Annotated in this window: 45 protein-coding genes (1 of these 45 cut by a window edge); 23 read left to right on the forward strand and 22 right to left on the reverse strand. The window is 48.6% G+C overall.

All coding sequences use genetic code 11. The features are described from left to right. From wecC to nagB, 11 genes are all read right to left on the reverse strand, one after another. Positions 1-660, reverse strand: partial view of a UDP-N-acetyl-D-mannosamine dehydrogenase gene (gene wecC, locus KU854_RS17210; protein WP_218359655.1) — the 5' portion only. Its footprint begins 579 nt before the window's first position; 660 of the gene's 1,239 nt are visible here — the first part of the coding sequence; the start codon lies at positions 658-660; its stop codon lies off the left edge, out of view. 130 nt (positions 661-790) lie between these two features. Continuing rightward, on the reverse strand, positions 791-1,927 hold the full coding sequence (gene wecB / locus KU854_RS17215; RefSeq protein WP_218359656.1) for a non-hydrolyzing UDP-N-acetylglucosamine 2-epimerase: 1,137 nt from the start codon (positions 1,925-1,927) through the stop codon (positions 791-793). 9 nt (positions 1,928-1,936) lie between these two features. Beyond that, positions 1,937-4,165 (reverse strand): GumC family protein, encoded by a 2,229-nt coding sequence (locus KU854_RS17220; protein ID WP_218359657.1) that lies wholly within the window; start codon positions 4,163-4,165, stop codon positions 1,937-1,939. A gap of 163 nt (positions 4,166-4,328) precedes the next feature. Continuing rightward, the gene (locus KU854_RS17225; RefSeq protein ID WP_218359658.1) at positions 4,329-4,862 is read right to left on the reverse strand and encodes a polysaccharide biosynthesis/export family protein; all 534 of its coding nucleotides are present in this window, start codon (positions 4,860-4,862) and stop codon (positions 4,329-4,331) included. A gap of 22 nt (positions 4,863-4,884) precedes the next feature. Then, positions 4,885-6,117, reverse strand: a complete 1,233-nt coding sequence (locus KU854_RS17230; protein WP_218359659.1) for an outer membrane beta-barrel protein — start codon at positions 6,115-6,117, stop codon at positions 4,885-4,887. 10 nt (positions 6,118-6,127) lie between these two features. Beyond that, entirely contained in the window at positions 6,128-7,531 is a 1,404-nt protein-coding gene (locus tag KU854_RS17235; protein WP_218359660.1) for an undecaprenyl-phosphate glucose phosphotransferase, read from the reverse strand. Positions 7,532-8,388: 857 nt separating this feature from the next. Beyond that, complete coding sequence (asnB, locus tag KU854_RS17240) at positions 8,389-10,062, reverse strand: asparagine synthase B (RefSeq protein ID WP_218359661.1); 1,674 nt, start codon at positions 10,060-10,062, stop codon at positions 8,389-8,391. Between the two features lie 239 nt (positions 10,063-10,301). Beyond that, positions 10,302-11,870 carry a cation:proton antiporter family protein gene (locus KU854_RS17245; RefSeq protein WP_218359662.1) on the reverse strand — a complete coding sequence of 523 codons (1,569 nt, stop codon included), beginning with the start codon at positions 11,868-11,870 and terminating at the stop codon, positions 10,302-10,304. A 167-nt stretch (positions 11,871-12,037) separates the two neighbouring features. Beyond that, a complete protein-coding gene (nagC, locus tag KU854_RS17250; protein WP_218359663.1) occupies positions 12,038-13,252 on the reverse strand; it encodes a DNA-binding transcriptional regulator NagC in 1,215 nt (404 codons plus the stop codon). A gap of 7 nt (positions 13,253-13,259) precedes the next feature. Continuing rightward, a complete protein-coding gene (gene nagA / locus KU854_RS17255) occupies positions 13,260-14,396 on the reverse strand; it encodes an N-acetylglucosamine-6-phosphate deacetylase (protein WP_218359664.1) in 1,137 nt (378 codons plus the stop codon). Between the two features lie 15 nt (positions 14,397-14,411). Then, the gene (nagB, locus tag KU854_RS17260; protein WP_054778759.1) at positions 14,412-15,212 is read right to left on the reverse strand and encodes a glucosamine-6-phosphate deaminase; all 801 of its coding nucleotides are present in this window, start codon (positions 15,210-15,212) and stop codon (positions 14,412-14,414) included. A gap of 265 nt (positions 15,213-15,477) precedes the next feature. Here nagB and nagE point away from each other — a divergent pair, with 265 nt between their 5' ends. The 4 genes from nagE to KU854_RS17280 all read left to right on the forward strand — a co-directional run bounded on the left by nagE (position 15,478) and on the right by KU854_RS17280 (position 23,215). Then, the gene (nagE, locus tag KU854_RS17265; protein WP_218359665.1) at positions 15,478-16,971 is read left to right on the forward strand and encodes an N-acetylglucosamine-specific PTS transporter subunit IIBC; all 1,494 of its coding nucleotides are present in this window, start codon (positions 15,478-15,480) and stop codon (positions 16,969-16,971) included. Between the two features lie 94 nt (positions 16,972-17,065). Then, on the forward strand, positions 17,066-19,744 hold the full coding sequence (locus KU854_RS17270) for a beta-N-acetylhexosaminidase (RefSeq protein ID WP_218359666.1): 2,679 nt from the start codon (positions 17,066-17,068) through the stop codon (positions 19,742-19,744). A 204-nt stretch (positions 19,745-19,948) separates the two neighbouring features. After that, positions 19,949-21,616 (forward strand): glutamine--tRNA ligase, encoded by a 1,668-nt coding sequence (gene glnS / locus KU854_RS17275; protein WP_218359667.1) that lies wholly within the window; start codon positions 19,949-19,951, stop codon positions 21,614-21,616. 570 nt (positions 21,617-22,186) lie between these two features. After that, entirely contained in the window at positions 22,187-23,215 is a 1,029-nt protein-coding gene (locus tag KU854_RS17280) for a FomA family porin-like outer membrane protein (RefSeq protein ID WP_218359668.1), read from the forward strand. A gap of 109 nt (positions 23,216-23,324) precedes the next feature. Here the strand turns inward: KU854_RS17280 and fur are convergent, their stop codons facing one another. Further along, the gene (gene fur / locus KU854_RS17285) at positions 23,325-23,768 is read right to left on the reverse strand and encodes a ferric iron uptake transcriptional regulator (RefSeq protein ID WP_218359669.1); all 444 of its coding nucleotides are present in this window, start codon (positions 23,766-23,768) and stop codon (positions 23,325-23,327) included. 192 nt (positions 23,769-23,960) lie between these two features. On the opposite strand from fur, the gene KU854_RS17290 reads away from it, so the two are divergent. After that, a complete protein-coding gene (locus tag KU854_RS17290; RefSeq protein ID WP_418885865.1) occupies positions 23,961-24,440 on the forward strand; it encodes a DUF4442 domain-containing protein in 480 nt (159 codons plus the stop codon). A gap of 38 nt (positions 24,441-24,478) precedes the next feature. On the opposite strand, the gene fldA is transcribed toward KU854_RS17290, so the two are convergent. The 3 genes from fldA to KU854_RS17305 form a co-directional block, all read right to left on the reverse strand. Continuing rightward, positions 24,479-25,006, reverse strand: coding sequence for a flavodoxin FldA (fldA, locus tag KU854_RS17295; protein WP_218359671.1), 528 nt, complete (start codon positions 25,004-25,006; stop codon positions 24,479-24,481). Between the two features lie 115 nt (positions 25,007-25,121). Next, positions 25,122-25,343 (reverse strand): DUF2788 domain-containing protein, encoded by a 222-nt coding sequence (locus KU854_RS17300; RefSeq protein WP_054778763.1) that lies wholly within the window; start codon positions 25,341-25,343, stop codon positions 25,122-25,124. A gap of 59 nt (positions 25,344-25,402) precedes the next feature. Continuing rightward, a complete protein-coding gene (locus tag KU854_RS17305) occupies positions 25,403-26,176 on the reverse strand; it encodes an alpha/beta fold hydrolase (RefSeq protein WP_218359693.1) in 774 nt (257 codons plus the stop codon). A gap of 182 nt (positions 26,177-26,358) precedes the next feature. Here KU854_RS17305 and seqA point away from each other — a divergent pair, with 182 nt between their 5' ends. Further along, positions 26,359-26,904 (forward strand): replication initiation negative regulator SeqA, encoded by a 546-nt coding sequence (seqA, locus tag KU854_RS17310; protein WP_218359672.1) that lies wholly within the window; start codon positions 26,359-26,361, stop codon positions 26,902-26,904. 118 nt (positions 26,905-27,022) lie between these two features. Continuing rightward, positions 27,023-28,669 carry a phosphoglucomutase (alpha-D-glucose-1,6-bisphosphate-dependent) gene (pgm, locus tag KU854_RS17315; protein ID WP_218359673.1) on the forward strand — a complete coding sequence of 549 codons (1,647 nt, stop codon included), beginning with the start codon at positions 27,023-27,025 and terminating at the stop codon, positions 28,667-28,669. A gap of 40 nt (positions 28,670-28,709) precedes the next feature. Here pgm and KU854_RS17320 read toward each other — a convergent pair whose 3' ends face one another. Continuing rightward, on the reverse strand, positions 28,710-29,474 hold the full coding sequence (locus KU854_RS17320; protein ID WP_218359674.1) for a DUF1853 family protein: 765 nt from the start codon (positions 29,472-29,474) through the stop codon (positions 28,710-28,712). 110 nt (positions 29,475-29,584) lie between these two features. Here KU854_RS17320 and KU854_RS17325 point away from each other — a divergent pair, with 110 nt between their 5' ends. Beyond that, positions 29,585-30,343: a Nif3-like dinuclear metal center hexameric protein gene (locus KU854_RS17325; RefSeq protein ID WP_218359675.1), complete on the forward strand. Its 759-nt coding sequence runs from the start codon at positions 29,585-29,587 to the stop codon at positions 30,341-30,343. A gap of 66 nt (positions 30,344-30,409) precedes the next feature. Here the strand turns inward: KU854_RS17325 and KU854_RS17330 are convergent, their stop codons facing one another. Beyond that, positions 30,410-31,699, reverse strand: coding sequence for a citrate synthase (locus tag KU854_RS17330; RefSeq protein ID WP_054778767.1), 1,290 nt, complete (start codon positions 31,697-31,699; stop codon positions 30,410-30,412). A gap of 405 nt (positions 31,700-32,104) precedes the next feature. Here KU854_RS17330 and sdhC point away from each other — a divergent pair, with 405 nt between their 5' ends. The 8 genes from sdhC (at position 32,105) to sucD (ending at position 41,642) form a co-directional block, all read left to right on the forward strand. Next, positions 32,105-32,497 carry a succinate dehydrogenase cytochrome b556 subunit gene (gene sdhC / locus KU854_RS17335; RefSeq protein WP_054778768.1) on the forward strand — a complete coding sequence of 131 codons (393 nt, stop codon included), beginning with the start codon at positions 32,105-32,107 and terminating at the stop codon, positions 32,495-32,497. Next, the gene (sdhD, locus tag KU854_RS17340) at positions 32,491-32,838 is read left to right on the forward strand and encodes a succinate dehydrogenase, hydrophobic membrane anchor protein (protein WP_218359676.1); all 348 of its coding nucleotides are present in this window, start codon (positions 32,491-32,493) and stop codon (positions 32,836-32,838) included. Before sdhC ends, sdhD begins: the two co-directional genes overlap by 7 nt. After that, positions 32,839-34,605, forward strand: coding sequence for a succinate dehydrogenase flavoprotein subunit (sdhA, locus tag KU854_RS17345; RefSeq protein WP_218359677.1), 1,767 nt, complete (start codon positions 32,839-32,841; stop codon positions 34,603-34,605). A gap of 15 nt (positions 34,606-34,620) precedes the next feature. Continuing rightward, positions 34,621-35,331: a succinate dehydrogenase iron-sulfur subunit gene (locus KU854_RS17350; protein ID WP_218359678.1), complete on the forward strand. Its 711-nt coding sequence runs from the start codon at positions 34,621-34,623 to the stop codon at positions 35,329-35,331. A gap of 119 nt (positions 35,332-35,450) precedes the next feature. Beyond that, on the forward strand, positions 35,451-38,261 hold the full coding sequence (gene sucA, locus KU854_RS17355) for a 2-oxoglutarate dehydrogenase E1 component (RefSeq protein ID WP_218359679.1): 2,811 nt from the start codon (positions 35,451-35,453) through the stop codon (positions 38,259-38,261). 28 nt (positions 38,262-38,289) lie between these two features. Beyond that, on the forward strand, positions 38,290-39,501 hold the full coding sequence (gene odhB / locus KU854_RS17360; RefSeq protein ID WP_218359680.1) for a 2-oxoglutarate dehydrogenase complex dihydrolipoyllysine-residue succinyltransferase: 1,212 nt from the start codon (positions 38,290-38,292) through the stop codon (positions 39,499-39,501). Between the two features lie 102 nt (positions 39,502-39,603). Then, the gene (sucC, locus tag KU854_RS17365; protein ID WP_218359681.1) at positions 39,604-40,770 is read left to right on the forward strand and encodes an ADP-forming succinate--CoA ligase subunit beta; all 1,167 of its coding nucleotides are present in this window, start codon (positions 39,604-39,606) and stop codon (positions 40,768-40,770) included. Continuing rightward, positions 40,770-41,642, forward strand: a complete 873-nt coding sequence (gene sucD, locus KU854_RS17370) for a succinate--CoA ligase subunit alpha (protein ID WP_054778771.1) — start codon at positions 40,770-40,772, stop codon at positions 41,640-41,642. The genes sucC and sucD overlap by 1 nt, the downstream gene beginning before the upstream one ends. Before the next feature lie 67 nt (positions 41,643-41,709). Here sucD and znuB read toward each other — a convergent pair whose 3' ends face one another. Next, the gene (znuB, locus tag KU854_RS17375; protein ID WP_218359682.1) at positions 41,710-42,495 is read right to left on the reverse strand and encodes a zinc ABC transporter permease subunit ZnuB; all 786 of its coding nucleotides are present in this window, start codon (positions 42,493-42,495) and stop codon (positions 41,710-41,712) included. After that, complete coding sequence (gene znuC / locus KU854_RS17380; protein ID WP_218359683.1) at positions 42,488-43,255, reverse strand: zinc ABC transporter ATP-binding protein ZnuC; 768 nt, start codon at positions 43,253-43,255, stop codon at positions 42,488-42,490. Before znuC ends, znuB begins: the two co-directional genes overlap by 8 nt. Positions 43,256-43,337: 82 nt before the next feature. On the opposite strand from znuC, the gene znuA reads away from it, so the two are divergent. The 5 genes from znuA to KU854_RS17405 all read left to right on the forward strand — a co-directional run bounded on the left by znuA (position 43,338) and on the right by KU854_RS17405 (position 50,390). Continuing rightward, positions 43,338-44,237 carry a zinc ABC transporter substrate-binding protein ZnuA gene (znuA, locus tag KU854_RS17385; protein WP_255555624.1) on the forward strand — a complete coding sequence of 300 codons (900 nt, stop codon included), beginning with the start codon at positions 43,338-43,340 and terminating at the stop codon, positions 44,235-44,237. Positions 44,238-44,587: 350 nt separating this feature from the next. Continuing rightward, positions 44,588-47,182: an AraC family transcriptional regulator gene (locus tag KU854_RS17390; RefSeq protein WP_218359685.1), complete on the forward strand. Its 2,595-nt coding sequence runs from the start codon at positions 44,588-44,590 to the stop codon at positions 47,180-47,182. Between the two features lie 487 nt (positions 47,183-47,669). Further along, positions 47,670-47,903 carry a FeoA family protein gene (locus KU854_RS17395; protein WP_054778904.1) on the forward strand — a complete coding sequence of 78 codons (234 nt, stop codon included), beginning with the start codon at positions 47,670-47,672 and terminating at the stop codon, positions 47,901-47,903. Further along, complete coding sequence (gene feoB, locus KU854_RS17400) at positions 47,893-50,172, forward strand: Fe(2+) transporter permease subunit FeoB (protein WP_218359686.1); 2,280 nt, start codon at positions 47,893-47,895, stop codon at positions 50,170-50,172. Before KU854_RS17395 ends, feoB begins: the two co-directional genes overlap by 11 nt. After that, complete coding sequence (locus KU854_RS17405) at positions 50,169-50,390, forward strand: FeoC-like transcriptional regulator (RefSeq protein ID WP_218359687.1); 222 nt, start codon at positions 50,169-50,171, stop codon at positions 50,388-50,390. The genes feoB and KU854_RS17405 overlap by 4 nt, the downstream gene beginning before the upstream one ends. A gap of 30 nt (positions 50,391-50,420) precedes the next feature. Here the strand turns inward: KU854_RS17405 and KU854_RS17410 are convergent, their stop codons facing one another. Further along, positions 50,421-50,852 carry an HIT domain-containing protein gene (locus KU854_RS17410; RefSeq protein WP_218359688.1) on the reverse strand — a complete coding sequence of 144 codons (432 nt, stop codon included), beginning with the start codon at positions 50,850-50,852 and terminating at the stop codon, positions 50,421-50,423. Between the two features lie 223 nt (positions 50,853-51,075). Between KU854_RS17410 and KU854_RS17415 the strand changes: the two genes are divergently transcribed. Further along, on the forward strand, positions 51,076-51,675 hold the full coding sequence (locus tag KU854_RS17415; protein WP_054778779.1) for a DUF924 family protein: 600 nt from the start codon (positions 51,076-51,078) through the stop codon (positions 51,673-51,675). A gap of 8 nt (positions 51,676-51,683) precedes the next feature. Here KU854_RS17415 and KU854_RS17420 read toward each other — a convergent pair whose 3' ends face one another. Both KU854_RS17420 and argS read right to left on the reverse strand, forming a co-directional pair. Further along, positions 51,684-52,706, reverse strand: coding sequence for a diguanylate cyclase (locus KU854_RS17420; RefSeq protein WP_218359689.1), 1,023 nt, complete (start codon positions 52,704-52,706; stop codon positions 51,684-51,686). 129 nt (positions 52,707-52,835) lie between these two features. Next, positions 52,836-54,566 carry an arginine--tRNA ligase gene (argS, locus tag KU854_RS17425; protein WP_218359690.1) on the reverse strand — a complete coding sequence of 577 codons (1,731 nt, stop codon included), beginning with the start codon at positions 54,564-54,566 and terminating at the stop codon, positions 52,836-52,838. Positions 54,567-54,885: 319 nt separating this feature from the next. Between argS and KU854_RS17430 the strand changes: the two genes are divergently transcribed. Then, positions 54,886-55,464, forward strand: a complete 579-nt coding sequence (locus tag KU854_RS17430) for a VOC family protein (RefSeq protein WP_218359691.1) — start codon at positions 54,886-54,888, stop codon at positions 55,462-55,464. Positions 55,465-55,590 lie beyond the last annotated feature (126 nt).

Genomic DNA, 55,590 nt, shown 5'->3' on the forward strand with positions numbered 1-55,590 from the left:
ATCTCGGAAAGAGTTCTCAGTCAGCTTTGCCATTTCTGCTGTTCGTGCGTTGGTGATAATGCATTCTCCACGCACAAACGTTTTGTATAGTTCTACGGCTTTTTCGCTACACGCTTTTGATAAGCCACCGATGACTCTGTCGTTCGCAACTAGTTCCTGAAGTACGTAACCTGGTAATACGCGCTCCGGGCAGTGCGCAACCTTGATGTCTGCTGCATCACCTGAGTCTTGAGGGAAGGTTAGATCAGGTCTTGCAGCTTTTAGCCATGCTGCTAATTTTTCTGTCGCGCCAACTGGTGACGTTGATTCGAGGATCACCAGATTTCCCTTCTCTAAAACAGGCGCAATGGCGTTAGCGGCCGCTTCAATATAAGAAAGGTCGGGCGAGTGACCCTCTTTGAAGGGGGTAGGGACAGCAATCATAAAAGCTTCAGCTGGTTCAGGCTGCGTGGTTGCGCGAAGGTTTCCTGTGCTGACTACACCGCGGACAACAATATCCAAGTCTGGCTCTACAATATGAATATTACCTTGATTGATGGTATCAACGGCCTTTGGATTCACATCGACACCTACTACCTCGATGCCGCGGGATGCTACTACCGCGGCAGTCGGTAAACCAATGTAGCCCAAGCCAATGACGGAAACCTTTTTAAAGGACATAACAGCTCCTCAAGGCATACCTTTGATGAGTATGCGCTTTGAAATTTAATAATAAATAAAAAATGAATTAGATTTAGTTTTCGTGGATAACGACGAAAAATCGTTTAGAGGAAAATTAAAATTGACGACTTCAAGAGAATGTTTTCATTATTTTCTCGATAATTCTCTGACAAGACTTACCGTCTCCATACGGGTTATGTGCTCGGCTCATTCTTTTGTAGGCGGTTTCGTTGTTAAGCAAGTTTTCTATCGCTTCTATAATTCTGTTCTTATCTGTTCCTACGAGCTCGACCGTGCGAGCTTCTACCGCCTCGGGGCGTTCTGTGGTATCTCTCATGACCAATACCGGTTTGCCTAACGAAGGCGCTTCCTCTTGGATACCACCGGAATCGGTAAGAATGATGTGGGCTTTGTTCATCAGATACACAAAAGGCAGGTATTCTTGAGGTTCAATCAGGTGAATGTTGCTCACACCTTTTAGTATTCGGTTGACTGGCTCTCTCACATTAGGGTTCAGGTGAACAGGATAAATAATTTGGCTATCTGGGTGGCGAATCGCAATCTCTACGAGCGCTTCACAAATTCGTTCAAATCCCCCGCCAAAACTTTCCCTGCGATGCCCAGTCACAAGAATAAGCTTTTTGTTGTCGTCTATTTGTGGAAAGACAGCCTTTAAGGTGTCATTGAGGTCTTGGTCATTCTCTAGCTTTTCTTTAACAAGAAACAGCGCATCAATAACGGTATTTCCTGTGACGGAGATACTCTTTGCGTCGACACCTTCGGCGAGTAAGTTATTTTCTGACGTTTTCGTCGGTGCGAAGTGAAGCGTTGATATTGCCCCGGTCAGTTTACGGTTCCCTTCCTCTGGCCAAGGTGAGTAAATGTTACCTGTACGAAGTCCCGCTTCGACATGTCCCACGGCAATTTGTTGGAAATAGGCAGCCAGGCTGGCAGAAAGTGTTGTCGCTGTGTCTCCATGAACAAGAACTATATCGGGTCTGAAATCCTCAAGTACGGGTTTTAGGCCGGAAAGAATATTGCTTGTCACCTCATAAAGCGATTGTCCTGGTTTCATCACATTCAAGTCAAAATCCGGCTCAATATCAAATAAATCTAGAACCTGATCAAGCATTTCGCGATGTTGCGCGGTGACACATACCTTAGCCTCAATGCCCTCAGCGTGACTTAACTTGTGAACCAAAGGCGCCATTTTGATTGCCTCTGGGCGGGTGCCGAAGACAGTAAGAACTTTAATTGCGGTTGTCATATGCTTTCCTTAGCTTTCCATGTTTCCGTAGGCATAGCGAGAATACTCAGAGTAGGTATGTGTGCCTTTCTTTGGCTGAGGAACCTGATTTATCACTACGCCATCAATAGATATTTGATGTTTCGTAAATAAGGACATGGTGTGCTTATACACAGACTTGCTTGTGCTATTGGCTTTCAGAATGAGCACAATACCCTTGGTAAACTTTCCGACGATAAATGCATCTTTCACTGGCAAAATAGGTGGCGTGTCAAAGATGATGCGATCGTACTTTTTGGCCAGCTCTTCAATGAGCTTATAGAAAGAGCTGCTGCTCAGAAGTTCTTGCGGATTGGAAACAATTAACCCAGCTGACAGAACGTCCAGATTGGTTCCCTCAACGGTCGTAATGCAATCATTGGGTGATGCATTCATCACTAAAATGTTGGTCAGTCCCGGGTGGCTATTCGGGAGTCCAAAACGCATCCCCACTGAAGGTTTTCGCAAATCACAATCAATCAGCAGAACCTTTTCGATACTTGCAAAAGACTGGGCGAGATTTACTGCTGTTGTCGTTTTACCTTCACCTGGGACAGAAGAAGACAGCGCCAGAAATTTCCTTTCAGTTTTAGGCATACTCAGGTAGAGCGACGTTCGGATGGAGTCAATGGACTCTTGAAACGCAGCAAATTTACTATTGCTAAAAACGGAAGCATCGATGTGATGACGTTTATATTCCTTGGCATTTACCAATGGGATTGTGCCGGTTGGCAATAAGCCGAGTTTGTTCTCAAAGTCTCTTGCTGAAGAAATTGTGTTGTTGAATGCATCCAGGCAAATCACAAGCACACACGCAAAACCCATGCTTGCGACTAAAGCGATGACCACGAAGAGCTTTCGATTTGGCTTAAAAGGTTTTTGTGGGACAAGTGCATGGTCGCTGAAGCGAGCATTGGCTGCGCTGAAATCACTGGTTGCAGAGGTCTCTTTCTGCCGAGTTAAGAACAAGTCATACAGCTTGGCGTTGCTTTCGACCTCTCTCTTTAGCGCGTCGTATTCACTCTTAACAACACTTAGCGATTGAAACTCTTCTTTCTTACTCAATAGTTCTTGTTTTAGGAGCTGCTCTTGTTCTTTGGCACTAGCAAGCTCTTTTTCGACGCCATTAATCAGCTTATAGATTAGGTTTTCCGCTCTTTGTTGCACCGACTTCAACCTGGCATTGGCTTGAATCATTTTGTCGTGCTTAGGGCCATAGCGCTTCGATAGCTGACTGACTTCTTTTTCTGCTTCTGACTCTGCTTGACGGATGTCACGCACTTGTGGATGGTTCGAAATCAGGGCGTTAGCGCTAAGGGTCGCGATGTCCGCGTTAGGGTTACTTTTCAGCGCGTTATACAGTGCTTGGGTTTTCGTTCTTCGATCTGTCGCCTCTGCAATTCTATCGGTCAGGTTTTGAAGTTCATTGCTGGTTAAAGCGGCAATACCACTATCGTCGATAAGCTCTTGACGTTGTAGAAACTGAACCAGGGCTTGCTCTGAGGAATTTAGGTTTTGTTTGAGCTCTGTGAGTCGCTCGTTTAGCCAGCCATTTGCTTTATCAGTGGCGATAAGCTTAGATTCCAGATTATTTTCAATAAATGCATAGCCCACAGCATTCGCGATCTCAGCGGCAAGCTTTGGATCTTGTGAATCAAAGGAAATATGAACTAGCTGCGTTTTACGAATGGGTGATATTGTGAGTTTGGATTTAAATGCTTTCAATACTTGTAGATTTATCGCTTCTTGTTCTAACGCTGGGTCATTCGCAATATTTGTTTTTGATGAAAAGAAAGAGTCAATAACGGGATGCGAGCGCAACCAGTCTTTAATTTGTTCTTCGTAGCCAGGCTCATTGTTTGCAGCGATTGAAGGGTTAAACTCCTCAATCTGACTCAGTTGCAACTTGTCGATGACGCGCTGTGCGACTTGATTGGACTTTAGTATCTCGAATTGTGTGAGATAGTATTCGTTCGCACGGCTATCTATTCCTACTACTTCTTCAATGGAAATCGCTTTGGCTTGTTGCGATTCAATAAGGAGGGTTGCTGTCGCACGGTATGTAGGCGTGATAGATAACGCAACCAGGGCAGCAATTGCTGTACAGAGTAGAGTAAAGAAGGAGATAGAAAGCCAGCGTTTCTTGATTAAATGAATATAATATCCAATATCAATCAGTTGCTCTTGGGTTGCTGATGTTTCATTTGCATGGGCTGACATTATTTAATCCATCTTAAATGCAGTTTTTATTCTCACCGTCGTGAGGCATTAATGTCGACTAAGATCCGACAAAGAAGGGAATAGCAAATTTAGACATTCAGTAATATGAGCCAAAGCTTGCATATTTCCTGAAGTGAATTTATTCGAGAAGAGTTACTTGCAATTAGAAGAAGCTTTGCTCGATAACAATGATGTCTCCTGGTGAAACCATATGAGAAAGACCCACACGGTTTTTAGGCTCATTTTTATCTTCACGAGTAATGTAGATGCTCTTTCTCGCCGCTCGCTCTGTGAAGCCTCCTGCAAGAGCAATCGCTTTGTCCACAGTGAGTCCGGGTTGATACTCGTAGCCACCTGGTTTTTTGATTTCACCGTTTACAAAGATGCTTCTGAACCCAACGATACCCACGCGAACTTTCGGAGAGACTAAGTAATCTCCTTTGAGACCTCTAATGATTTCCGCCTTGAGTTGTTCAGTAGTTTTCCCAATTGCCATTAATTGACCGAGATAGGGATAATCGAACTCACCACTGCTATCTATATACAGCTCTTCAATGGTGAGCTCTTCTTCGCCGTACACCACGATTTCAATTTTGTCGCCTGCGCCAATGGTATAGTCGTTCCCACTTGCGAATGTATTCGATGGAGATGCAATGATGAGCAATATTGATATAAATAGGTGATAGAACCGCGTCATGTGACCAAAATTCCTTAAAGAATCAGAAAACCAGGTTTGTGCCGAGATACCAAACATTTTGGCTATATCTATTTGTGTCGATCGAAGAGTCGTTGTCTTCATATCGCCAGCCGACAATAACTTCAGTGTCTTCTCTGAATTGGTATCCGAGGTAGAATGAAGCGCTTAGCTGGTCGTCTTCCCTTGTGCTTTGTGAGTAGTCATCGTTAATGGTGTTGAAAGCGATGTCACTATATAGGCGCGAAAGCCAAAAGTGCTTCCAACTGGCGGCGAAGCTGGTTTGATTAATGAAGTTATTACCTTGCTCAGGGTCGATAGCGCTTTGTGCAGCAGAGACGGTAAGCGTAGAATAGGTCAGCGGTTCCCAAACAACATCTAGGTCCCAGCTGAAGCCATTGAAGTCTTCCCTGATGGCATCGTCATAGTTCTTATCTTGCACACCCAATCTGAGCTTGCCGGTTGTTTTACCCGTAATGTCCCATTTGGTGCCAACTAGAAAGTAAGCATCTAAATTGTTTTGCGAATTACCGCTGATTGGGTCGCCCAACTTGTATTGGCGATCTGCTACATCAATCTCGAACAGCAGCTCTGTAGCGGGAAATATCTGATAGTAAAAAGCGAGTGCACCTGCGACTTCGTCATAGTCTTTAAACTTGGTGCTAAGCGCAACAAACCCAGGGGCAGTAAGGTCGCGGTAATTATCATATTTTTTGTTTTCGTATCTTAGATTGGACTCAATTCGCCCTGTTGCATCTTCTGCGCCATAAACATGGGTGATATTTGCGTTGTGCAGAGAGTATTTCACTGGCTCAGTTGCGATGGTTGTTAGCTGGTCACCTGCCAAAATGCCAGTACCGCGAGCTTCGTGAGATTTTAGATAGGTATAATTGAAACCTATGCCACTTCTCTGGCTGAGCTGTACAAAGTTATTTGTCGTGAGTGCGTGGTCAAGAAAGTCGTCTACTTCGCTGTCAAAATAGGTTCCTGATGCTAACTGGTACGCAATCTGGTATTGATTTCCGTTGCGGTCAGACTCAAACATCACGCCAGGTTTTGCAATTAACGCTCTGGATGATTCTGGATTCTCAGAAGAAGAGTATCGACCGACGTTATCGTTGTATTCGTAATAGGCTTCAAAAAGCGGCGTGATTTTGATGCCAGACTCGGTGGTGTATCCATTGTCTTCGTTTGCCACTACCCAACTGCTGGTGCTTAACAAAGCCAAAATAATGATTGTTTTCTTCGGGCTGTTCATTTTCATTCCTTTAGTAGGCAGTCTTTCCGGTAAAGCCTTTGAATACGGTTTTAAATATGATTTTTAAATCAAGCCATGTTGACCATGACTGAATGTATTTGATGTCAAACTCAACGCGTTTCTGCATTTTTTCGAGAGTATCTGTTTCACCACGGTAGCCGTTAACCTGCGCTAAACCTGTTATGCCTGGCTTCACCTTATGTCGCAGCATGTAGCGATCAACCATGGTTCTATATTCTTCATTGTGTGCAACGGCATGTGGGCGAGGGCCAACGATTGACATGCGACCTTGCAGAACATTGAAAAACTGAGGAAGCTCATCTAGTGACGTTTTTCGGATAAATGCACCGAAAGTAGTGATCCGCGGGTCGTTTTTAGTGGCTTGTTTGACAACAGAACCGTTGTCCATTGTGCTCATTGAGCGGAACTTCCACACTTTGATTCGACGTCCATCGAGCCCGTATCTGTATTGTTTGAAAATAATGGGCCCAGGTGATGAAAGCTTTACGCCGATTGCAACACCGATAAGTACCGGGCTGATCAACAGGATAATTAGTGAAGCAAGTAGGATGTCCTGTGCGCGTTTGAACCAACCATTCGTACCGTAGAATGGTGTGTCATGAATACTGATGGTTGGAATATTTCCAATCGCACTTAATCGCGATTGAATTAGGTTGTAGACAAAAAAATCCGGTATGAGATAGGTATTCGCTGTCGTATCTGAAAAGTCCCTGAGGTATGCGCTGATTCGCTCGTTGGCTTTCAAAGGCATTGAGATGTATACATGTTGAACCTTGCCACTTTTAACAAGCTCTAAAGCGGAGGCAACTTTACCCTTGAATGGCGCGGGTAGATTTTCAATGTCTAAACGGCTTGTTTCACGATCATCGTAAAAGCCACCTACGTGAATACCTAGCTCAGGATGATTCTTTAGCTGATTGGCTAGTCGGAGGCCGTTTTCAGTGACGCCTACGATGATGGCTTCTTTTTTGTTGAAACCGTAATCGCGAAGTTTCTTTAAGGCCTGTTTTGCAGCGTACCGCCAGGTTATTAGTATTAATGGTGTAGAGACTAGCCAAATACCTGTTACAACCCTCGAGTAATCTGTGCTCGTTTTGGTAAAGAAAGCCAGAAAAACTAGCGAAATAAAAGTAACGAACCACGCCTTACTGATACTCAATGCTTCTTCTCTGAAAAGGTGAACACGCCAAGAACGATATAGTTCATTTTTCTCTGCGATTAGCATATAGACCAGAATTGAATAGCTGCCCAATAGGAAGTCTTTTTGGACAAACTGGCTAGTGTAGGAAATTGATACTATGTGAAGTGTCAATAGAATAATAATGCAGTCAATCGTCCTGTACAGGACATGTAGCGCGCCATAGTTACTATGTAATTTTAGAGTTGTGTCCATTTTCTCTGACCTTAGATAACTAATCGATGACCCATCGTTGGCTCGTGATTTTAGACGCTACCGCCCTTGAGTGTCGTTCCCAAAATACGAAGTAAAAGTGAGGTTTTTATTGATTATTTTGATAATAAGATGGTGTTCGTAGGCTATTTTTAATGCCTGAATACAGAACGGCAGGATATTAACATTAGGGGTTTGTGTGTTTGTATATTTATTAAGTGTCAGGATCGACAATAAATAAAACATGCGTGAGGGCACGCATTAGTATGTAAATGACTAAAGCGTTAATAATATTCATGCGATGCAAATAACATAAAAAAAAGATATAGTGACAAGGAAGTCACTAGTGGTGGCTAGGCATGACACTACATTTTCATTATTATAACTGTAATCAAACACTAGCTGATATTGAAACAATCGTTTAAAAGTATTAGCTAGAGATTGCTACAATCTAAAAGGGTATTTTTGTGAGTGGTGATGATTAAATAACCTATATTGCGTGCTGATTATTTATCGAGCGGGCAAGCTTCTTTGCAATGTATACCTAAACGACCTGAAGATGCTCGCATTCAGAGGTCATCATGCGTTCAATTTGAGGCAAACTATACGAGGAATAGTCGTTCTATTTCCGTGGAATTTAACGAAGAAGTGGGCGCATTGATAGCCACCCTTCGGGCGAGTTGACTGACGCCGTGCTCTTTGTTGTTCCTTTTTGATGGAGGTGACTACATCTACAAAGGAACGCCGCGATCATAACGTCAGTCAATCTCGCTTAATCCTGCATCTTCAGGTTGTTTAGGTATATTTTCAAAAAAAATGGCTTTCCCTCGGGAAAGCCATTTTTGTGTTTTGTTGAATATTTACGCTTTTGCGTAAGCTTCGTTGTGGACCGCAGCCACAGCGCGGCCGGATGGGTCGGCGGCGTTTTTAAAGCTCTCGTCCCATTCGATGGCTTTGGCGCTTGAACACGCGATTGAAGGGCCGCCTGGTACACATTCTGCTGCAGATGGCAATGGGAACAGCTCTTCAAAGATCTCGCGGTAAACGTACGCCTCTTTTGTTTGTGGCGTGTTGTATGGGAAGCGGAACTTCGCCGATTCCATCTGCTGATCCGTCACTTTTTCTTCTGCGACCGCTTTAAGGGTGTCAATCCAACCGTAGCCTACGCCGTCAGAGAACTGCTCCTTCTGGCGCCACGCGATAGAGTCTGGCAGGTAGTGCTCAAAACATTCGCGCAGGATGTGTTTCTCCATTTTGCCGTTGCCACACATCTTGTCTTTCGGGTTCAGGCGCATGGCTACATCGATAAATTCTTTATCGAGGAAAGGAACACGGCCTTCTACACCCCATGCAGCCAGCGACTTGTTCGCGCGGGCACAGTCAAACATGTTCAGGGCCAGCAGTTTACGCACGGTTTCTTCGTGGAATTCTTTTGCGTTTGGTGCCTTGTGGAAGTAAAGGTAGCCGCCAAAGATTTCGTCTGCACCTTCGCCAGACAGAACCATCTTGATGCCCATCGCTTTGATCTTACGGCCCATCAGGTACATAGGGGTAGAAGCGCGGATGGTTGTCACGTCATAAGTCTCGATGTGGTAGATAACATCGCGAATCGCATCCAGACCTTCTTGAATGGTGTAGGTCATTTCGTGGTGAACCGTACCAATCTTATCGGCCACTTCACGTGCCGCTTTCAGATCCGGTGCGCCCTCAAGACCAATGGCAAAGGAGTGAAGCTGTGGCCACCACGCAGCAGATTTGTCGTCATCTTCTACTCGCAGCGCAGCAAAGCGTTTGGCTACTGCAGACGTGATTGAAGAATCCAGCCCGCCGGAAAGCAGGACACCATAAGGGACGTCAGTCATCAGTTGGCGTTTGACGGCAGCTTCAAGCGCAGCGGTTAACTCTTCCTTGCTTGATGCATTGTTTTCAACAGCAGCATATTCGTTCCAGTCACGCACGTAGTAACGCTGTGGTTCATCGTCCTGGGAGCGGTAGTAGCAGCCCGGAGGGAACTCACTGATAGTCTTGCACACGGGCACCAGCGCTTTCATTTCTGATGCAACATAGTAGTTTCCGTGCTCGTCGTGGCCTTGATACAGGGGAATAATACCGATGTGGTCGCGGCCAATCAGGTATTCATCTTTTTCTTCATCGTAAAGGGCGAAAGCGAATATGCCGTTTAGTTCTTCCAAAAGGTCTGCGCCCATCTCCTGATACAAAGCCAGAATGACTTCACAATCTGAATCGGTTTGGAATTCGTACTTGCCTTCGTAGCGTGCGCGGATTTCTTTGTGGTTGTAAATCTCGCCGTTTACCGCCAGCACCAGCTTACCATCTGGGCTGTACAGGGGCTGTGCGCCACTGTTGAGACCAACAATCGCCAGACGTTCATGCGCCAAAATAGCGCGTTCGGATGAATAAATACCGGACCAGTCTGGGCCGCGGTGACGCAATTTTTTTGACATTTCTAGTGCGCTGGCACGCAGTGCACCCGCATCAGATTTAATATCCAAAATGCCGAAAACAGAACACATAAATCCCTCTCTTTACTTCCTGCTGTTGCCCCAAAAGAGGGCTTTTTAATCGCTGTTGTGTTCAATTTGCCAACTTGAGTAAAAAATGCAACCTGATGCGAGAAAAAAAATAACAAAGCCGCCTGGTGTGTAAATATTATTTAATATAATCGGCTATTTTCTGAATAAAAGTTGGTTTATGGTCAAATATGCGCCGCAATTGAATGTTAGCGGCGCATTTTTTGGCAGGAGAGGGGGGGCTAGCGGAGTTGCTCTTTTACGTGGCGTGCGAAACCAGCACCTGCCTCAGAGTAGATATTGTAGGCTTCATCAACACCCAGCGATTTTAACTGCTCCAGTTCATCCGGGTATTTGGCTATGGCGGCAACTTTTCCTTTAAAGTTCAGCTGGTTAATTTGATGCATGGCTATTGTGTTTGCCTGGCTGTTAGGCATGGCTAGCAAGATCAACTCCAGTTGCTTTGACGACGTGACCCGGGACCAGAAGTCCGGATCCGTTGCATCACCCTGAATGACCCTGCGTCCTTCGCTGCGGTGAAGTTCAACAGAATCGTCACGAGCCTCGATGCCCAACACGCAGGAAGGATAATCCGCTTCGAGCTCGTCGTAAGCTCCGCTGCCAATGCGTCCCATCCCCAGAATAACCACTTTCGCACTTCCCAGGCTGATAAGTTGATCGTTATGGTGGATACGGTCTGGATTCGGATCATGGAGATAAGGTGATGCGAAGGCATAAATTTTATGGCTGAAAGTGTTCAGTGGTGCAGCCAGAACAAATGAGAGTGAAACGGCAATGGCGATAGCCACCAATACACTGCCCGGCATGATCCCCATTTGGTAGGCAATTCCGCCAACGATTAGGCCAAACTCACTGTAGTTGAACAGCGACAGGGTCGCGAACAGCGAAGTACGGACGCGGAATTTGAAGCCGCTGAAAATAAGGTAATAGAGCAATCCTTTAAGGGGAAGCAAGAGCAGAAGCATAAGGGCGATCAACAAACCCTGCATTGTCGGTTGTTCCGACAAACCAATGTTGAGGAAGAAACAGACGAGGAAAAGCTCTTTGAGGTTGAACAATGATTTTGCCATTTCGGAGGCGCGGGGATGGGCAGACATCAGCATGCCGAGGATCAACGCGCCCAGATCTGGTTTCATGCCTACTGCATCAAATAAGCCTGCACCGGCAACCAAAGCCAAAAACATGGCATATAGCACCAGTACTTCGCCGTGACCTGCACGATCAAGCAATTTAAACAGCAGAGGACGCGCCAATGGCAGGGCGAAAAGCAGCAATGCCTCGATGCCGGGCACTTTACCTGAAGCAATAGTAAGGAAAATAACCGCAAAAATATCCTGCATAATGAGAACGCCGATAGCCAGCGTGCCATAGGTGGCATTCATTTCGCCCTTTTCTTGCAGTGCTTTAATCGCAAAAACGGTGCTGGAGAAAGAAAGGGCAAAGGCAATCAATGCAAGATCGTTGATATTGAGCTGGGAAAAGGCCGACAGTCCAATCGCTTTAAAAGCGAGCAGGCAAAGTGTAAACAGGGCGGTCGTCATGGCATTGTGCAATGTCGCGCCAAACCAGATCTCTTTATTCAGCAGTGACTTTACGTCCAGCTTAAGGCCAATCGTGAACAGCAACAGTGTCACACCCAGATCGGCCAGAGACTGGATCAGTGGTGTACTGGTATAGCCTGCCGCATGGAGCGCAAAGCCGGCGATAAGAAAACCGACAAGGGGAGGCATTTGACAGCGAAGCATCAGAAAGCCGCTGAAAAATGCGACAGCAATAATGACTAAATCCATAAAACAGTGTTCGTCCTAGAAACTGGCGGGAGCGCAAAAAGGCGTAGCGAAGCCCGATAATGTATCGAGTATGAGCAGTAATAATAAAACAAAGGCAATGTCTGTCTCCAGCATTGCCTTTGTAACATTTTGAAAAAGTGTCGGTTAAATCCGCGCCAGAGGCGAGATTAGTCTTCCAGCAGGCGCTGTAACAACGCGCCGTTAAGCATGGCGCGTTTCACCAATGCAAATGCGCCAAGTGTCGGCGTTGTAGAAAGTCCTGCTGCGACAATAGGAAGATTTTGGTGGAACGTGCGCAAAGACTGGTTTTCTACACAGCGTTGAATGGCTGGGAATACCACGCTTTTCGCTTCAGTGATCTCACCGGAGATAACAACCTGCTGAGGGTTAAACAGGTTAATGGTCATCGCGATGGCTTTACCCAAGTGGTTGCCTACCTTCACCAAAACCTGACGCGCCAGTTCATCACCGGCAACGGCTGCTCGGCAGATATCAGAAACGTTGAGGTCTTTCTTGCCCTGCAGCATGCTTTCATGACCTTGAGCAAGCAGTTGTTGTGCGTGTTCAATGATCGCCGGATTCGAGGCAACCGTTTCAAGGCAGCCAAAATTGCCGCAAGAGCATTTTTTACCGAGAGGGTCGATTTGGATATGACCGATCTCACCGACGTTGCGGTTGTAGCCAAGAAATACCTGACCGTTGACGATAATACCGGCGCCTGCACCGTTATGGACACTGACAAGCAGGGTGTCGTGGTAATTTTTACTAACCCCGAAATAATGTTCCGCAAGTGCTTGGCCACGGGTGTCATTTCCGATAAAACACTGCACTCCAAATTCATCGCGAATTAAGTCACCCAGAGGTAATTTATCGACCGAAACATGCGGCATGTATTCGACAATACCGGTTTCAGCATCCACCAGACCTGACAGTGAGATAGCAACAGCAATCAGCTCTTTCAGGATATCCTGGTTCGCGTCCAGGAAGTTACGCAGGTGGAATACAAGCCCTTCAACCAGGGTTTCCTGATTCGGGTAATGGAATGATTCGGTGTGCTCTGCCAGCGGTTTGCCAGACAGATCAAAAAGGGTGAGTTCAATGCGATCCCTTCCGAGGCGCACAGCCAAAGAATGGAAGGGAGCACATTCGGTGGTCAACGAGATTGCCCGTCGACCGCCGGTAGACGCCTGTTGCGCGACTTCTTTGATTAAGCCACGCTCCAGTAACTGGCGGGTGATTTTGGTAACACTTGCTGGTGCAAGGCTACTTACATCAGCGATTTGGATTCGAGATATCGGACCTTGCTGGTCGATAAGTCTATAAACGGCGGCACCGTTTAGCTGTTTAACCAGATCTACGTTACCAATTTGTCCGCCTGTCATAAATGTCCTAGTTCAGTGTGTATTCGCCGTTAACAACAGTCGCTTTAACATTGAAATCACGGTCAAACACGGTCAGGTTGGCGACATATCCATTTTTGATAGCGCCAAGTTTGTTATCCATGCCGATAGCACGCGCAGGATACAAAGTTGCCATGCGAACCGCTTCATCCAAAGCGATGCCTACATGTTCGACAGAGTTCTGAACTGCTTCAATCATGGTCAATGCCGAACCGCCAAGTGTGCCATTTTCATCTACACACTTACCATCACGGTAATATACTTTCTTGCCCACAAAAATAAAGTGATCCATGTCTGCTCCTGCAGGCGCTGCCGCGTCTGTGACCAGAACCAGCTTTTCACCTTTCAGTTTGTGAGCAATACGGATATTTGCGTAATCAACGTGGAAACCGTCAGCGATCACACCTGTGTAAACTTCTGGCGTGTCGTAGATCGCGCCTACCATGCCTGGTTCACGACCTGCGATTGGTGTCATCGCGTTGAACAGGTGGGTAGCGAAGGTGATGCCAGCTTTGAAGCCTTCACGTGCTTCAACGTAGCTTGCATTGGTGTGGCCAGCTGAAACCACGATACCTGCGTCTGCCAGCTTGCGGATATGCTCAGCCGGGGTCAGTTCAGGTGCCAGGGTTACTTTGGTCACTACATCTGCGTTTGCTGCGATGAAGTCGATCATGGCATCGTCAGAGCGGCGGATGTAATCCACGCTGTGGATGCCTTTCTTCGCAACGTTAAGGTATGGACCTTCAAGGTGCAGACCCAGTGCCTGATGTGCGTACTGATCTTGGTAATCACGGATAGCACTGACAGATGCACGCATGTCTTCGTCGGAAGAGGTGATCAGCGTCGGCAGGAAGCTGGTACAGCCAGACTTCAGGTTTGCCAGATGCATAGTGCGGATTGTTTCCGCGGTCACTTCATCGTTGAACATCACGCCGCCACAACCGTTAAGTTGCAGGTCGATGAAGCCAGGAGTCAGGTAAGCGCCATCCAGTGAACGGGTTTCGATGCCTTCTGGCAGCTCGTTTACAGGGCAAACGTTCTGGATAAGGCCGCCATTGATGATGACAGCATGGTTATCCAGCACATCGCTACCGGTGAAGATGCGGCAGTTTGTCAGTGCGTACATGAATACTTCCTTACCTTACAGGTTCTTGATGTTTTGTGCTTCCAGCTCTTGGAAGTACTTAACCGTTTTCACTTTCAGCTCAGCGGTAGAAGGCTCATCACATACCATCAGTGCTTTCGGGTGCAGTTGCAGCGCAGACACAGTCCACATGTGGTTCACTGAACCTTCAACCGCTGCTTGCAGTGCTAGCGCTTTGTTGTGACCAGTGATGAGGATCATCACTTCTTCAGCGTCCAGCAGAGTGCCAACACCGATAGTCAGAGCGTGTTTTGGCACCTGATTGATATCGTTATCAAAGAAACGTGAGTTTGCAATACGCGTGTCTTCAGTCAACGTTTTGATGCGTGTGCGAGACGCCAGAGACGATGCTGGTTCGTTGAATGCGATGTGACCGTCGTTACCTACGCCACCCATGAACAGGTTAATTTTGCCGTAAGATTTGATCTTGTCTTCGTAACGCTTGCACTCAACCAGGTGATCTTCTGCGTTGCCGTTCAGCAGGTTGATGTTTTCTTCTTGAATATCAATGTGATTGAAGAAGTTGTTGTACATGAAGCTACGGTATGACTCTGGGTGGTCTGCTGGGATGCCGCAGTACTCATCCATGTTGAAAGTCACAACGTGTTTGAAGCTTACTTCGCCCTGCTTATGAAGGTTAATCAGTTGCTTATAAGTGTTCAGAGGGGTGCCACCAGTCGGCAGACCTAGAACAAACGGACGCTCTTCAGTTGGAGCGAATTTATTAATAGCATCAACAATATAACGCGCTGACCATAGGCCTACTTCATGTGCGGTTTGTAGCGGGATAAGTCTCACGGGACACCTCTCAGTTAATTCAAATTCTGACTATACATGATAGCGGATTTGTATCTTAGTTTTCATCATAAAATAAGTTTTATGAGCGTGCTAGCAAAAAACCGGATCTTGAAGTGTTTTGAGTGACGATAATCACAATTGCATCCGTTTTAATTTGCGGGGCGAAATTAATGGAATAAACTCGCACTGACCCACATAGGATCGTAAAAAAAGTCCCATGTGGTCATCACAACTCTGAGAAAGAACCACTATAGGGGGAACAAAGGTGAATATTCTCGGTTATTTCCAAAAAGTAGGTAAAGCGCTGATGGTGCCAGTCGCCACGCTGCCTGCTGCTGCAATTCTAATGGGTATCGGTTACTGGATTGACCCGAATGGCTGGGGTGCGAACAGCGCACTGGCAGCATTCCTGATCAAAGCTGGTGCTGCAATTATCGACAACATGTCTGTACTGTTCGCCGTTGGTGTTGCGTACGGTATGTCTAAAGATAAAGATGGTGCGGCTGCACTGTCTGGTTTCGTTGGTTTCCTGGTTGTTACCACTCTGCTGGCACCGGGTGCGGTTGCGCAAATTCAGGGCATTGACCCAAGCGCAGTACCTGCAGCGTTCGGTAAGATCAACAACCAATTCGTTGGTATCCTGGTAGGTATCGTATCTGCTGAGCTGTACAACCGCTTCTCTGCTGTTGAACTGCACAAAGCACTGGCGTTCTTCTCTGGTAAGCGTCTGGTTCCTATCCTGACTTCTTTTGCTGGTATCTTCATTGCATTCATCCTGATGTACGTATGGCCAACCGTTTACGGTGGTCTGGTAAGCTTCGGTGAAGGCATCCAAGGTATGGGCGAGCTGGGCGCGGGTGTATACGCTTTCTTCAACCGTCTTCTGATCCCTGTGGGTCTGCACCACGCTCTGAACTCAGTATTCTGGTTCGACGTTGCGGGTATTAACGATATCCCTAACTTCCTGGGCGGTGCTAAGTCTATCGCTGAAGGTACTGCAACTGCTGGTGTAACCGGTATGTACCAAGCGGGCTTCTTCCCAATCATGATGTTCGGTCTGCCTGGTGCAGCACTGGCTATCTACCACACTGCGAAGCCTGAGAACAAAGAGAAAGTGGCATCTATCATGCTGGCTGCTGCGTTCGCATCATTCTTCACTGGTGTAACTGAGCCTCTGGAATTCTCGTTCATGTTCCTGGCACCTGGTCTGTACGTACTGCACGCACTGCTGACCGGTATCTCTGTATACATCGCAGCATCTATGCAGTGGATTGCAGGCTTCGGCTTCTCTGCTGGTCTGGTGGATATGGTTCTGTCAACGCGTAACCCGCTGGCGGTTAACTGGTACATGCTGATCGCTCAAGGTCTGGTGTTCTCGGTTATCTACTACACCGTGTTCCGCGCTGCTATCGTGAAATTCAACCTGGCAACTCCTGGCCGTGAAGATCTGGACGAATCATCTTCTTCAGACGTTCAAGGTTCAAAAGAGACCGGTATCCTGGCTCGCCAATACCTGAAAGCACTGGGTGGTCACGACAACCTGACTAACATCGATGCATGTATCACTCGTCTGCGTCTGACCGTTAAAGACGGTAGCCAAATCGACGAGAAAACGCTGAAAGCACTGGGTGCGATGGGCGTTGTTAAGCTGGGTACCAACAACCTTCAGGTTATCCTGGGCCCACTGGCGGAAATCGTAGCTGGCGAAATGAAAAAAGTTGGCGCGAGCGAAGATCTGTCAGCAGTAAAACTGCCTTAATTAAAAAATACTGATTAAACAGTCAATATAGCCGGCCTCTGACGGGGTCGGCTTTTTTTGGGCCTTTTTCGGCCACTCGTAGGGAGAAATGACCATGAATACAACATTTAAGATGGGATTTTTGTCTGCTGCTATTGCAGCTGGCCTAACTGGTTGCGGTTCTCTGCAGTTAGGTTCAGCGCAGCAGGATATGGTTGATGCGCTGGCTTCTCAGCTAGAAATCAGCTACGACGTACAAACAAATACCGGCGCACAAGATGGCATGGCTTGTCAGGCGATGGGCGCTGAATGGGCATCTTGCAACACTATCCTAATGACCGTAGTCAACGACGGTGAAGCAGTTTCCGGCAATGACTGGAAAATCTATATTCACAGCATCCGCGTGATCCTGGACGTTGAAAACAAAGACTTCACGGTTAAACATCTGACCGGTGACCTGTACGAACTGACGCCTACTGAGTCGTTCAAAGGTTTCGCAGCGGGCGAGAAAGTGGAAATCCCTCTGATCCAGGAATACTGGACGCTGTTTGAAACTGACTTCATGCCACGCGCTTACGTAGTAGCAGGCGACGCAGAGCCAAAAGTGATTGAGTCTCTGAATACAGAAAACGTTGATGCATTCGTTTCAGAAATCGACGGTGACCTGTACAAGCGTGTACCAGAAGACAAGAACATTCTGGCAACTGCAGCATCTCGCTTTGCGAAAAACAGCAACGTAGCAGTGTTGTCTGAAGGCGCAATCGAAGCGTCTATCATCCCAACCCCACTGAAAACCCGCCACATGCGTGGTGAACTGAACGTTGCTTCAGGCTTTGCAATCAACAACAAAGCACTGGATGACGCACAGCTGGACGCATTTGAAGGTCGTGCAGAGCTGCTGGGTGTAAACCTGGGCGGCGATATTGCTCTGGATATCAATGTTGACGCGAATGCATTCGACGGTGAAGAAGCGGTATCTGGCGCTTACAAACTGGCAATCGACGCTTCAGGCGTAAAAGTGCTGGGCTTTGACAGCGTAGGTGCATTCTACGGTCTGCAGTCTATGCTGGCGCTGATGGAGAAAGGTGATGCTGAGATCCTGCCATGGGTAGCGATTGAAGATGCGCCACGCTTCGAATACCGCGGTGTCATGGTTGACGTAGCACGTAACTTCCACTCAAAAGAAGCTATTCTGCGCACTGTTGACCAAATGGCAGCGTACAAGCTGAACAAACTGCACCTGCACCTGACAGATGATGAAGGCTGGCGTCTGGAAATCCCTGGCCTGCCAGAGCTGACTGACGTAGGTTCAAACCGTTGTCACGATCTGTCTGAGACCTCATGTTTGCTGCCACAACTGGGTTCAGGCCCAACGACTGAAAACTTCGGTTCAGGCTTCTTCTCGAAAGCGGATTACCTGGAAATCCTGCGTCACGCAAAAGCACGCGGTATTGAAGTGATCCCAGAAATCGACATGCCAGCACACTCACGTGCAGCGGTTGTTTCAATGGAAGCGCGCTACAAGAAATACGCAGAGCAGGGCGATTTGGTTACAGCGGAAGAGTTCCGCCTGATGGATCCAATGGATACGTCAAACGTGACGACCGTGCAGTTCTACGACAAGCGCAGCTTCATCAACCCATGCATGGACTCTTCGATGAACTTTGTAAACAAAGTTATCGATGAAGTGAAAGCGATGCACGACGAAGTCGGTATGCCGCTGTCTACCTGGCACTTCGGTGGTGACGAAGCGAAGAACATCAAGCTGAATGCAGGCTTCCAGGATCTGAATGCATCTGAGCCCGTGGCTTGGAAAGGTTCTATCGACCTGAGCCAACAGCACAAGCCGTTTGCGAAATCGCCAATGTGTCAGAAACTGATCGAAGAAGGTACAGTGTCTGATTTCGGTCACCTGCCAAGCTACTTCGCAGAGCGCGTAAGTGCGGTAGTTGCGGACAAAGGCATCGAAAACTTCCAAGCATGGCAAGACGGCCTGAAGTACTCGAAAGATGCGTCAGCGTTCAAAACTGAAAACACCCGCGTAAACTTCTGGGACGTTCTTTACTGGGGCGGCGATGCGTCTGCATACGACTGGGCAGCGAAAGGTTACGATCTGATCGTTTCTAACCCAGACTACGTGTACATGGACATGCCATACGAAGTGGATCCGAAAGAGCGTGGCTACTACTGGGCGACCCGTGCAACTGATACCCGTAAGATGTTCGGTTTTGCACCTGAAAACCTGCCACAGAACGCAGAAACTTCTCTGGACCGCGATGGCAACGGCTTCAACGGCAAAGGCACAGTAGATTACAAAGGTGGTTTCCACGGCCTGTCTGCTCAACTTTGGAGTGAAACCGTGCGTACTGACGAACAGTACGAGTACATGGTATTCCCACGTGTGATTGCAGCGGCAGAACGCGCATGGCACAAAGCTGACTGGGAACTGGATTACCAAGCAGGTAAGCAGTTCAACCAAGACACCAACCACGTAAACAAAGACGCCCAACTGCAAGATTGGACCCGCTTTGCAAACGTCATGGGTCAGCGTGAAATGGCGAAATTGGATGCATCTGGCATCAACTACCGTATCCCAGTACCGGGTGCGGTGATGCAAGAAGGCAAACTGCACATGAACATCAGCCTGCCAGGCCTGCCTATGCAGTACTCGGTAGACGGCGGTAAAACTTGGGCTGATTACTCAGCGCCAGTTGCTATCGAAGATGCGAGCAAGGTTCGGGTTCGCGCTCTGAGCGCAGACAAACAACGCGAAGGCCGCGCTGTTTCACTTTAATCCCCCCGATTCTGAATTCAAAGCCCGCTTTTGCGGGCTTTTTTTTGCCCAAATGGTGCTGTGGCGCGCTGTAGTGGTTGAGTAATTAGCCACGATCGTGGATCATTGGGCGTTATTTAAAATCTACCCAAACTCAGGTATGGAAACGCGACATCCAGCGTTTGCCTGAGCACAACTTCAGGGTCTTCCTACGAGGTAATTTTGATGAGTGAGTCTGAGGCTCGTCCAACTAACTTTATCCGTCAAATCATTGATAAGGATTTGGCAAGTGGTGCTCACACCACAGTTCACACGCGTTTCCCGCCAGAGCCAAACGGCTATCTGCACATCGGTCACGCGAAATCTATCTGTCTGAACTTTGGCATTGCGAAAGATTATCAGGGTCAGTGTAACCTGCGCTTTGATGACACCAACCCAGAGAAAGAAGACATCGAATTCGTTGAATCGATCAAAGATGATGTGAACTGGCTGGGCTTCCAGTGGAGCGGTGAAGTTTGTTATTCGTCTGACTACTTCGATCGCCTGCATGGCTACGCGGTAGAGCTGATTGAAAAAGGTCTGGCATATGTTGAAGAACTGAGTGCCGACGAGATCCGCGAATACCGTGGTACGTTGACTGCGCCGGGCAAACACAGCCCATACCGCGACCGCAGCGTAGAAGAAAACCTGGCACTGTTCGAGAAAATGAAGAACGGTGAGTTCGCAGAAGGTAAAGCATGTCTGCGTGCAAAGATCGACATGGCATCCCCATTTATGGTGATGCGCGATCCAGTGCTGTACCGCGTGCGTTTTGCCCACCACCACCAAACCGGTGACAAGTGGTGCATCTACCCAATGTACGATTTCACCCACTGTATCTCGGATGCGATTGAAGGCATTACTCACTCACTGTGTACGCTGGAGTTCCAGGACAACCGCCGTCTTTACGACTGGGTACTGGATAACATCACCATCGAATGTCAGCCACGTCAGTATGAGTTCAGCCGCCTGAACCTTGAATACACCGTGATGTCGAAGCGTAAGCTGAGCCAACTGGTGAGCGAGAATCTGGTTAACGGTTGGGATGACCCACGTATGCCGACCATTTCCGGTCTGCGCCGCCGTGGCTACACGCCAGCGTCCATCCGTGAATTCTGTAAGCGTATCGGTGTGACCAAGCAAGACAACACCATCGAGATGAGCTCGCTGGAGTCATGCATCCGTGATGACCTGAACGAGAACGCTCCTCGCGCGATGGCGGTTCTGGATCCAATCAAACTGGTGATTGAAAACTTCCCTGAAGGTGAAGTGGAAACCCTGATTGGTCCAAATCACCCGAACAAACCAGAAATGGGCGAGCGTGAAATCCCGTTCAGCCGCGAAATCTGGATTGAAGCGGAAGACTTCCGTGAAGAAGCGAACAAGAAGTACAAGCGTCTGGTTCTGGGTAAAGAAGTGCGTCTGCGTAACGCTTACTATGTAAAAGCTGAGCGTTGCGAGAAAGACGAAAACGGTAAGGTGACTACTGTTTTCTGTACTTACGATCCAGAGACACTGGGTAAAGATCCGGCAGATGGCCGTAAAGCAAAAGGCGTTATCCACTGGGTATCTGCTGATGCAGGCGTGGAAGCAGAATTCCGTTTGTACGATCGTCTGTTCACTGTGCCAAACCCAGGTGCAGCGGATGACTTCGCAGCAACCATCAACCCTGAGTCATTGACCGTGACCCGTGGCTATGTTGAGCCAAGCCTGAAATCAGCAGTTGCTGAGCAAGGCTACCAGTTTGAGCGTATGGGCTACTTCTGTGCTGACCGTAAAGACAGCAAAGAAGATGCATTGGTGTTTAACCGCACCGTTGGCCTGCGTGACACCTGGGCAAAAATGGGCGAGTAATTCGCGCACGAATAAGAACCGGAGCCTGCGCTCCGGTTTTTTTATGCCTTCCTTTTAGGGGCCAAAAGTTCTTCCTCAGTAGTAATACCAACTTACCCCCGGCAAATCTCGGTCGTCTGACCCAACGTTTAAAAACCAAACTCCTCGCCTTTTAAGTTAACACTTGGTGGTACTTTGTACGGTGCAGTCGATATCAGTAATTAGACAAATATCATGACTGCGATACTGGGATGAAATGAGCGCTCCAAGCCTTTGAATTCGCCGTTTAGAGTCACTGTACACCTGTGAATTTGGTCTAAGCTTCTGCCTTGAAGTTCAGAGACAGGCTTCATATGCCTTTGAAAAAAATTAGGCAGGACAATTCGGTTGGAAACACATTTTTACTCAACCGAACAAGAATATACGCGTATGTCTTCGACAAATTTTGGTGATGGGCACAAGCATGTTCCAAAACGCGGCTTTTTGGATATCGGAATAAGAGGTCTTCACATCAAATCTACAGCAGCAGCGTCGGCGCGTATTCACAGGGTATTTTTTAAATAATCAGATGATTATTGGTGAGAGGTCAGTATGTTGAAAAGGCATAGTTTATTGCTTATCCCGATGATGGCAACGGCGGCAGGCGTTCAGGCAGAAGCCTTTACGCCGAATGGCTCCGCCAGTGTCACGCAGACGTTTTACGGGGAAGCGGGCGATTATGAAACGGAAGGTGGTCACAGCAACGTCGACGTTTTGTATAACTTCACCCCTGATATCAGCCTGGAGTTAGAGTGGGACAGGGCTTGGAACCTTTACACTTACACCGGCGCAGACAACCAATACGACAATAGCTACAGCAATCCACAGGCAACGCTGTCTATCAGTCAAAGTAGCCTGTTTGGTAGTAAAGCGACCGGCGTAAGTTCTTTGAATATCCAAAATCACAATGTGTTTGATGGCACGAAGACATCTTACGTGCTTCTCCAGCAAACCATTGGCTTTGCAGACTATTTTGACCAGTCTGGTCCGGTTTCTGTCAGCGAGCTATCGATTGAGCCAACCTACATCTACGGTTGGAATACCGATGGCCCATCAGGCTCTGTAAACACGGCGTCCATTTCCCTGTTATCGACCATTCAATTGCCTGCAAACTTCAGCATCACCCTTAATGGTTACCTGTTCAGGGACTGGTACAGCGGTGACTTTGTTCTTTCAGGCGAGGGTAATCAGGAGTACAAGAGCGCCAACTTTTTCATGCTGATGGCGTGGCTGCAATACTCTTCAACGCTGCATAAGTTTTCAGAAAATGACAGCCTTGATTTCAGCTTCGTCGGTGGTCTTGACCCATACATCACGTCGAACCGACGTGCATCGTGGAGCCCATTCCTACTCGGCGATGAGATCTATGAATGGAACCAGCCAACCCAGATGAACGGCAATTACAAAAACACGTATGTGCTGTTTGCCTTACCTGAAGTGACCTATACCTACAACTTCAACAAAGATCTCTCTTTGAATGTTTTTGCAGGTGTGAAGTATTCAAACCAGGTGTGGGGTGACGATGAAAAAGACTGGGAATGGCAACCACAGGGTGGTTTAGGTCTGAGTTATAATTTCTGATCAAAGCCCAAGGTAAAAAAGGTCCGCTATCGTGCGGACCTTTTTTATGTCGGACTTTTGATGGATTCTCTGAAAGCCACGTGAGCGACAGCCTTCAGGCAATCTGATTTCAAGCGTCGTGAAGACTTGGGTCTTCCTTGCAGTCACCATTCAGACAGTGGCCGTAAAGGTAAAGGCTGTGGTTAGTCAGGCGTACGTTGTATTTGCTGGCAATTTCTTTTTGGCGTTGTTCGATGACATCGTCACGAAACTCAATCACCTTTCCACAATCCAGGCATACCAGGTGGTCATGGTGTTGCTGGGTCGCCAGTTCAAATACCGATTTACCACCCTCAAAATGATGGCGGGTGACGATACCTGCATCGTCAAATTGGTTAAGTACGCGATAAACCGTTGCCAGACCGATTTCTTCACCAATATCGAGCAATTTCTTGTAGAGATCTTCGGCGCTGGTGTGTTGGCAGTCCGGCTCTTGCAACACTTCTAAGATTTTCAAGCGAGGCAGTGTGACTTTCAGACCTGCGTCTTTGAGGGCCTTGTTGTTATCTGACATCCGGTTCTTCCTACGTGATTTCTTTTCCCTGTGTCATGGGAGGCGGGAAAAATTGATAGCTAGCGTAACAAATGTGGATAGTCGCCGCCAGTATCACCGGATAAATATCTGACCTAATTGGTTGGTTTTGCGGCTTGTTGTCGCAATGTAAAAATGGCACCATTGACTGGTATGACCAGAAAGGAATCAATCGTGTACAAATACTACAAGCCAGGAATAGTCAAATTCGCGCTAAATTGCTGGCCACCATTTTGGGGGGCAGGGATACGAATCACGAATATCAGCGATGATTTTCGCTATGTGAAAGTCCGCCTAAAACTGCGCTGGTGGAACAAAAACGCCAACCGTACTCAGTATGGCGGCAGTATCTTCTCAATGACTGATCCAACTTACGCCCTGATGCTGATGGGGATCCTGGGTGAACGTTACTACGTGTGGGACAAGGAAGCGGATATTAATTTTATCAAACCGGGCGCGACGGATTTGTTTGCGGAGTTTGTGATTTCTGAAGAAGTGATTGGTTCGATAATGAAAGCTACGGCTTCCGGTGACAAGGTATTTCCGGAGTTTGTCGTCAATGTGCAGGATGCCAATGGCGAAGTGGTGAGCCGGATCCGGCGTGTGTTGTATGTGCGTAAAAAACCAAAATACAGAAATGAAACGGATACATAAAAAAACGCGCCAATCGGCGCGTTTTTTCAAATGCTTGCTTAGCCTTCCAGCTCTGCCAGGCACATTTCTTCGTAGACCTGGTTAACCCATTTTTCTACACGTGCTGCAGTCAGTTCAGGCTGGCGGTCTTCGTCGATGCACAGACCAACGAAGTTGTTGTCATCAACCAGCGCTTTAGACGCTTCAAACTCGTAACCTTCAGTAGGCCAGTTACCGATAATTGTGCCGCCTTTGGTTTCCACGATATCGCGGATAGTACCCATGGCATCACAGAAGTACTCTGCGTAGTCTTCCTGATCGCCACAACCAAAGATCGCAACCAGCTTGGTTGAGAAATCAATTTGCTCGAGCTCTGGGAAGAAGTCATCCCAGTCACACTGTGCTTCGCCGTAGTACCAAGTTGGGATGCCCAGCAGAAGGAGATCGAAGTTGTCGATATCTTCTTTGCTGCTCTTCGCGATGTCCTGAACATGGACCATCTGCTTACCCAGTTGTTTTTGAATCATCTTGGCGATAGCTTCAGTGTTACCTGTATCGCTACCAAAGAAGAGACCTACGCTCGCCATATAGAAAATACCTATTCGTGTTAGTCGCGCTGCTATGATTGCAGCCTAAAATCTAAAGTTTAGAAGAAGGATACACCTTCTTGCTGTTTGGATTCAGGGGCGGTGTTATTAACCGTCAGCCAATGCCTACGCCTTCCCAGAAAAGCTGGATCACGCCTTTAGTGACGAAACCGGCACAGCCGAGAAACAACACCAGCCAGACAATACGTCGACCGAAGGGCGGAACATTGCCTTCGTTAAGCACATCCTTGATAGCCATACCGATAAAAAAGAAGATGCCTGCAAACAATAAGTCCAGACCAATCTTCTCGAGCAGTTCAAAGTGCTCGGCCAGCATTTCCGTCTCCATTCGGAACCACAATTCGCGCGCACTATAGCACAACTGACAGGTGACTGTTAACGCTCTGAGTTTGTTAAAAAGCGGATGATCACACGTGCAACTGTCTCCGGCTTTTCAGCGTGTAGCCAATGCCCGGTATTTGCCACAACATGGGCTTTCGCTTTGGGAAACTGCCGCTCAATAGCGGTGCGGTGTGGTGCATCAATGTAGTCTGAATTGCCGCCTTTGAGGAAAAGGGTAGGGCCGCTGTAAACACCGGCTTCAGGCCAACCGGTAATGTCGAGATAGCCAGCTTCAAGCGGCTTAATATTGAAGCGCCAATCAAAGGTACCATCATCCGTTTTCGCCAGTGACTTCAGTAAAAACTGGCGTACGCCAGGCTCTTCGATGTGCTCAGCGAGAATGCTTTCAGCCTCTTTCCGGTTTTGGATGGGCTGATTTGCAGAGGCGTTGAGACCAGCAAAAACGTCATCATGTCGGCGTACTTGATACGCGACAGGCGCGATATCCATAACCACCAGAGATTTCACTTTTTCAGGATGACGCTGAGCCAGCATCATCGCGACCTTTCCGCCCATGGAGTGGCCGACGAGGGTCACTTCATTCAGGGAGTGTTGGTCTAAAAAAGCGTTAACAGCGTCTGCCTGTGACAGGTAATCGACCTTGTCCGTTCTGACTGAAAGGCCATGATTGGGCAGATCGATTTGGTAAACGGTGTAATGTTCAGCCAATACCTTGGCCAGTCCGCCGAGGTTGTCCAAGCTGCCAAACAAGCCGTGGATCAACACCAGAGGTTGCCCCTCTCCCTGGATCTTGTAATTCAAATGCACCGGAAATTGCTCTTGGTTGTAACGAATTGCTTCAGTATATCGATCCTTACGGTTGCTCAAAACCATGTATTGATCACGAAGCCGGTTATTCTCACTGAAACCAGCATCTTGAGGTGGCTCGGGTACCCCTAACTCTGTATAATCCCTGCGTTGAATTGTAATTAGGACACGATGATCGAACGATGAAGACGATTGAGGTTGATGAAGAGCTATACCGGTATATTGCCAGCCAAACTCAGCACATTGGTGAAAGCGCATCTGACATTCTGCGCCGCTTGCTGATGGCACCTCAGGTGGAGCAACAACCCCTTACGACGTTGACACCAAGCCCTAAAGTACAGGGAATTGTCGTCAGTAAAGATGCGGGTCATCTTGACGGTGTTGATCGTGTTAAAGAAATGCGCTCGCTATTGATCTCTGACGAATTTGCGGCACAAGAGAAAGCCATTGGTCGCTTTATGTTGGTGTTGTCTGCCCTTTATCGTATCGACGGCACAGCATTTGCTGAAGCAACTGCACTGAAAGGCCGTACCCGCGTCTATTTTGCGGATAATGAGCAAACACTGCTGGAAAGTGGCAAGACCACTAAGCCGAAACACATTCCAGGCACACCATTTTGGGTTATTACTAACACCAATACTGGCCGTAAGCGTCAGATGGTTGAGCAACTGATGAACAAAATGGGTTTCTCGGCAGACATCACTGAAAAAGTGGTTGGCGAAATCTGATCGCGACGCTAACGGTGTATGTGCGCTCTCCATTTACAATATTGAATTCCAAGAGGCCCGTCCAAGACGAGCCTCTTTCTGTTTCTAGCATTTAATTTTCCTGAAAGGACGCAATGTCATGGCAAGTCATGAACGTGCAGGGCAAAGATCCCAGCAGCAAGATCTGCACAATATCCCACTGTTGGTGGCGAACTACTTTCAACTGACTCCTGATCCGCAAAACCCGGCGCACAAAGTGGAGTTTGGTACTTCCGGGCACCGTGGCTGCGCGGATAAATCAACGTTTAACCAGCATCACATTGTGGCGATTGCCCAGGCAATTGCTGAGCTGCGCCTGCAGCAAGGGATCACAGGACCACTGTTTGTGGGTAAAGATACCCATGCCTTGTCTGAACCCGCTTTCTGCTCAGTCGTAGAAGTGCTGGTGGCGAATGGCGTCTCGGTCGTCGCGCAAAAAGAAGGTGGGTACACACCAACGCCAGGGATTTCCCACGCCATTTTGACCCACAACAAGGCCAACATCAGCAAAGCTGACGGTATTGTTATTACGCCTTCGCACAACCCTCCACAAGATGGCGGTATCAAATACAACCCACCTCATGGTGGCCCGGCAGAAGGTGAATTGACCAAAGCCATTGAAGAGCGTGCCAATGCACTGATTGCTGGTGGTTTGACTGACGTTCGCTGTATCTCTTTTGCTGACGCTGTGGCGAGCGATCTGTTCATTGAGCAGGACCTGGTCATGCCTTACGTTGAAGATCTGGCAAATGTAGTCGATATGGCGGCGATCAAAAAAGCTGGTCTGCATATTGGCGTAGATCCGCTAGGTGGCTCAGGGATCGACTACTGGAAAGCGATTGCAGCGCACTATGAACTGGATATCACGCTGGTGAACGATGACGTGGATCCATCATTCCGCTTTATGTCTCTGGACAAAGACGGCGTGATCCGCATGGATTGTTCTTCACCATCAGCAATGGCGGGGCTGCTGGCCTACAAAGACCAGTACGATTTGGCTTTTGGTAATGACCCTGACTTTGACCGTCATGGTATTGTTACCCCGGCAGGCCTGATGAACCCTAACCACTACCTGGCAGTATGTATCGACTATCTGTACCAGCACCGTCCGCAATGGGGTGAGGGTGTAGGCGTAGGTAAAACTCTGGTTTCCAGTGCAATTATCGACAAAGTCGTAGCAAACTTGGGCCGCAACCTGTGCGAAGTTCCAGTTGGCTTCAAATGGTTTGTGGACGGCCTGTATACGGGTGAGATTGGTTTTGGTGGCGAGGAGAGCGCCGGCGCATCATTCCTGCGTCTGGACGGTACACCTTGGGCGACCGACAAAGACGGTATTTTGTTGTGTCTGCTGGCGGCTGAGATCACCGCTGTCACGGGCAAGAATCCGCAGCAATATTACGACGAACTGGCTGCCAAGTTTGGTGCTTCAAGCTACGCGCGTCTGCAAGCGGTTGCCAATGGTGCGCAAAAAGCGGTATTGAGCAAGCTATCTGCTGAAATGGTCACGGCTGAAACGCTCGCGGGTGATGCGATCACAGCGAAACTGACCCATGCGCCGGGTAATGGCCAGGCGATTGGTGGTCTGAAAGTCTGTACAGAATTTGGCTGGTTTGCGGCTCGTCCTTCCGGTACCGAAGAGATTTATAAAATCTACTGTGAAAGCTTTAAAGGGGATGAGCATTTGGCGCTTATCCAGGAAGAAGCGCAGAAGATTGTCAGCGACGTATTTACGGCCGCAGGCCTGTAAATGGTCACTCGAAAACACCGCTCCGGCGGTGTTTTTTATGCTAGTCACTGTCAGGCCATGACTCAGGGACGACGAACCAGAACTGACCAGAATCATCAATACAATGCAACGGGCGTTTAGTGTTTTGAATGTTGAGAGGCGAGCACAAGTCTTGCACTGGTGCTGTCATCCACTGGATACGCTGAAGGGGATATAACGTTGGTATCTCAGGGAGTTGCCCAGCATAGCACCACTTGCCAGTACAGCAGTGATTGGTGATGTTGGCAGGCGTTGAGTCATTCGGTTCATCACACCAAAGCCCTTGATATAAGCGTCCTTGCAACAATATTCGGTGATGGGTAATTGTGAGATCCGGGTATTGGATTTGGAAGGCTTCAGTGCGGGTCATTGCCAGTTGATGCGAACACATTTTATGGTACTTTTTTGCCAGTGAATCCTTTGCATTTGGGCCATACCATTGGCGATCATAGGCGAGGTAGAATTTTACCGCGACTTCCCAGTGTTCTAATTCTCCGGCGGGATTTCGCACGATAAAATCAATCGCACCCAATGTTCTGCCATCCTGAAAAACCTGTATTTCCTCTGCGACCAGTTGGTAACTTTTACTGTGTTCAATACACAGTCGTATTAACCACTGGTAGTAGAAGCCAATTCTCTCACTACCTTCATATTCCGGATAGCTATTGAAAGAAATGGATGCCCAGAAGTCATCCGGGATCTTACGTACGGGCGGTAATTCCAGCAGATTGGGTTCTCCTAGAATCCATTGAATATCCCGCTTTACCTGCAAGCTGTCTGCAAACATTGAAAAACCAGCAAATTGAGTGATAAAGCGAGCTTAACGTAAACGAGGTTCACCTGCATCGCTATGCTGGGTAGAATGGCAAAAACTCTCTGGCTGATTCAGGAAGAACAATGAATAACCTAGAACTCGAATCCCTGCTCAATGATTATCTTAAACCCTTTGCCATTAAAGATTACTGCCCGAATGGACTTCAGGTAGAAGGGAAGGGGAACGTAAAGAATATCGTTACGGGTGTGACTGCATCGCAAGCACTTATTGATGCGGCAATCGCGCAGAAAGCAGATGCTCTGCTGGTTCACCATGGCTACTTCTGGCGAGGCGAGTCTGAACCGATCAGGGGAATGAAGTTCAAGCGAATCAAGGCGCTTATTGAAAGTGGCATCAATTTGTATGCTTACCATTTACCTTTGGATGTGCACCCTGAAGTGGGAAACAATGCGCAGCTTGGCAAACTGCTTGGCATTGACCAGTTTGGCGGCTTGGAAGTGGGCAATCCAAACTCTGTGGCGGTTTATGGTGAGCTGGATACACCTTTGACGGCAGAAGCGTTTAGTGAGCGGATTGAAGAAGTGTTGGGGCGCAAGCCGTTGTTTATTGATGGCGGCTCAGAGGTAATGATCAAAACAGTCGGGTGGTGCACCGGTGGTGGTCAGGACTATATTGATTTGGCAGCAAACCGCGGACTGGATGCGTTCATCTCCGGTGAAATTTCCGAACGTACAACCTATTCATCACGTGAGCAGGGTATTCATTATTTCGCTGCGGGTCATCACGCAACAGAACGTTATGGTGTAAAAGCGCTGGGTGAATGGCTGGTCGGAGAACACGGCTTTAACGTGACCTTTATCGATATTGATAATCCGGTTTAGCGCCAGATTGCGAGAAATAAAATAACGCCGCAAACACGTTGCGGCGTTTTTGCATCAATCCAGTGATTAGTCGCGGTCTTTCAGCGGCTTGAAGTCACGTTTGTCGTAGCCTGTGTACAACTGGCGTGGACGACCAATGCGGTTTTGCGGATCACCATGCATCTCGTTCCAGTGCGCAATCCAGCCAATGGTACGCGACATTGCAAAGATCACGGTAAACATCGACACAGGAATGCCGATCGCTTTGAGGATAATGCCGGAGTAGAAATCTACGTTCGGGTAGAGTTTCTTCTCGATGAAGTAAGGGTCAGAAAGCGCAATTCTTTCCAGCTCCATTGCAACATCCAGCAGCGGGTCATTGATCTTCAGCTCATCAAGCACTTCGTGACAAGCTTCATTCATTACCGTAGCACGTGGGTCGTAGTTCTTGTAAACGCGGTGACCAAAGCCCATCAAACGGAATGGATCATCTTTGTCTTTCGCACGTTCAATGTACTCTGGAATGTTTTCGACAGAACCAATCTCTTCCAGCATCTTCAGACAGGCTTCGTTTGCACCACCGTGTGCAGGACCCCACAAAGATGCAATACCTGCAGCGATGCAGGCAAATGGGTTAGCACCAGAAGAACCAGCCAAACGCACTGTAGACGTCGATGCGTTTTGTTCGTGGTCTGCATGCAGGGTGAAGATTTTGTCCATAGCACGCGCGACTACAGGGTTTACTTCATACTCTTCTGCAGGCGTTGCGAACATCATGTGCAGGAAGTTTTCTGCATAATCCAGATCATTGCGTGGATAGATGAACGGTTGACCAATCGAGTACTTGTAACACATCGCTGCCAGCGTAGGCATCTTCGACAGAAGACGGAACGCAGTGATTTCACGGTGTGTATCGTTGTTGATGTCTAAAGAATCGTGATAGAACGCAGCCAGTGCGCCAACCACACCCACCATGACCGCCATTGGGTGGGCATCACGACGGAAACCATGGAAGAAGCTCGCGATCTGTTCGTGAACCATGGTGTGACGGGTAACAATGCGACGGAATTCTTCGTATTGACTGCGGGTTGGGGCTTCCCCATACAACAGGATGTAACAAACTTCCAAATAGTCAGCGTTATTGGCTAGTTGATCAATCGGGTAGCCGCGGTGCAATAAAACGCCTGCTGTGCCATCAATATATGTAATTTGTGACTCACACGACGCAGTTGCAACGAAACCAGGGTCAAAAGTGAAATATCCATTTGCCCCTAATGCACGAACATCGATCACTTCCGGACCGATTGTGCCCCCTTTGATCGGCAGGTCGATTGGCGCTTTCCCTTCGATATGTAGGGTAGCTTTCTTGTCTGCCATAACATTCTCCTTTGTTATTTTATAATCCAATCCCGGATATGGACATCGATGTTGTACCGATCGCCGTTGAACTTGTCAAACTGCTCAAGTGAACTTTGTTGGGTGTGCGCAAGTATCAAATTTGTGTACGCAATAAGTTAATGCTCTGTTTCGGGATTTCCGTCAATTTTATTGGTTTGTGTTTAAATGTTACGGGGCATATACTCTGCGCAGGTCTCTGGATATTACTCAAAGCCGGAGCGTTTCGGGGCTCAAATCGATACTTTCTCTGCGTAAATCGGTTCGTGAATTGCAGTTATAAGCAAAGGCGGTCGAAAACGTAACTAAAGATGTTGTAGGTCTGGCGCTTTCCGCGAGATGTGATTCCAGAGAGTGTAATAACTATAATTTGCTCAATGGAGCTGAGTGGGCCATATCGTGAAAGTAAAAAAGCCAAGACCGGTAAACCTCGACCTCCAGACCATTCGCTTCCCTATCACAGCGATAGCGTCTATCACGCACCGAGTATCGGGCGTCATCACCTTTATTTCTGTTGCCATTCTTCTGTGGCTGTTAAGCCTGTCACTATCATCCCAGAGCGGCTTTGAAGCGGCATCTGACATCGTTAACAGTTTCTTCGCCAAGTTTGTGTTGTGGGGCATCCTCACGGCATTGGCGTATCACATCGTCGGTGGTATCCGCCACTTGTTGATGGATATGAAGTATTTCGAAGAGCTTGAGTCAGGTTCACAAAGCGCGCGTGTTGCCTTTGGTATCACTGCTGTGCTTTCTGTATTAGCGGGGATTTTAGTATGGTAGGACACGTATCTTCACTTGGCAGAAATGGAATCCATGATTGGCTCCTGCTCCGTGCGACTGCCATTATTATGACCCTTTACACCCTCTATATGGTGGGCTTTTTTGCGTTCGGCCCAGAACTGACTTTCCAAAACTGGATCCTGTTCTGGGCACAGACAAGCAACAAAGTATTCACCATGTTGGCATTGATCTGCATCTTGATTCACGCATGGATTGGTATGTGGCAAGTGCTTACTGACTACATTAAACCGACCATGGTCCGAGCATTCATGCAATTCGGCATTGTGGCGCTGCTGTTTGTCTATTTATTGACTGGCTTTTTTGTATTGTGGGGTGTGTAAGTGAGTATTCCAGTAAGAGAATTCGACGCAATTGTGATTGGTGCGGGCGGTGCAGGTATGCGCGCTGCACTGCAAATTTCTGAGCAGGGACTGTCTTGCGCTCTGCTGTCTAAAGTATTCCCAACCCGTTCTCACACAGTGTCTGCGCAGGGTGGTATTACCGTTGCTCTCGGTAACTCCCATGAAGACAACTGGGAATGGCACATGTATGACACCGTCAAAGGGTCTGATTACATCGGTGACCAAAACGCCATTGAGTACATGTGTAAAACAGGGCCTCAATCAATCATTGAGCTTGAGAAAATGGGGCTGCCATTCTCCCGTTTCGAAAACGGCAGCATTTACCAGCGCCCGTTTGGTGGTCAATCAAAAGCCTTTGGTGGCGAGCAGGCTGCACGAACTGCAGCGGCAGCTGACCGTACCGGTCACGCGCTACTACACACCCTCTACCAGCAGAACATCAAGAATAAAACCACTATCTTCTCTGAGTGGTACGCGCTGGATTTGGTGAAAAACCAAGATGGTGCAGTGGTTGGTGCAACAGCAATGTGCATGGAAAGTGGCGAGATTTGCTACTTCAAAGCCAAAGCAACGGTACTGGCGACAGGTGGTGCGGGTCGTATCTATCAATCCACTACCAACGCTCATATCAACACCGGTGACGGCGTGGGCATGGCGTTGCGTGCTGGCGTACCAATGCAAGACATGGAAATGTGGCAATTCCACCCGACAGGTATTGCCGGTGCAGGTGTACTGGTGACTGAAGGCTGTCGCGGTGAAGGTGGTTATCTTCTTAATAAAGACGGCGAACGTTTCATGGAGCGCTACGCGCCAAACGCGAAAGACCTGGCTGGTCGTGACGTGGTTGCCCGCTCAATGATGGTGGAAATCCGCGAAGGCCGCGGTTGCGATGGTCCATGGGGTCCACACATTAAGCTGAAACTGGATCACCTGGGTAAAGATGTGCTTGAAGCGCGTCTGCCGGGTATTCTTGAGCTGTCACGCACCTTTGCACACGTAGATCCTGTCAAAGAACCAATCCCAGTTATTCCAACCTGTCACTACATGATGGGTGGTGTGCCAACACAGGTTTCTGGTCAGGCGCTGAAACAAGACGCCAACGGTAATGACGTAGAAGTACAAGGTCTGTTTGCATGTGGTGAGATCGCAAGCGTATCTGTACACGGTGCAAACCGTCTGGGTGGTAACTCGCTGCTCGACCTTGTGGTCTTTGGCCGCGCAACGGGTCTGCATCTGGGTGAAACCCTAGCAGCCCAAGTTGAAGCACGTGATGCGTCTGAGTCCGACATTGAAGCGTCTCTGGCTCGTGTGAATCGCTGGAACACAACCCAGAAAGGTGAAGATCCGGTTCAAATCCGCAAAGACCTGCAATCATGTATGCAGAACAACTTCTCAGTCTTCCGTGAAGGCGAAGCTATGGCTAAAGGCCTGGAAGAGCTGAAAGTTATCCGCGAGCGTCTGAAAGAAGCCCGTTTGGATGACACGTCTATGGAGTTCAATACCCAGCGCATCGAATGTCTGGAGTTGGACAACCTGATGGAAACCGCGTTTTCTACCGCAGTGGCTGCAAACTACCGCACAGAGAGCCGTGGCGCCCATGCACGCTTTGACTTCCAAGATCGTGACGATGCGAACTGGTTGTGTCATACCATCTACAATCCGGAAACTGAAGCGATGTCCAAGCGTGATGTAAATATGCAGCCTGTTCATCGTGAAGCATTCCCGCCGAAAGCGCGTACTTACTAAGGGAGGTAGAAGATTATGAAACTCAATTTTTCTGTATATCGTTACAACCCTGATGTTGATGACGCGCCACACATGAAAGGCTATACGCTGGAAGTGCCGGACGGCTCAGACATGATGGTGCTCGATGCACTTATCTTGCTGAAAGAGCAAGATCCTTCGTTGGCGTTCCGTCGCTCGTGTCGTGAAGGTGTCTGTGGATCTGACGGCATCAATATGAACGGTAAGAACGGTCTGGCGTGTATTACTCCGCTCTCAGCACTCACTGACAAATCCAGCATCGTGATCCGTCCTTTGCCTGGCCTGCCAGTAGTACGTGACCTGATTGTAGATATGACTCAGTTCTACCAGAACTATGAGCGTGTTAAACCGTACCTTATTAACGACAGTACACCACCAGCACGTGAGAATCTGCAATCTCCGGATGACCGTGCGCACCTCGATGGTCTGTACGAGTGCATCATGTGTGCATGTTGCAGCACTTCGTGCCCATCATTCTGGTGGAACCCTGACAAATTCGTTGGCCCTGCGGGCTTGTTGGCAGCGTACCGTTGGCTTATCGATAGCCGTGATACTGCAACCGACGAACGTTTATCAGATCTGGACGACGCTTTTAGTGTTTTCCGTTGCCATAGTATTATGAACTGTGTAAATGTTTGTCCTAAAGGGTTAAATCCGACGAAAGCAATCGGCCATATTCGCTCAATGCTATTAAAACGCGCTGTGTAATATCGGCTTCTGTACCTACAATAACTTAAGATTTAAGCTCCCGTTTTAGGGAGCTTAAAAGGAACGCCGGTTAACCTCCGGTCGTAGCAACATAAAAACTAAGTGGTTAAGGGATAACAATGCAAAATGGCGTGATGAAGGCTTGGATTGAGTCTTCTCATTTGGCTGGCGCCAATGCAACTTACGTAGAAGATCTCTACGAACTGTACCTCAGTGACCCCGAGTCTGTAGATAGCGAATGGCGAGCAGTATTTGATGGTTTGCCTGTAATTAATGGCAACGCACCAGAGCAACCGCACTCAAGAGTTCGTGACTATTTCCGCAGACTTGCAACCGAGACAGCGCATTTCAGTGCCTCAGTCAGTGACCCCGACGTCGACGCGAAACAGGTTAAAGTTCTTCAACTTATCAACGCCTACCGTTTCCGTGGACATCAACAAGCAAATCTGGACCCTCTTGGTCTTTGGCTGCGTGATCGCGTGCCTGACCTGGATCCTGCTTTTCACAATTTAAACGAAGACGATTTCCAAGAAACCTTCAATGTCGGTTCTTTTGCTATTGGGCAAGAGAGCATGAAACTCGCTGATCTCTATGACGCACTAACGAAAACGTATTGCGGCGCGATCGGTGCAGAATACATGCACATTACCGATACGGAAGAAAAACGCTGGATTCAACAGCGTTTAGAGTCCGTCGTCGGTCAACCAAAGTTCTCAAGCGATGAAAAAATCACGTTGCTGGAAGAGCTGACTGCGGCTGAAGGTCTCGAGCGTTACCTAGGGGCAAAGTTCCCGGGCGCAAAGCGTTTCTCGCTTGAGGGCGGTGATGCACTGATCCCAATGGTGAAGGAAATTATTCGTCACTCTGGTGCAAACGGCGTTCGCGAAGTCGTGGTGGGTATGGCTCACCGCGGTCGTCTGAACATGCTGGTCAACGTGCTGGGTAAAAAACCCTCAGAGCTGTTTGATGAGTTTGCCGGCAAGCACGATGAAACCTGGGGTACCGGTGACGTTAAATACCACCAAGGTTTCTCCAGTGACTTTGCAACACCTGGTGGTGATGTTCATCTGGTGCTGGCTTTTAACCCTTCACACCTTGAAATCGTGAACCCTGTTGTCATGGGCTCTGTCCGCGCCCGTCAGGATCGCCTTGGTGACAAGAACGGTTCAAAAGTACTGCCAATCACAATTCACGGTGACTCTGCAATTGCGGGTCAGGGTGTGGTGCAAGAGACGTTCAACATGTCTCAGGCGCGTGGTTACAAAGTGGGTGGCACCATCCGCATTGTGGTCAACAACCAAGTTGGATTTACAACATCCAACCCGCACGATACCCGCTCGACCCAATACTGTACTGACATCGCGAAAATGGTGCAGGCTCCGATTTTCCACGTCAATGCAGATGATCCTGAAGCGGTCGCGTTTGTTGCCCGACTAGCACTGGACTACCGCAACGAGTTTAAACGTGATGTGGTGATTGATCTGGTTTGTTATCGCCGACACGGTCATAACGAAGCAGATGAGCCAAATGCGACTCAGCCTTTGATGTACCAGAAGATCAAGAAACATCCTACACCTCGCAAGATCTATGCAGATGTGCTGGATGGCGAAGGTGTTGCCGATTTAGAGAAGGCGACGCTGCTGGTTAACGAATACCGTGATGCCTTGGATCACGGCGAGTGTGTGGTGAAAGAATACCGTCCGATGGCACTGCACTCTGTCGACTGGTCTCCTTATCTTGGACATGATTGGACTGTAGAGTGGCCGCATACTTTTGATATGCAGCGTTTGGTTGAACTGGGCAAGCGCATTTGTACATACCCGGAAAGCCACAAACTTCACAGCCGCGTTAATAAGCTCTATACCGATCGTCAGGCCATGGTAAATGGCGAAAAGGCGCTGGATTGGGGTATGGCGGAAACCTTGGCATACGCAACCATCGTCGATGAGAGCAAGCGTATCCGTATTTCAGGTCAGGATTCTGGCCGTGGTACTTTCTTCCATCGTCACTCTGTACTGCACAACCAGAACGATGCGAGCACCTACATTCCACTGTCGAATATTCATGACAAACAGGGGCCTTTCCAGGTCTTCGATTCCGTCTTGTCAGAAGAAGCCGTACTTGCGTTTGAATACGGTTATGCAACAGCAGAGCCAGGTGGCCTGACCATCTGGGAAGCGCAGTTTGGTGACTTTGCCAACGGTGCTCAGGTGGTTATCGACCAGTTCATCAGCTCTGGCGAACAAAAGTGGGGCCGTATGTGTGGCCTGACAATGTTGTTGCCACACGGCTATGAAGGGCAGGGACCAGAACACTCATCTGCACGCTTGGAGCGCTACTTGCAGCTTTGCGCTGAGCAAAACATGCAGGTTATCGTGCCGTCAACACCGGCGCAGGTATACCACATGTTGCGTCGTCAGGTGTTCCGTCCAATGCGCCGTCCTTTGATTGTAATGTCGCCAAAATCCCTGCTGCGTCATCCACTGTGTACCTCTACTCTGGACGACCTGGCAAACGGCAATTTCCAACCAGCAATCGGCGAGATTGACGAGCTGGATCCAAAAGCGGTTAAACGTGTTGTGATGTGTTCAGGCAAGGTTTACTACGACCTGCTTGAAACCCGTCGTAAGGAAGAAATCAAAGACGTCGCCATTGTTCGTATTGAGCAGTTGTATCCATTCCCGAAAGAGGATTTGCAGGCAGCGATCAGCGAATACGTCAACGCCAAAGACTTTGTATGGTGTCAGGAAGAGCCCCAAAACCAGGGCGCTTGGTACAGTAGCCAGCACAATTTCCGATTGGCAATCCCGGCAGATGCCACCTTGAGTTACGCAGGCCGTGCGGCTTCAGCGTCGCCGGCGGTTGGTTACATGTCGGTACACTTAAAACAACAAAAGGCGTTGATAGAAGACGCGCTTACCCTGAATTAAGAACTAGAAAGTTAAGGAATTAAACACAATGACAATCGAAATTCTGGTTCCCGACCTTCCTGAGTCTGTTGCTGATGCAACAGTCGCGACATGGCACAAGAAACCAGGTGATGCGGTTAGCCGTGACGAAGTGCTGGTAGATATTGAAACGGATAAAGTTGTACTGGAAGTTCCTGCACCTGACGACGGTGTTTTGGAAGCCATTCTTGAAGAAGAAGGGGCTACAGTCCTGTCTAAACAGCTTCTGGCCAAGTTGAAGCCAGGCGCAGTAGCAGGCGAGCCAACGAAAGATGTGCCAGCATCTTCTGAAGCATCTCCGGATAAGCGTCACACCGCTTCTTTGAGTGAAGAGTCAAACGATGCACTGAGCCCTGCGGTTCGTCGTCTTCTGGCTGAAAACGACCTGACTCCAGAGCAAATTAAAGGCACTGGTGTGGGCGGTCGTATCACCCGTGAAGACGTTGACGCGTTCTTGAAAAACGGTGGCACTAAAGCCGCTGCCCCAGCTGCTGCAAAAGAAGAAGCGCCAGCTCTGGGTCACCGCAGTGAGAAGCGTGTGCCAATGACACGTCTTCGTAAGCGTGTTGCAGAGCGTCTGCTGGAAGCGAAAAACAGCACGGCGATGTTGACCACGTTCAACGAAGTGAACATGAAGCCAATCATGGACATTCGTAAGCAATACAAAGATGTATTCGAAGAGCGTCACGGTATTCGCCTGGGTTTCATGTCTTTCTATGTGAAAGCAGTCGTTGAAGCGCTGAAACGCTACCCAGAAGTGAACGCGTCAATTGATGGTGATGACATCGTGTATCACAACTTCTTTGATGTCAGCATGGCAGTGTCAACGCCTCGTGGTCTGGTAACGCCAGTATTGCGTGATTGCGATCGTCTGGGCTTGGCTGAAATTGAAAAAGGCATCAAAGAACTGGCAATCAAAGGCCGCGATGGCAAGCTGACCGTTGAGGAGCTTACTGGTGGCAACTTCACCATTACTAATGGTGGTGTGTTTGGTTCACTGATGTCGACACCAATTATCAATCCACCGCAAGCCGCAATTCTGGGTATGCACAAAATCCAGGATCGCCCAATGGCGGTTGATGGCAAAGTCGAAATCCTACCGATGATGTACCTTGCTCTTTCATACGACCACCGTTTGATCGACGGACGTGAGTCTGTTGGCTTCCTGGTGACTGTAAAAGAGCTTTTAGAAGACCCAACACGTCTGCTGCTTGACGTTTAATTAGCAGCTCGGCGTCTGCCGAAAAACAGGGGGCTGGAGCCCCCTGTGTGGAAAGCAAAAAAATCAAACCTATAAAACGGAAATAGACACGGATAGAACATCATGAATCTGCACGAATATCAGTCAAAACAGCTCTTTGCTGAATACGGACTGCCCGTCTCTGAAGGGTATGCATGCGACACACCTCAGGAAGCCGCAGAAGCTGCAGCAAAACTGGGCGGTGACAAGTGGGTTGTTAAATGTCAGGTCCACGCAGGTGGTCGTGGTAAAGCCGGCGGCGTTAAGCTGGTAACAACCAAAGAAGAAATCAAAGAGTTTGCTCAACACTGGCTGGGTAAAAACCTGGTTACTTATCAAACAGACGCGAACGGTCAGCCGGTAAGCAAAATCCTGGTTGAAGATTGCACTGATATTGCGAAAGAACTTTACCTGGGTGCGGTTGTAGACCGTGGCTCTCGTCGCGTTGTTTTCATGGCATCAACAGAAGGTGGTGTGGAAATCGAGAAAGTGGCGGAAGAGACGCCAGAGCTGATCCACAAAGCCGCTATCGATCCATTGGTTGGTCCTCAACCATACCAAGGCCGTCAATTGGCGTTTAAACTGGGCCTTCAAGGCGACCAAATCAAGCAATTCACCAAGATTTTCATGGGTATTGCAAAACTGTTTATCGAGCGTGATGTTGCACTGGTTGAAGTTAACCCTCTGGTTATTACCGACCAAGGTAACCTGCACTGTCTGGATGCCAAACTGTCTATCGACAGCAACGCGGTATACCGTCAGCCAAAAATCCGTGAAATGCACGACCCAACGCAAGATGACCCACGCGAAGCACATGCTGCGCAATGGGAACTGAACTATGTTGCGCTGGATGGCAACATCGGTTGCATGGTAAACGGTGCGGGCCTTGCAATGGGTACCATGGACATCGTAAACCTGCATGGCGGTAGCCCTGCAAACTTCTTGGATGTTGGTGGCGGTGCGACAAAAGAGCGCGTAACAGAAGCATTCAAAATTATCCTCTCTGACGACAAAGTTAAAGCCGTTCTGGTAAACATCTTTGGCGGTATTGTACGCTGTGACCTGATCGCAGACGGTATTATCGGTGCTGTTGAAGAAGTTGGCGTTAAAATCCCTGTCGTTGTTCGCCTTGAAGGTAACAACGCGGAGCTTGGCGCGAAGAAACTGGCTGAGTCAGGCCTGAACATTATTGCTGCGACCTCACTGACTGAAGCAGCAGAGAAAGTTGTTGCTGCAGCGGAGGGTAAATAATGTCTGTTTTGATCAACAAAGATACCAAAGTCATTTGTCAGGGCTTCACCGGTGGTCAGGGTACTTTCCACTCTGAGCAGGCGATTGATTACGGCACACAAATGGTTGGTGGTGTTTCTCCAGGTAAGGGTGGCACTACCCACCTTGGTCTGCCGGTGTTTAACACCGTTGCAGAAGCTGTAGAAGCGACTGGCGCGACAGCAACCGTTATCTATGTACCGGCTCCATTCTGTAAAGATGCGATTCTTGAAGCGATCGACGCAGGTATCGAGCTGATTGTGACTATCACTGAAGGTATCCCAACGCTGGATATGCTGGAAGTGAAGGTGAAGCTGGATGAAGCTGGCGTTCGCATGATCGGTCCAAACTGCCCGGGCGTTATCACTCCTGGGGAATGTAAGATTGGTATCATGCCGGGTCACATCCACAAGCCAGGTAAAGTCGGTATCGTATCGCGTTCAGGTACACTGACTTATGAAGCGGTTAAGCAAACGACCGATGAAGGTTTCGGCCAATCAACCTGTGTAGGTATCGGTGGTGACCCAATTCCGGGTTCTAACTTCATCGACATCCTGAAATTGTTCGAAGAAGACCCTGAAACTGAAGCAATTGTGATGATCGGTGAAATCGGTGGTACCGCGGAAGAAGAAGCGGCTGCGTACATCAAAGATCACGTCACTAAGCCTGTGGTTTCTTATATTGCTGGTGTTACAGCGCCTCCGGGTAAACGCATGGGTCACGCTGGTGCGATCATTTCCGGTGGTAAAGGGACGGCGGAAGATAAATTCGCAGCACTGGAAGCCGCAGGTGTCACGACGGTTAAAAGCTTGGCTGATATCGGCAAGGCGCTTCGTCAGCGTACTGGCTGGTAAACATACCGCCCAAATGTAAAAAAACCGCTCATTCAATGAGCGGTTTTTTTGTTTTTTAGGAAAGCGATTAAGCATCCTGTTTGCGTAAATAGCTCAGAAAGAACAGGGCGCCCGCGGCTACGACAACGGAAGGGCCGGCGGGGGTGTCTTCAAACCATGATAACGAAATACCACCCAATACGGATAACACACCAATCAGGCTTGCCTTGATAGCCATCTGTTCAGGGCTTTTTGAGAAGCGGCGGGCTGTTGCTGCCGGTATGATCATCAATGATGTGATTATCAGCGCCCCGACAAACTTCATCGCCACGGCAATCACTAATCCCACCAGTAACATAAGGACAAGTTTTAATTTGTCGACATCGTAACCGTCGACACGCGCCATTTCTTCATTCACCGTAATGGCCAGAAGTGGCGTCCATAGACGGTACAGCAGCAAAGAGACCGCAGCACAGCCTGCGGCAATCCATCCAAGATCTGCCGTGGTGACTGACAACAAATCACCGAACAAATATGCCATTAAGTCGACACGCAAATCGTCAACAAAGCTGATACACACTAACCCCAGAGACAAAGAGGTATGGGCTATGATACCGAGCAAGGTATCGGTTGATACTGTGCTCTTGCGTTGTAGGCCGACCAAAAGGGCTGCAATCACCAAGCAGGTCACAATCAGTGCCAGATTAAGGTTGATTTGCAGCATAAAGCCAAGTGCCAAACCCAACAGAGAACCATGTGCCAGTGTGTCACCGAAGTAGGCCATGCGACGCCAGACCACGAATGAGCCGAGAGGGCCAACAGTAGCTGCGATACAAATACCTGCGAGAAGCGGTATTGCCAGAAATTCAAACATCTTTATGCGCTCCATGTTGGCATGGCCCAACAGGGTGGCCGGATAAGTCGTGGTCGTGGTTATGGTGGTGATGATACAGAGCGAGTTGTTCGCTCTCCCGTCTTCCAAACAGAGCAACATATTCTGGGTGTGATGAAATGGCTTCGGGTTCACCGGAACAACAAATATGGTGCTGCAGACAAATAACCTCATCCGTTTTTGCCATGACCAGATGTAGGTCATGGGATACCATCAGTACGCCGCAATGCAGCATTTCTTTGAGGCGGGCAATCAGACTGTAAAGTTCCAGTTGACCAGCGACATCCACCCCTTGAACAGGCTCATCAAGAACCAGTAGATCCGGCTTTTTCAGCAACGCACTGGCAAGTAAAACACGCTGGGTTTCCCCCCCGGACAGGGTATGCATGTTGCTGTGGAGCAAATGTCTGGCGTTGACCAATTGAAGGGCTTCATCAAGTGTATTGGCATTTGCCAGTGGAGAGAGTTTCAAAAAACGCTCGACCGTGAGTGGCAGGCTTGGGTTCAACTGCAGTTTCTGCGGGACATAACCGACCTTAAGTCCTTTTATACGCTCAACCGACCCTTCCGTTGGACGGGTAAGGCCAATCACGGTTTTTACCAGCGTTGATTTACCTGCTCCGTTGGGGCCAATCAGCGTTGTGATCTTATTGCGGGACAGTGAGAAAGAGACGCGGTCAAGCACGTTTCTTTCGTCAAATACCACTGAAACGTTGTTAAGCGTAATTAGAGGTGTGGACATAATTTGAACACGGTGTTTAAAAATGAAATGTTATAATATAACATTTCATGGATTTTGAAAATGTCGCCAGATGGAACCCATTATGACTAGACTGATTAATCGTCTCATTATTGCCCTATTGTTGACCTTCCCTTTTTACGCTTCGGCAGCACCTTACCTGGTGACCACTATCAAGCCGATTGGCCTTATTGCAAAGGACATCGCTGGTGACAATGCAACCGTGGATGTGCTGTTGCCGGACAACGCATCCCCACATGACTACTCACTGAAACCCTCTGATGTGAAGAAACTGCGCCAAGCAGACCGGGTATTCTGGGTAGGGCCTGAGATGGAGCTGTTTTTAAGTAACACATTGGAAAACGCCGACAACGCGGTGAGGTTAACGGACTTCCCTGGCATGCCGGTGCTCTCTTACGATGGCAATGAATCCGATCATGACCATCACGGACATGATCATGACCACGAAGGGATTGATGGTCATATCTGGTTGGGGCCGGAGCAAGCCAAAGTGGTTGCCCGTGCTGTATATGAAAACCTAGTCCATCTCGACCCTGAACATAAAGATGCCTATACCGAAAACCTCAACCTGTTTAATGGGCAAGTTGATGACGCATCAACAAAAATAGCGCAGCAGTTGGCTCAATCTCCGAAAGGGGGGTATTTCTTATTTCACGATGCCTACGGCTACTTTGAAAAAAGCTTTGGTCTGAAGCCTCTTGGTCACCTTACTGTCAATCCTGACAGAAAACCGGGAGCCAAGACCTTAGTGAAAATCCGCAATGCGATCAAAGACGGGCAAGCAAGTTGTGTGTTCAGCGAGCCGCAATATAACCCTGCGATGGTGGAATCATTGGTCAACGGTACCAATGCAAACGTTGTATTGTTGGATCCGATGGCGAAAAACCTGACGCTGAAAAAAAATCACTATGCAGACTTTCTCAACGCTCTGGGTCAAAGTTATACCGCGTGCTTTACAAAGTGAGCATAACCGCCAATGCACGAAGACTGTGAAACGCCCAAATAGCAGAGAATGCATATGGTACTCGCTTTTGTATCATCAAGTGATATCGATCGCATATGCGCACCTGAACAGTTAGCTGCAAGGTAAAAGTGGGGAGAATAGAACGACAACAACCCATATCAAACATAATTATGTTGTCTTTTCTGTTCTCTTTGCTTGCACAATTTAGAGCCTGCTTTTACCTGGTGATGGTATTTTTTGCCACCACAACATTCGCATCCCCTCTTTTTTATACCTTCCCCTATTCAAGCGCCAACGCAACCGGGAAGTTTAAAGACATTGAGTATGTCGAAAATAAGGGTGTTTGGTTATTGGATAGTGATGGCAAAGTCAGCTATTACGACGGTATCCATTACCACAACATGAATGCATTCACTAAGTCTGGCGTTACCCCTGTCATGCAGATTGCCTCATTCCAATCTTCGTTCTGGCAGCTCACAGACGGTCAATTGCAAATCTACTCAAACGATAGTAACCAGTTTAAAACGGTACCGTTACCAGGGGCTGCGGTGGATCTGGCACATGATAACCACTCGCTTTATGTCACAACGGCGAATGCGACTTTCCGTATATCAGCAGAAACCCTAAGTGCAGAAAAAGTCAGTGAGAAAGCCTATGAGCGCCTTTTCAATGGCTATGATTCTGTGCTCGGGCTCTACGATGGCAAATTGTTCTCATTAAATAATGGCCAGGATATCCTCATGCTTGGTACGTTGGATGTGACGATTGCCCGCGCCTATGGCGATACCATCTGGGTTGGTTCAACCAACGGACTGGCACGCTATGACGACGGGATTTTAGTCGCTACCTATCTGCCAACCTTGCCGGTGTTCGATATTGAAGTGAACCAGGAAGGGGTTTGGGCTGCCACCTCCGCGGGATTGTATTTGGGGAAAGCACACCTTGGGCAGACCGGGGAATTCATGCCAATCGACGGTAAATTTGATGACCGTTTCAGCTTCTCAGGAAGGTATGTTTCCGATATCGAACTGAGTGACAAGGGAGAGCTTTGGATTGCTACCGAATCGGGGCTGAATTTCCGGCCTCCAATGGCTCAGGACATTCTCCGCTTCCCTCTCTATGCTTTGTCACCAAACAGGAACGATGAAGAGTTTTCTGCGTTGGTTCCCTGGCGTGATAAATATCTTGTTGCTGCGCGTTACAAGCTGGTGACACTGAATAGCGATTTGAGCCCTTTGCAATCGGTAAAACTCGATGTAGAGGTGGAAAGTATGGCGGTGCTGAATGACATCCTTTGGATTGGGTCAGCATCAGGGCTGAGGGGATATAATCCGCAAACACTCCAGCCCATTGACCGGATACTACCCGTTAAGTTAAAGCGGTTGGCGGTCGACGCAATCATCAGTGACAGCCATTCGCTTTGGATCTCGTCAGGAGCTAACCTTTACCGGTTTTGGCCAAGTACGGAAACAGTCATTGATTTTGGCAATGACTGGGCTGGAAGCATTGATACCAGTCTGACGTCCGTTGTTGATATGGATGAAAAAGGCACATGGCTCGGTACCACAAACGGTCTCTATCTCTACTTCGATGGACGCTTTGTCCCCACGCTTAGTCGCGAAGATGTAGGCAGGGTCAACTCTTTACACGCCATCAATGCAAGTACGCTCTGGTTAGCGACGAGCAAGGGGATCTTTAAATATGGTGGCGCCGGGGAAATGAGCTCTGCTTTTCATTTTTCGGGCAGAACTGAAGAAGTTGTGACATGTCTTACTGCGTCAAATGCTCAGGTGTTTGCGATTACCAATATGGGGACTTATGCCGTCGGAACTGAAACAGAAGCGCTAAGTTTTGCCCCACAAATCAAACACCGCAATCACCTTTCGTCGCGCCACTATGCCTGCACAACCGACAACAACCGAATGATTATGGCCGGGGACGAAGGCGTGTTTTCTATACCGCTGCCGGTGTTAGAGATAATGATGTCGGGAGAACGGCACAATCCGACCACCGGCGCTATTCATCTCAATGGACATCCCTGGCGGTTCAATATTTCTCCTACTGAGCCGCTTGAGGTGCCCAATGGTGCATCCCTGATGGTTGAGGTTGGACAATTGCCTTTCAATCAATTCAGTGAGGTTGTCTATCGCCTTGAAGGCGAAAGTCACAGCGAATGGTATGCGACAAAAGACCACCGGCTGGTTTTCAGTGCGCTTGAGTCCGGGGACTATACCCTGTTGATTAAACTCAAAGAAGGAGCCAAAGAAACGGCTGAATTCCAACTGATGCGTATCCAGGTCAAGTCTTCATGGTATGAGCGGGTAGGCGTCATGGTGGCATTGTTGTTGCTCTTTGCGTTGATGCTAATCGCTTCTTACCGCCGTAAACACGCGGCTGTTCGTGAACAAAACCGGCAGTTGAGAAGCACGGTTCACCGCAAAGTCGCGGTAATAGACAAGCAGCAATCAGATGTATGCCGCAGCAATGTTCTGGTGCAAACCCAACAGTTCATAGAGTGCTTTGACGCTGAAGTTGAATATGACGAATCCACACCGGATAAAGCGGCGGTGGCCGGTGTCCAGACGCAAAAAGACAGCGAAACCTGGGCAAGGAGCGTGCTGAGTGAGATTCAGTATAACTTCCATGATCCTGACTATTCGCTGGCCATATTGGCCAAAACGCTTTACTCGTCAGAGCGGAGTCTACAGCGTCGTTTCCGTCAGGAGTTTAATGCCACCTTTAAAGACCTGCTTATTGCCACGCGTTTGGAAAATGCCAAACGTATGCTGTGTCAGGGGGATAAAATAACCGATGTTGCCGTGTCTTGTGGTTTCAACGAACCGTCGTACTTTACCAAGTCTTTTAAAGCAAGATTTGGCGTAACGCCGTCGCAGTTTAGGGATGGGTGTGAAGCCTTGGAAGAGAAAAAAAAGAGCGTGGTATAGTCGCCAGACCATACCACGGGCGTCAAAGACACCTTCGCTTGCTGCCGGAGGTGTGTGGGTGACCACACACCGTCTGGAATTCGTTTCAATTAACGTGGATTCATTAAACCGATTTTCGCTTCCTGAGCGATAGTAATTTCCCGCCAACATTTCATTTCAATGAAAATGGGTTCCTTTTTTTGTTCTCTGTCGAAAAAAGTTCGCCACTTATTCCACTGAATATCCTTGTTTTAACGATTTTGCCTAAAAATCCCGTGATGTTAGTTCAGCTTGTTCGGGGAGGGACTCGTGCTACAGGCTGCTTTGGTTTGATGGCTTTTAACGAAGTTAACGTTTTTTTTGACGAAATTGACGAGAGGGTAAAATCATTCCCGGTTGAGTAATCGCTGGAAGTGCCGTTTTTGTTGATCAAAAACAACTTTATTCCAGTAACATTTTGCAATACTCTTCATTGTAAATGTATATGATTCTCATTTGGGTTGAGGTTATGAAGCTTAGTGAGCTAAAACCGGGAATGTCGGGGCGGGTTATCTCTCTTTCAAACGTTCCAACGCTTCCGCGTAAAAGGCTAATGGCAATGGGACTGCTGCCTGATACCGATGTCAGTATTGTGCGTTATGCGCCAATGGGCGATCCCCTGCAGCTTCGTGTCCGTGGATGTGACATCGCGCTGCGTTTGAGTCTGGCTGAGCAGGTTGAGGTTTCACCGCATGAGCAATAAGCAAGTACTTACCGTTGGTAATCCAAACTCAGGAAAAACCACGCTGTTTAATCGCCTGACCGGTGGTAAGCAGGAGATTGGTAACTGGGCGGGCGTGACGGTTGATAAAAAGACCGGTCAGGCGGATCTGGGCAATCAACAATGCTCGCTGACAGATTTGCCGGGCATTTATACCCTCGACAATGCAGATGGTGAAAATAGCCTGGATGAGTCTATTGCTATTTCCGCGCTGTTTTCTCTGCCAAGTGATCTGATCATCAATGTCGTTGATGCAGGCAGCCTTGAACGAAGCCTCTACCTGACACTTCAGCTCAGGGAGTTGGGACGGCCTATGGTTGTTGTTCTCAACAAAATGGACATTGCAGAAAAACACGGTTTCCGCATTGATACTGAGGTTTTGTCTGAGCTTTTGGGTTGTCGTGTGCTCACCGTTACGGCAACGTCACCGGCTTCCGTTGACAGCTTTAAGTCTGCGCTGAATGACGTGCTGAATAATAGAGAAGAAAGCACACCGCTACAGCTTCACTATGGCGAACCTCTTGAAGCAGCTATCGATACACTGGGCGACGCATTGAAAGCTGCGGGTTATACCTACACACGTGCTGCCGCTATCCGTCTGCTTTGTGGTGATCAGGCGCTCATCCATCAGGTGCCTGACCCGGTCAAGCAATGCCTGAATGCAACCAATCAAACCCTAACCGGGCATGATATTGACTTGACTGTAGCGGACGTACGCTATTCTGACGTTGCCGATATTTGCCACAAGAGTAAACGCCAAATTGTGCCTTTAAAAGCGCGCGTGACAGATGCTATTGATAACGTCGTACTCAACCGCTACCTCGGTATCCCCATTTTCTTTGCTGTGATGTACCTGATGTTTATGTTCTCCATTAACATCGGCAGTGCGTTCATCGACTTCTTTGATATCAGTACCGGTGCGCTGTTGGTGGATGGCGGCCACTACCTTCTCGACAGCCATTTGCCTGTCTGGTTGGTCACTATTATTGCAGACGGTATTGGTGGCGGCATTCAGACTGTCGCGACCTTTATTCCGGTTATTGCCTGTCTTTATCTCTTTATGTCACTGCTGGAAAGCTCGGGCTACATGGCGCGTGCAGCCTTTGTGCTGGATAAAGCGATGCAGAAAATCGGTTTGCCAGGCAAGGCATTTGTCCCTCTAGTACTTGGTTTTGGCTGTAACGTACCGGCAATCATGGCGACACGTACGCTGGATCAGGAACGTGAACGCCGACTCGCTGCTGCTATGGCACCGTTTATGTCCTGTGGCGCCCGTTTGCCGGTTTACGCGCTGTTTGCAGCGGCATTTTTCCCAGATAACGGCCAGAACATTGTTTTCCTTCTTTATCTGTTGGGAATCGTGATGGCGGTATTTACCGGCATGGTCATGCGCAAAGTTCTGTTTCCAGGGGACAGTGAAGCTTTGTTGATGGAAATGCCACGTTATGAGTGGCCGCGTCTGAAAGACGTAGTACTGAAGACATGGCACAAGCTGAAGCGTTTTGTACTGGGCGCAGGCAAAACGATTGTTGTGGTTGTTACTCTGTTGAGCTTCATGAATTCGGTCGGCACCGACGGTTCTTTCGGTCACCAGGATTCAGACTCATCCGTGTTAGCGAAAGTTGCTCAGACTATCACGCCAGTATTCAGCCCAATGGGGATTCAGGAAGATAACTGGCAGGCGACGGTGGGTATTATTACCGGTATTTTCGCAAAAGAAGCCGTCGTAGGTACGCTGAACAACCTGTATGCCACAACAGCGACAGAAAATGATGCGCCATACAACCTTATGAACAGCCTGCACGACGCTGTACTGACGATTCCGGAAAACCTGTTGGGATTGAACTTTGTCGACCCGCTGGGCCTGGATGTTGGCAACCTACCGGATAAGGCTGCAGTAGCAGAAGAGCAGGGCGTGGATATGAGCATTTTTGCTAATCTCAGTCTGAACTTTACGGCAGCGAGCGCGTTCTCCTACCTGGTCTTTATTTTGCTATACACCCCGTGTGTTGCAGCCATGGGGGCCTATGTCCGTGAATTTGGCCGTCCTTATGCCGTATTCATCGCAAGCTGGACCATGTTGCTGGCGGTCGTTTCTGCCACGGTTTGTTATCAAGTGCTGACTTTTATGTCGTCGCCGGTAGCCAGTGCAATGTGGGTGGCGATCAGTATGGCGCTCATGCTGGGGGCTATCTTCAGCCTGAAGCACTCTGCGCGTCTGAATAACAGGCTTAGGGCTGCAGCCGTATGATCCTGACCGAGCTGAAAGACTATGTCATCGCTCACCCCCAGTGTTCGGCAAGTGAACTTGCCAAGCAGTTTGCGCTTTCTGAGGATGGAGTTGATGCCATGCTGGCGGCTTGGGTGAAGCGTGGCAAGCTTAAGATCACCGTCTCTGAATCCCGGGGACGGGTAGAAAAGCGCTACCTTTGGGTAGACGATCAATTAGGGATCACTGTCCTGTCATGAACAAAGCGGTCTGAAAAGACCGCTTTTTCTTTATCCTGCCACTGTAAAGTCGGCAATTTCATCTAAATGGGCACGCCATTTTTCTGCCGCTTCAATCTGGGACAGTTCGTGTCTGACGATACCGTGTGTATTTCCCCAAACTGGTCCTGGCCAGGCAATGTCTGTCTGGAATCGGGCAATGTGATGGACATGCAGTTGCGGCACCATATTCCCCAGCGCACCAATATTGATTTTGTCGGGTGAGGCAAATTGTTCCAGTCGGGAGGCAATAAGGGAGGATTCGCGCATGAACTGCTGCTGGTCTTGCTCACTCAAATGATGCAGTTCAGTGATCCCATCGACTTTAGGGACGAGGATAAGCCAGGGGCCGATGTCTTCTTTACTCAGCAATACACGACAAAGAGGAAGGTCTCCCAGCCATGTTGTATCTGCTTCCAATCGTGGATGGAGTGCAAATGCCATTGTTATTCTCTGGTTTATTTAAGTTTTGCCAAACTACTGCGAATTCCCGGAAAAGTAAACCAATGACAAAGCTAAAACTCTTGCTCAAACTGGCAGGAGGCGTTTGCGTAAATACCTTGTCATAGTCACAAAAGCGGCGCTCTGTCTGCGATTGGACAACGCCTTGGCAGTTTAGCGTTTAGGCTAAAATAAAGACGACCATGTACGAGTTCGTGAGGCGTGAATGGACTATATCGAAGTGCTGGATTATTGGTTTGGTGATGCTGAGGCGCCCGAAGCGGGTGATACGTTGCAGGCGTTATGGTTTCAAGGTTGTGATGAAAGCGATGCGTATATCCGAGAGCATTTTCTGCCACATGTCAGTATGGCCGGCGAGGGGAAAATGTCGCAGTGGCTATCTACGCCCCAAGGCACACTGGCGATGATCATTCTACTTGACCAGTTCAGCCGCCGAATCTACCGCGGACTCAGTGCGGCATTCCGTTACGATGAGTTTTCCCTTGCTGTCTGTAAACGCGGGTTGGCCAGCGGGCAGGATCTGACCCTTCAGCCGATACAGCGCGCCTTTTTCTATATGCCGCTTCAGCACTCAGAGCATATTGAAGATCAGGAAGAGGCCTTGTTCCGTTACAGCCAGCTGTGCGAGTCGGTCTCGCAGGATGAAGCGGGTTTGTTTGAAAATATTTACCGCCACGCCAGAAACAACTTTGACATCATCAAACGTTTTGGCCGTTATCCTAACCGGAATGCTGCCCTGGGCCGCTTATCGACCGAAAAGGAACTGCAATGGCTGGCAGGTGGCGGGGCGAAAATTGAACATTAACGCGGTGCTCAGCGACAAAGCGGCATAACGCGGTTCCGGCCCTGGGTTTTGGCATTGTAAAGCGCATCGTCAGTACGGGTGATCAACACGTTCTTATCTTCCCCGGCACAACGCTCTCCAACACCAAACGAGGCAGTGATAGAGTTGATCTTCTGCCCGGTTCGTTTGTCTGTCACTGAAAGCCTTTCCAGAGATACCCGTGCTTTTTCCGCAAGCAAATACGCTGACTTCTGTGAACTTCCTGGTGCGATAACGGCAAATTCCTCACCGCCATAGCGAAAGACTGAGCCTGCTGTTCCAATGACCTGCATCAGCTTTTGCGCCACGATCTTTAATACCTTGTCACCCATCTGGTGCCCGTATTCATCATTGAAGGATTTAAAGTGATCAATGTCAGCCAGAAGCAGGCTGAAAGGCGTGTGCTGCTCGATACAGTCGTTAATCTGCTTATCGAACTCCCGGCGGTTGAGGCAACCGGTCAGTGCATCGTGTGACGCTTGCTTTTTGTACTCTTCAAGCTGGCGTGTCAACAAGTCAATTTCTGAGCGTTGGTTGGAAACCTGGAGCTGATATTGTGAGGTGGTATTGAGCAGTTGCTGGGAGCCCGTTATCAGTTCCTGAAGGACTTGTTTCCCTTCGCTGCCGATTGAAGCATTGCTGTTCGCGGTTTCCAGTTTGGTGACGGAAGAACTCAGGATGTCCCGGAACTCTTTGGTATCAGAGACGGTATGTTCCATGGAGTCGCCAAGGTCAGCCGCCAGTGATTCCAGTTTTTGCCGGAAGCTATCCATTTCTTTTTTTGCATCGTCCAGCAGAAAAGTTTCAATCAGTGAATCGCATTGTGCGACGGAGCAGCTGCCATAGCGTTCGACAGTATCATCTACCGCTTGATTTAACTGGGGATAGGTTTGCGCGCAGTAGGTGTACCAAAGTGAAAAGTAATGAGGAGTGGTCGGCACTTTATACTTTACCATCAGCGGAACAGCGCGCTTGAAAATACGCGTGGCTTCAAAAAATGCGTAATCGCCCATGACGTCATCCTGACCTGTTTTGTATATCAATAATCATACGACATCTGGCGTAAGATTTAACAGCAGGCATAAAAAAGCCCCGGGGAAAATGCCGGGGCTTTGTGATCAAGCACGTAAATCTATTAGCGATTACATACGTTCAAGCGTTTTGATGCCAAGAAGATCAAGACCCTGCTTGATGGTCTTCGCAGTCAGAGCAGCCAGTTTCAGGCGGCTTTGCTTGGTTTCGCCTTCAGCATTCAGTACCGGGCACGCTTCGTAGAAGCTAGAGAAAGTGCCTGCCAGATCGAACAGGTAGCTACACATAATGTGTGGCTGACCTTCACGGGCAACGCCATCCACTGCTTCTTCAAATTGCAGCAGTTTGGAAACCAGCGCTTTTTCTTTTTCATCTTCAACGATGATCTTGCCATCGATGTTGTTGATGTCGATACCGGCCTTGTTGAAGATAGATGCCACACGGGTGTAAGCATATTGCATGTAAGGCGCAGTGTTGCCTTCAAACGCCAGCATGTTGTCCCAGTCAAACACGTAGTCAGTGGTACGGTGTTTAGACAGGTCAGCGTATTTCACCGCTGCCATTGCTACTGTGTTAGCAATGTTCGCTTTCTCTTCAGCAGACAGGCTTGGGTTTTTCTCTTCGATCAGCTTGTTCGCGCGAACTTCTGCTTCATCCAGCAAATCAGCCAGACGAACAGTACCACCCGCACGGGTTTTGAATGGCTTGCCATCTTTACCCAGCATCATACCGAATGCATGGTGCTCCAGGCTCATTGACTCTGGCACGTAGCCCGCTTTACGAACGATGGTCCACGCCTGCATCAGGTGCTGGTGCTGACGTGAGTCGATGAAGTACAGCACGCGATCCGCGTTGAACGTTTCGTAGCGGTATTTCGCACACGCGATATCGGTGGTGGTGTACAGGAAGCCGCCGTCACGCTTCTGGATGATAACACCCATAGGCTCGCCGTCTTTGTTCTTGTACTCGTCCAGGAACACAACCACTGCGCCGTCGTCTTCTACCGCCAGACCTTTTGCTTTCAGATCTTCGACGATGCCAGCCAGCATGCTGTTGTACATGCTTTCACCCATCACGTCTTTATCGGTCAGGGATACGTTCAGACGGTCATAGTTACGCTGGTTTTGCTCCAAAGTGATCTTAACCAGTTGCTGCCATTTTTCTTTGCAGTACTCGTCGCCGCTTTGCAGACGAACCACGTAGTTACGCGCAGTTTTCGCGAACTCTTCGTCTTCGTCGTACAGTGCTTTTGATTCGCGGTAGAAGCCTTCGATGTCGCTCAGATCCATCGAAATATCGCCGCCTTGTGCTTCATGGCGCTCAAGGTTTGCGATCAGCATGCCGAACTGCGTACCCCAGTCACCCAGGTGGTTGGCACGAATCACGTTGTGACCCAAAAACTCAAGGGTACGTACAACTGCATCGCCGATGATGGTTGAACGCAGGTGACCAACGTGCATTTCTTTCGCTACGTTTGGTGCTGAGTAGTCAACAACGATGTTTTGTTTTTCAGCTTGCGCGACACCCAAACGGCTGTCTGCCAGCGCTGCATCTGCTTGCGCCGACAGCCACTCTGGGCTCAGGAAGATATTGATAAAGCCAGGGCCTGCAATTTCCGTTTTTGCAGCCATGCCATCCAGGTCCAGAACATCCAATACTTTCTGCGCGAATTCACGCGGGTTGCAACCCAGTTGTTTGGCAACACCCATGATGCCATTGGCTTGGTAGTCACCAAATTGCGCTTTCGCTGATTGACGAACAGCCGCTGGGCTGCCTTCCGGTGCGCCGGCAGCAACCATAGCTGCAGCGACTTTTTCATTGAGAAGGGCTTGAATATTCACTTGCTTACCTTAATTTTGCACCCGACTAAGACAGCGCCGGGTCAACTGAACTTGCTAAAGCAAAAATCCGTCAACAATACCGAGCGTGTTGCATGAATGTGCTGGGCATGGTTGACGGCTTTAATACTGAGTTTCAAACACCAGATACGGTGCGGAAAGTTAGCGGTAATAATACCCACAAACGGAGACCGTTTGAAAGCGGATTCCAATGAAATAGGCGTAATTCATAGCATTCACGAGACGAGGCTGTACCGGTATCGTGCACAAAGGAAGTCAGGATGTTACATTGCGGCGAACCGTGTTGTTGTAAAGAGAAATCATGTCCCAGATATCTGTCGCATCGCTGGATGCATCATTACCTGAATTTGCCCGCCGCATAGACGCACTGTTGCAGACACTCGAACTCGATTTATCTGCTTACAAAGCAGACCACATTGCGCTTCGGGTGAACAGCTTGGAAGCCGCGAAATCCCTGCATCAGCAGTGGTTGACCTGTGGCGAGGAGCGTTCGGTAAATGTGATTAATGGCCGTCCAATCGTGGTGATCAAAGCGTCGCAGGCAAGGGTGTTTGGTGATTGGGAAACGGATTGCGTGGAGCTGCCATACCCGGGTGACAAAGCCTATCCGCAGGAAGGGTGGGAACATGCAGAGTGGGTGATCCCCTCTACGGCGACGACGCCGGAATCATTTTTGGAAGATGTGTTTGCAACTTTCCCATCGCTGAAAGCGCGTTGGAGCGAACTGGAAACGCTCGGTGTGAAAGTGAAACTGAGTTCGCCTGCAGGCGAAGGGGAGCGCATTGCCAACCCAACCGTTGCCTTTAAATCCGGCGGCGTGTGTGTGAAGCTGCACCCGGTATCGCTGGAGCAAGTGATTGAAAGTGAAAAAGGAGCCTGAGGCTAATGCCGATCAGTTAAGAGATAAATGATCGGTTGAACGATCCAACAGATGGCTTATAAAGGCTCTAAGTCCCCATACTTAGAGCCTTTTATTTTGCAATTGACCACAGCCCTTACCCTCGCG

Source organism: Enterovibrio paralichthyis, from assembly GCF_019209835.1.
GTDB classification, from domain to species: domain Bacteria; phylum Pseudomonadota; class Gammaproteobacteria; order Enterobacterales; family Vibrionaceae; genus Enterovibrio; species Enterovibrio paralichthyis.

Coding starts and splice junctions, on each gene's coding strand:
- fur (WP_218359669.1), bottom strand. CDS start 23,768: ATGTCAGATAACAACAAGGCCCTCAAAGACGCAGGTCTGAAAGTCACA.
- KU854_RS17270 (WP_218359666.1), top strand. CDS start 17,066: ATGAATACAACATTTAAGATGGGATTTTTGTCTGCTGCTATTGCAGCT.
- seqA (WP_218359672.1), top strand. CDS start 26,359: ATGAAGACGATTGAGGTTGATGAAGAGCTATACCGGTATATTGCCAGC.
- KU854_RS17420 (WP_218359689.1), bottom strand. CDS start 52,706: ATGGGCGATTACGCATTTTTTGAAGCCACGCGTATTTTCAAGCGCGCT.
- nagC (WP_218359663.1), bottom strand. CDS start 13,252: ATGACAGGCGGACAAATTGGTAACGTAGATCTGGTTAAACAGCTAAAC.
- KU854_RS17410 (WP_218359688.1), bottom strand. CDS start 50,852: ATGGCATTTGCACTCCATCCACGATTGGAAGCAGATACAACATGGCTG.
- KU854_RS17245 (WP_218359662.1), bottom strand. CDS start 11,870: ATGGATTTAGTCATTATTGCTGTCGCATTTTTCAGCGGCTTTCTGATG.
- KU854_RS17325 (WP_218359675.1), top strand. CDS start 29,585: ATGAATAACCTAGAACTCGAATCCCTGCTCAATGATTATCTTAAACCC.
- asnB (WP_218359661.1), bottom strand. CDS start 10,062: ATGTGTTCTGTTTTCGGCATTTTGGATATTAAATCTGATGCGGGTGCA.
- KU854_RS17235 (WP_218359660.1), bottom strand. CDS start 7,531: ATGGACACAACTCTAAAATTACATAGTAACTATGGCGCGCTACATGTC.
- sucD (WP_054778771.1), top strand. CDS start 40,770: ATGTCTGTTTTGATCAACAAAGATACCAAAGTCATTTGTCAGGGCTTC.
- KU854_RS17300 (WP_054778763.1), bottom strand. CDS start 25,343: ATGCTGGCCGAGCACTTTGAACTGCTCGAGAAGATTGGTCTGGACTTA.
- KU854_RS17415 (WP_054778779.1), top strand. CDS start 51,076: ATGGACTATATCGAAGTGCTGGATTATTGGTTTGGTGATGCTGAGGCG.
- sucC (WP_218359681.1), top strand. CDS start 39,604: ATGAATCTGCACGAATATCAGTCAAAACAGCTCTTTGCTGAATACGGA.
- KU854_RS17405 (WP_218359687.1), top strand. CDS start 50,169: ATGATCCTGACCGAGCTGAAAGACTATGTCATCGCTCACCCCCAGTGT.
- KU854_RS17330 (WP_054778767.1), bottom strand. CDS start 31,699: ATGGCAGACAAGAAAGCTACCCTACATATCGAAGGGAAAGCGCCAATC.
- znuA (WP_255555624.1), top strand. CDS start 43,338: ATGACTAGACTGATTAATCGTCTCATTATTGCCCTATTGTTGACCTTC.
- glnS (WP_218359667.1), top strand. CDS start 19,949: ATGAGTGAGTCTGAGGCTCGTCCAACTAACTTTATCCGTCAAATCATT.
- KU854_RS17230 (WP_218359659.1), bottom strand. CDS start 6,117: ATGAACAGCCCGAAGAAAACAATCATTATTTTGGCTTTGTTAAGCACC.
- pgm (WP_218359673.1), top strand. CDS start 27,023: ATGGCAAGTCATGAACGTGCAGGGCAAAGATCCCAGCAGCAAGATCTG.
- KU854_RS17395 (WP_054778904.1), top strand. CDS start 47,670: ATGAAGCTTAGTGAGCTAAAACCGGGAATGTCGGGGCGGGTTATCTCT.
- wecB (WP_218359656.1), bottom strand. CDS start 1,927: ATGACAACCGCAATTAAAGTTCTTACTGTCTTCGGCACCCGCCCAGAG.
- sucA (WP_218359679.1), top strand. CDS start 35,451: ATGCAAAATGGCGTGATGAAGGCTTGGATTGAGTCTTCTCATTTGGCT.
- KU854_RS17225 (WP_218359658.1), bottom strand. CDS start 4,862: ATGACGCGGTTCTATCACCTATTTATATCAATATTGCTCATCATTGCA.
- znuB (WP_218359682.1), bottom strand. CDS start 42,495: ATGTTTGAATTTCTGGCAATACCGCTTCTCGCAGGTATTTGTATCGCA.
- feoB (WP_218359686.1), top strand. CDS start 47,893: ATGAGCAATAAGCAAGTACTTACCGTTGGTAATCCAAACTCAGGAAAA.
- znuC (WP_218359683.1), bottom strand. CDS start 43,255: ATGTCCACACCTCTAATTACGCTTAACAACGTTTCAGTGGTATTTGAC.
- sdhD (WP_218359676.1), top strand. CDS start 32,491: ATGGTAGGACACGTATCTTCACTTGGCAGAAATGGAATCCATGATTGG.
- KU854_RS17430 (WP_218359691.1), top strand. CDS start 54,886: ATGTCCCAGATATCTGTCGCATCGCTGGATGCATCATTACCTGAATTT.
- KU854_RS17320 (WP_218359674.1), bottom strand. CDS start 29,474: ATGTTTGCAGACAGCTTGCAGGTAAAGCGGGATATTCAATGGATTCTA.
- nagA (WP_218359664.1), bottom strand. CDS start 14,396: ATGTACGCACTGACAAACTGCCGCATCTTCACCGGTAGCGATGTGCTG.
- odhB (WP_218359680.1), top strand. CDS start 38,290: ATGACAATCGAAATTCTGGTTCCCGACCTTCCTGAGTCTGTTGCTGAT.
- KU854_RS17220 (WP_218359657.1), bottom strand. CDS start 4,165: ATGTCAGCCCATGCAAATGAAACATCAGCAACCCAAGAGCAACTGATT.
- KU854_RS17350 (WP_218359678.1), top strand. CDS start 34,621: ATGAAACTCAATTTTTCTGTATATCGTTACAACCCTGATGTTGATGAC.
- fldA (WP_218359671.1), bottom strand. CDS start 25,006: ATGGCGAGCGTAGGTCTCTTCTTTGGTAGCGATACAGGTAACACTGAA.
- KU854_RS17280 (WP_218359668.1), top strand. CDS start 22,187: ATGTTGAAAAGGCATAGTTTATTGCTTATCCCGATGATGGCAACGGCG.